At 35.5% G+C, this 57,671-nt stretch carries 49 protein-coding genes and 2 tRNA genes (1 of these 51 running past the window's edge); 35 read left to right on the top strand and 16 right to left on the bottom strand.

The window, feature by feature from the left end:
- Nucleotides 1–1,147, bottom strand: partial view of an IMP dehydrogenase gene (gene guaB, locus AAC601_RS05770; RefSeq protein ID WP_303270975.1) — the 5' portion only. 326 nt of this gene lie to the left of the window's left edge; only the first 1,147 of its 1,473 coding nucleotides appear in the window; it begins with the start codon at nucleotides 1,145–1,147; its stop codon lies off the left edge, out of view.
- A gap of 113 nt (nucleotides 1,148–1,260) precedes the next feature.
- On the opposite strand from guaB, the gene AAC601_RS05765 reads away from it, so the two are divergent.
- Nucleotides 1,261–2,889, top strand: coding sequence for a carbon starvation protein A (locus tag AAC601_RS05765; protein ID WP_340152738.1), 1,629 nt, complete (start codon nucleotides 1,261–1,263; stop codon nucleotides 2,887–2,889).
- 3 nt (nucleotides 2,890–2,892) lie between these two features.
- Here AAC601_RS05765 and AAC601_RS05760 read toward each other — a convergent pair whose 3' ends face one another.
- A complete protein-coding gene (locus AAC601_RS05760; RefSeq protein WP_340152737.1) occupies nucleotides 2,893–3,264 on the bottom strand; it encodes a nuclear transport factor 2 family protein in 372 nt (123 codons plus the stop codon).
- Nucleotides 3,265–3,392: 128 nt separating this feature from the next.
- On the bottom strand, nucleotides 3,393–4,820 hold the full coding sequence (locus AAC601_RS05755; protein WP_303270972.1) for a hypothetical protein: 1,428 nt from the start codon (nucleotides 4,818–4,820) through the stop codon (nucleotides 3,393–3,395).
- A gap of 166 nt (nucleotides 4,821–4,986) precedes the next feature.
- On the opposite strand from AAC601_RS05755, the gene AAC601_RS05750 reads away from it, so the two are divergent.
- The 7 genes from AAC601_RS05750 (at nucleotide 4,987) to pyrF (ending at nucleotide 12,200) form a co-directional block, all read left to right on the top strand.
- Nucleotides 4,987–6,135, top strand: coding sequence for an aminotransferase class V-fold PLP-dependent enzyme (locus tag AAC601_RS05750; protein WP_340152736.1), 1,149 nt, complete (start codon nucleotides 4,987–4,989; stop codon nucleotides 6,133–6,135).
- 83 nt (nucleotides 6,136–6,218) lie between these two features.
- Nucleotides 6,219–6,692, top strand: a complete 474-nt coding sequence (locus AAC601_RS05745) for a regulatory protein RecX (RefSeq protein ID WP_340152735.1) — start codon at nucleotides 6,219–6,221, stop codon at nucleotides 6,690–6,692.
- Between the two features lie 117 nt (nucleotides 6,693–6,809).
- A tRNA-His gene (locus AAC601_RS05740) sits at nucleotides 6,810–6,885 on the top strand.
- Nucleotides 6,886–7,324: 439 nt separating this feature from the next.
- Nucleotides 7,325–7,693, top strand: a complete 369-nt coding sequence (locus AAC601_RS05735) for an endonuclease domain-containing protein (protein ID WP_340152734.1) — start codon at nucleotides 7,325–7,327, stop codon at nucleotides 7,691–7,693.
- 444 nt (nucleotides 7,694–8,137) lie between these two features.
- Complete coding sequence (locus AAC601_RS05730) at nucleotides 8,138–10,603, top strand: DNA translocase FtsK 4TM domain-containing protein (RefSeq protein WP_340152733.1); 2,466 nt, start codon at nucleotides 8,138–8,140, stop codon at nucleotides 10,601–10,603.
- A gap of 19 nt (nucleotides 10,604–10,622) precedes the next feature.
- Entirely contained in the window at nucleotides 10,623–11,258 is a 636-nt protein-coding gene (locus AAC601_RS05725; protein WP_303270967.1) for an outer membrane lipoprotein carrier protein LolA, read from the top strand.
- A 126-nt stretch (nucleotides 11,259–11,384) separates the two neighbouring features.
- Nucleotides 11,385–12,200: an orotidine-5'-phosphate decarboxylase gene (gene pyrF, locus AAC601_RS05720; RefSeq protein WP_340152732.1), complete on the top strand. Its 816-nt coding sequence runs from the start codon at nucleotides 11,385–11,387 to the stop codon at nucleotides 12,198–12,200.
- Between the two features lie 520 nt (nucleotides 12,201–12,720).
- On the opposite strand, the gene AAC601_RS05715 is transcribed toward pyrF, so the two are convergent.
- Genes AAC601_RS05715 through AAC601_RS05700 form a run of 4 tightly spaced genes read right to left on the bottom strand, consistent with a single transcriptional unit; the run spans nucleotide 12,721 to nucleotide 16,605 of the window.
- Nucleotides 12,721–13,461, bottom strand: a complete 741-nt coding sequence (locus AAC601_RS05715) for a shikimate dehydrogenase (RefSeq protein ID WP_303270965.1) — start codon at nucleotides 13,459–13,461, stop codon at nucleotides 12,721–12,723.
- A complete protein-coding gene (locus tag AAC601_RS05710) occupies nucleotides 13,458–14,405 on the bottom strand; it encodes a DUF368 domain-containing protein (RefSeq protein ID WP_340152731.1) in 948 nt (315 codons plus the stop codon). The genes AAC601_RS05715 and AAC601_RS05710 overlap by 4 nt, the downstream gene beginning before the upstream one ends.
- A 13-nt stretch (nucleotides 14,406–14,418) precedes the next feature.
- Nucleotides 14,419–15,192, bottom strand: a complete 774-nt coding sequence (locus tag AAC601_RS05705; protein WP_303270963.1) for a phosphosulfolactate synthase — start codon at nucleotides 15,190–15,192, stop codon at nucleotides 14,419–14,421.
- Between the two features lie 3 nt (nucleotides 15,193–15,195).
- Nucleotides 15,196–16,605: a tetratricopeptide repeat protein gene (locus AAC601_RS05700; protein ID WP_340152730.1), complete on the bottom strand. Its 1,410-nt coding sequence runs from the start codon at nucleotides 16,603–16,605 to the stop codon at nucleotides 15,196–15,198.
- Between the two features lie 309 nt (nucleotides 16,606–16,914).
- Here AAC601_RS05700 and AAC601_RS05695 point away from each other — a divergent pair, with 309 nt between their 5' ends.
- Nucleotides 16,915–17,424, top strand: coding sequence for a hypothetical protein (locus AAC601_RS05695; RefSeq protein WP_340152729.1), 510 nt, complete (start codon nucleotides 16,915–16,917; stop codon nucleotides 17,422–17,424).
- 203 nt (nucleotides 17,425–17,627) lie between these two features.
- Nucleotides 17,628–19,346 carry a zinc-dependent metalloprotease family protein gene (locus AAC601_RS05690; protein ID WP_340152728.1) on the top strand — a complete coding sequence of 573 codons (1,719 nt, stop codon included), beginning with the start codon at nucleotides 17,628–17,630 and terminating at the stop codon, nucleotides 19,344–19,346.
- 42 nt (nucleotides 19,347–19,388) lie between these two features.
- Here AAC601_RS05690 and AAC601_RS05685 read toward each other — a convergent pair whose 3' ends face one another.
- The 4 genes from AAC601_RS05685 to AAC601_RS05670 all read right to left on the bottom strand — a co-directional run bounded on the left by AAC601_RS05685 (nucleotide 19,389) and on the right by AAC601_RS05670 (nucleotide 24,762).
- The gene (locus tag AAC601_RS05685) at nucleotides 19,389–20,372 is read right to left on the bottom strand and encodes an NAD-dependent epimerase/dehydratase family protein (RefSeq protein ID WP_340152727.1); all 984 of its coding nucleotides are present in this window, start codon (nucleotides 20,370–20,372) and stop codon (nucleotides 19,389–19,391) included.
- The gene (locus tag AAC601_RS05680) at nucleotides 20,372–22,744 is read right to left on the bottom strand and encodes a polysaccharide biosynthesis tyrosine autokinase (protein WP_340152726.1); all 2,373 of its coding nucleotides are present in this window, start codon (nucleotides 22,742–22,744) and stop codon (nucleotides 20,372–20,374) included. Before AAC601_RS05680 ends, AAC601_RS05685 begins: the two co-directional genes overlap by 1 nt.
- Before the next feature lie 9 nt (nucleotides 22,745–22,753).
- Nucleotides 22,754–23,491, bottom strand: coding sequence for a polysaccharide biosynthesis/export family protein (locus AAC601_RS05675; RefSeq protein ID WP_303270959.1), 738 nt, complete (start codon nucleotides 23,489–23,491; stop codon nucleotides 22,754–22,756).
- 119 nt (nucleotides 23,492–23,610) lie between these two features.
- Nucleotides 23,611–24,762, bottom strand: coding sequence for a glycosyltransferase family 4 protein (locus AAC601_RS05670; protein WP_303270958.1), 1,152 nt, complete (start codon nucleotides 24,760–24,762; stop codon nucleotides 23,611–23,613).
- Between the two features lie 189 nt (nucleotides 24,763–24,951).
- On the opposite strand from AAC601_RS05670, the gene AAC601_RS05665 reads away from it, so the two are divergent.
- The 3 genes from AAC601_RS05665 (at nucleotide 24,952) to AAC601_RS05655 (ending at nucleotide 27,026) form a co-directional block, all read left to right on the top strand.
- Entirely contained in the window at nucleotides 24,952–25,620 is a 669-nt protein-coding gene (locus AAC601_RS05665) for a cytochrome c (protein ID WP_340152725.1), read from the top strand.
- A gap of 90 nt (nucleotides 25,621–25,710) precedes the next feature.
- Nucleotides 25,711–26,889 (top strand): GTPase HflX, encoded by a 1,179-nt coding sequence (gene hflX, locus AAC601_RS05660; protein WP_303270956.1) that lies wholly within the window; start codon nucleotides 25,711–25,713, stop codon nucleotides 26,887–26,889.
- A 65-nt stretch (nucleotides 26,890–26,954) separates the two neighbouring features.
- Nucleotides 26,955–27,026: transfer RNA gene (locus AAC601_RS05655), tRNA-Arg, on the top strand.
- 183 nt (nucleotides 27,027–27,209) lie between these two features.
- On the opposite strand, the gene AAC601_RS05650 is transcribed toward AAC601_RS05655, so the two are convergent.
- Genes AAC601_RS05650 through AAC601_RS05630 form a run of 5 tightly spaced genes read right to left on the bottom strand, consistent with a single transcriptional unit; the run spans nucleotide 27,210 to nucleotide 33,791 of the window.
- Nucleotides 27,210–30,317 (bottom strand): efflux RND transporter permease subunit, encoded by a 3,108-nt coding sequence (locus tag AAC601_RS05650; RefSeq protein WP_340152724.1) that lies wholly within the window; start codon nucleotides 30,315–30,317, stop codon nucleotides 27,210–27,212.
- A gap of 12 nt (nucleotides 30,318–30,329) precedes the next feature.
- Nucleotides 30,330–31,385, bottom strand: a complete 1,056-nt coding sequence (locus AAC601_RS05645) for an efflux RND transporter periplasmic adaptor subunit (protein ID WP_340152723.1) — start codon at nucleotides 31,383–31,385, stop codon at nucleotides 30,330–30,332.
- 4 nt (nucleotides 31,386–31,389) lie between these two features.
- Nucleotides 31,390–32,727, bottom strand: a complete 1,338-nt coding sequence (locus AAC601_RS05640; protein WP_340152722.1) for a TolC family protein — start codon at nucleotides 32,725–32,727, stop codon at nucleotides 31,390–31,392.
- Nucleotides 32,728–32,757: 30 nt separating this feature from the next.
- Entirely contained in the window at nucleotides 32,758–33,207 is a 450-nt protein-coding gene (locus AAC601_RS05635) for a hypothetical protein (protein ID WP_303270952.1), read from the bottom strand.
- On the bottom strand, nucleotides 33,204–33,791 hold the full coding sequence (locus AAC601_RS05630; RefSeq protein WP_340152721.1) for a TetR/AcrR family transcriptional regulator: 588 nt from the start codon (nucleotides 33,789–33,791) through the stop codon (nucleotides 33,204–33,206). Before AAC601_RS05630 ends, AAC601_RS05635 begins: the two co-directional genes overlap by 4 nt.
- A 198-nt stretch (nucleotides 33,792–33,989) precedes the next feature.
- Here AAC601_RS05630 and AAC601_RS05625 point away from each other — a divergent pair, with 198 nt between their 5' ends.
- The 22 genes from AAC601_RS05625 to nadB all read left to right on the top strand — a co-directional run bounded on the left by AAC601_RS05625 (nucleotide 33,990) and on the right by nadB (nucleotide 57,603).
- Nucleotides 33,990–34,703 (top strand): Crp/Fnr family transcriptional regulator, encoded by a 714-nt coding sequence (locus tag AAC601_RS05625; RefSeq protein WP_340152720.1) that lies wholly within the window; start codon nucleotides 33,990–33,992, stop codon nucleotides 34,701–34,703.
- A 143-nt stretch (nucleotides 34,704–34,846) separates the two neighbouring features.
- Nucleotides 34,847–36,334, top strand: coding sequence for a copper-containing nitrite reductase (gene nirK, locus AAC601_RS05620; RefSeq protein ID WP_303270949.1), 1,488 nt, complete (start codon nucleotides 34,847–34,849; stop codon nucleotides 36,332–36,334).
- Nucleotides 36,335–36,340: 6 nt separating this feature from the next.
- The gene (locus AAC601_RS05615) at nucleotides 36,341–37,126 is read left to right on the top strand and encodes a formylglycine-generating enzyme family protein (RefSeq protein ID WP_303270948.1); all 786 of its coding nucleotides are present in this window, start codon (nucleotides 36,341–36,343) and stop codon (nucleotides 37,124–37,126) included.
- Nucleotides 37,127–37,137: 11 nt separating this feature from the next.
- The gene (locus tag AAC601_RS05610) at nucleotides 37,138–37,740 is read left to right on the top strand and encodes an SCO family protein (RefSeq protein WP_340152719.1); all 603 of its coding nucleotides are present in this window, start codon (nucleotides 37,138–37,140) and stop codon (nucleotides 37,738–37,740) included.
- A 43-nt stretch (nucleotides 37,741–37,783) separates the two neighbouring features.
- Complete coding sequence (locus AAC601_RS05605) at nucleotides 37,784–38,158, top strand: hypothetical protein (RefSeq protein ID WP_340152718.1); 375 nt, start codon at nucleotides 37,784–37,786, stop codon at nucleotides 38,156–38,158.
- Nucleotides 38,159–38,231: 73 nt separating this feature from the next.
- On the top strand, nucleotides 38,232–40,496 hold the full coding sequence (locus tag AAC601_RS05600; RefSeq protein ID WP_340152717.1) for a TonB-dependent receptor: 2,265 nt from the start codon (nucleotides 38,232–38,234) through the stop codon (nucleotides 40,494–40,496).
- Between the two features lie 230 nt (nucleotides 40,497–40,726).
- A complete protein-coding gene (gene ric, locus AAC601_RS05595) occupies nucleotides 40,727–41,461 on the top strand; it encodes an iron-sulfur cluster repair di-iron protein (protein WP_013454826.1) in 735 nt (244 codons plus the stop codon).
- Nucleotides 41,462–41,484: 23 nt separating this feature from the next.
- Nucleotides 41,485–42,699 (top strand): hypothetical protein, encoded by a 1,215-nt coding sequence (locus AAC601_RS05590; RefSeq protein ID WP_340152716.1) that lies wholly within the window; start codon nucleotides 41,485–41,487, stop codon nucleotides 42,697–42,699.
- 56 nt (nucleotides 42,700–42,755) lie between these two features.
- The gene (locus AAC601_RS05585) at nucleotides 42,756–43,271 is read left to right on the top strand and encodes a cytochrome c (RefSeq protein ID WP_013454828.1); all 516 of its coding nucleotides are present in this window, start codon (nucleotides 42,756–42,758) and stop codon (nucleotides 43,269–43,271) included.
- A gap of 38 nt (nucleotides 43,272–43,309) precedes the next feature.
- Entirely contained in the window at nucleotides 43,310–45,337 is a 2,028-nt protein-coding gene (nosZ, locus tag AAC601_RS05580) for a Sec-dependent nitrous-oxide reductase (protein WP_340152715.1), read from the top strand.
- A gap of 60 nt (nucleotides 45,338–45,397) precedes the next feature.
- On the top strand, nucleotides 45,398–45,985 hold the full coding sequence (locus tag AAC601_RS05575; RefSeq protein ID WP_303270940.1) for a hypothetical protein: 588 nt from the start codon (nucleotides 45,398–45,400) through the stop codon (nucleotides 45,983–45,985).
- Complete coding sequence (locus tag AAC601_RS05570) at nucleotides 45,982–46,392, top strand: nitrous oxide reductase accessory protein NosL (protein ID WP_340152714.1); 411 nt, start codon at nucleotides 45,982–45,984, stop codon at nucleotides 46,390–46,392. Before AAC601_RS05575 ends, AAC601_RS05570 begins: the two co-directional genes overlap by 4 nt.
- Before the next feature lie 23 nt (nucleotides 46,393–46,415).
- Nucleotides 46,416–47,660, top strand: a complete 1,245-nt coding sequence (gene nosD / locus AAC601_RS05565; RefSeq protein WP_340152713.1) for a nitrous oxide reductase family maturation protein NosD — start codon at nucleotides 46,416–46,418, stop codon at nucleotides 47,658–47,660.
- Entirely contained in the window at nucleotides 47,647–48,366 is a 720-nt protein-coding gene (locus AAC601_RS05560; protein WP_340152712.1) for an ABC transporter ATP-binding protein, read from the top strand. The genes nosD and AAC601_RS05560 overlap by 14 nt, the downstream gene beginning before the upstream one ends.
- Nucleotides 48,359–49,126, top strand: coding sequence for an ABC transporter permease subunit (locus AAC601_RS05555; protein ID WP_013454834.1), 768 nt, complete (start codon nucleotides 48,359–48,361; stop codon nucleotides 49,124–49,126). The genes AAC601_RS05560 and AAC601_RS05555 overlap by 8 nt, the downstream gene beginning before the upstream one ends.
- Nucleotides 49,127–50,191 (top strand): hypothetical protein, encoded by a 1,065-nt coding sequence (locus tag AAC601_RS05550; RefSeq protein ID WP_013454835.1) that lies wholly within the window; start codon nucleotides 49,127–49,129, stop codon nucleotides 50,189–50,191.
- Nucleotides 50,192–50,250: 59 nt separating this feature from the next.
- A complete protein-coding gene (locus AAC601_RS05545) occupies nucleotides 50,251–51,363 on the top strand; it encodes a HAMP domain-containing sensor histidine kinase (protein ID WP_340152711.1) in 1,113 nt (370 codons plus the stop codon).
- Nucleotides 51,360–52,682: a sigma-54 dependent transcriptional regulator gene (locus tag AAC601_RS05540; protein ID WP_340152710.1), complete on the top strand. Its 1,323-nt coding sequence runs from the start codon at nucleotides 51,360–51,362 to the stop codon at nucleotides 52,680–52,682. Before AAC601_RS05545 ends, AAC601_RS05540 begins: the two co-directional genes overlap by 4 nt.
- Nucleotides 52,683–53,567: 885 nt before the next feature.
- A complete protein-coding gene (locus AAC601_RS05535) occupies nucleotides 53,568–53,954 on the top strand; it encodes a GreA/GreB family elongation factor (RefSeq protein WP_303270934.1) in 387 nt (128 codons plus the stop codon).
- Between the two features lie 52 nt (nucleotides 53,955–54,006).
- Entirely contained in the window at nucleotides 54,007–55,017 is a 1,011-nt protein-coding gene (locus tag AAC601_RS05530) for a rod shape-determining protein (protein WP_340152709.1), read from the top strand.
- A gap of 157 nt (nucleotides 55,018–55,174) precedes the next feature.
- A complete protein-coding gene (nadA, locus tag AAC601_RS05525) occupies nucleotides 55,175–56,110 on the top strand; it encodes a quinolinate synthase NadA (protein ID WP_013454841.1) in 936 nt (311 codons plus the stop codon).
- Nucleotides 56,107–57,603, top strand: a complete 1,497-nt coding sequence (nadB, locus tag AAC601_RS05520; protein WP_303270933.1) for an L-aspartate oxidase — start codon at nucleotides 56,107–56,109, stop codon at nucleotides 57,601–57,603. Before nadA ends, nadB begins: the two co-directional genes overlap by 4 nt.
- Nucleotides 57,604–57,671 lie beyond the last annotated feature (68 nt).

Raw genomic sequence — 57,671 nt, 5'->3', positions numbered from 1 at the left:
GTCCTTCAAATAAAATCATTTCGCCAGGAGCTTCTTCTGTTCCCGCTAAAAGAGAACCTATCATTACACTATCAGCACCGCCAGCTAAAGCCTTTACCACATCACCTGAAAAACGAATACCGCCATCCGCAATAATCGGAACGCCTGTATCTTTTATAGCTTTATAAGTCTCATAAACTGCGGATAACTGTGGAGCTCCCACTCCGGCCACTACTCTTGTCGTACAAATACTGCCCGGACCAACCCCTACTTTTACGGCATCTGCGCCTGCATCTACCAATGCTTTAGCCGCTTCTGGGGTAGCAATATTTCCAACAATTAGTTCTAAATCAGGGTAAGCCTTCTTTATACGAGCTGCGGTATCAATTACTCCCTTGCTATGACCGTGCGCTGTGTCGATAGTCACAACATCTACACCTGCTTTAACTAAAGCATCGATTCTCTCATCGATATCGCCAGTTACTCCAACAGCAGCGCCAACCCTTAATCGTCCAAATTCATCCTTGCAAGCGTTAGGCTTATCTTTTTTCTTCAAAATATCTTTGTAGGTAATCAAACCCATCAAAGTTCCTGATTTATTAATAATCGGTAGTTTTTCAATTTTATATTCTTGTAAGACTTCTTCAGCTCCCTCCAAATTAATACCTTCTTCAGCGGTAATTAATTTCTCACTTGTCATCACTTTCTCAACCGAAACTTTATTGTCTTTCTGAAATCTTAAATCTCGATTAGTTACAATTCCTAACAATTTTTTGTTGGAATCTACAACTGGAATACCACCGATCTTATTTTCCCTCATGATTTTCAAAGCATCGCCCACTGTGCTATTGATATGCAAAGTGATTGGATCTAAGATCATTCCACTTTGTGAACGCTTTACTTTCCTGACCTCCATCGCATGCTGCTCGATAGACATATTTTTATGGATAAATCCCATGCCGCCTTCAAGCGCCATAGCAATGGCCAAATGATGCTCTGTTACGGTGTCCATAGCAGAGGAAATCAAAGGAATATTTAAAGTTATATTTCTTGTTAATTTTGAGGAAGTGTCAGTTTCTCTTGGTAATACTTCTGAATATCCTGGAAGCAGTAATACGTCATCGTAGGTTAAAGCTTCGTAAACGAATTTGGATGTGTCTAAGCTCATAATGCAAATAATTAGCTGTGATTATTTGCAGGGCAAAAGTACGAAGATACTTTCATTATCGGAAATTAGTTATTAATATTATTTTATTAAGAGTCCATAAATAATATCTATATATGAGTCTACCATTACTGTTGATTTTATCTGCCATTGTTTTAATCAGCGCTTATTTCACTTATGGCCGATTTATCAGTAAAAAATTTGATATTAAAAATGATCATGAAACGCCAGCCCATACCCAAAAGGATGGAGTGGATTATGTCCCTTCTAATAAATTGGTAGTCTTGGGGCACCATTTTGCCTCTATTGCAGGTGCTGGCCCCATTGTTGGCCCCATAATAGCAGTTACTTTTGGCTGGATTCCGGCAGTGATATGGATTTTAGTAGGGGGTATTTTCATAGGTGCAGTTCATGATGTGGGAAGCATGGTGGCTTCATTAAGACATAAAGGAAAGTCCATAGGGGTTATTATTCATCAATATATTGGACGGAGCGGAAAACGGCTTTTTTTAATTTTTAGTTTCTCGACCTTAATTCTCATTATTGCTGTTTTTGCAGATATTATTGCCAAGACTTTTGTTAAAAATCCGGGGGTGGCCTCGACTTCTACATTTTTTATTATACTAGCACTGGCTTTCGGATTTTTCAATCGAAAATTAGCTCAGAAAAAATATGCTTTTGCATGGCTTTCAATTGTTGGGGTGATTTTGATGTATTATTTCGTGGTCCTTGGAAATAGCATTCCATTTGAGCTCAATTATATTTTTTGGGTTGTTCTTTTATTAGCATATGCTTTTGTGACCTCAGTTACGCCCATGTCTGTTTTGCTTCAACCTAGAGATTATTTAAGCAGTTTTTTGCTTTATGGTTTAATTCTCCTGGCCTTGGTGGGCGTTTTTGTTGCCAATCCAGAAGTGAAAATGGATAGTAATATTATTTTCGAGAGTGAGGATATTGGTTATTTATTTCCCGTTCTCTTTATTACTGTAGCTTGTGGTGCTATAAGTGGATTCCATTCCTTGGTAGCATCAGGGACCACTTCAAAACAGCTCAACAGAGAAACTGATGCCAAAGTGGTTGGATATGGAGGGATGTTGATTGAATCATTTTTGGCCATTATTTCAGTTTGTGCTGTGATGGTGATCAGCCGAACTGATTATGCTAGCAGTTTAGCAATAGATGGGCCGGTAAATATGTTCGCAGATGGAATGGGCTATGTGATATCTTCATTGGGAATAGAAGAAGGTTTAGCAGTAAATTTTGTAGCGCTTACTATTTCTGCTTTTGCACTAACTACTTTAGATACTTGCACCCGTTTAGCAAGATTCACCTTTCAGGAATTCTTTGAGGAAACTGAAAGCAAAAATGTTCATCGAATTACTCAAAATAGATTTTTATCCACTTTTGTAGTCGTAATACTTTCCTCCATTTTTTTACTTTCAGGAGAATTTACTACGCTTTGGCCAATTTTCGGTTCAGCTAATCAACTGTTGGCGGCACTTGCATTATTAGCCGTTTCCGTATGGTTGATAAAATCAGGAAAGAAAGCGGGGTTTTTATTGATCCCAATGTTTTTTATGTTCGTAGTAACGCTAAGTTCTCTATTTGTGCTGGCTTTTCAGAATTTTGAAAATGGGATTTACAGCATATCTATTATTTCAGGCTTGTTATTTGTTTTGGCAATTGTCTTGTTGGTTTTAGCAAAACGATGTTTAAAGACAGAAGATGAGGCTTTAAAAGCTTAGCATTTAAAGCATCCCGTTTTCATTTGTGATTTCATCTGGTATTTCTTGACCAACATCCCAAAGTTCAATGATTTTTTGATCTTTAAATTTGAAAAAATGTACCAATACAAATCCTAAATCCGCAAGGTTTTGCTTTACGTGTGAGTGAATTGCTATAAATTCTTCATCAGCTAAAGAACGCAAAATCTTTAGTTCTTTCTCAGGATTGTTTTGCGCATCTTCTAACATGGCATCTTTCAATGATTTTGCATCTCCTTTAAAGTAGGGATTGTGATGCTTGAAATCTTCTGCCACATAAACTTTAAAAGCCTCTTCAATTTGTGCAGAGGCAACCATTTCTAAGAAGGAAATTGCTATTTTTTTTTCAGCGGTCATCTAAAATAACTGTTAAGTTTCTCAATAATTGTAGCCTGAACTATTCTTACAACTACAATATAAATATTTCCGCTTAAAGCCAAGCTGGGGAAAGCAAAAAACCTGCCCATTTACGGGCAGGCTAAAAATTATTCATATTCAAAAACAGTACTGATTGACCAGTTAAAGTCATTTTCTAAGACAGATAGTTTCTGCCAAGTATCGGCAGATGGGGGCCCAACTGTAGGCTCGGGATCATCTGGAAAGTTTTCTAGGCTGATTCCCCCATTCATTCTACCGCTGGCAATTACCGAATTGTAAATAGGATTAATTATTTCTTCTAAGCTTGAAGTCGATATTTGATTGCCGTAACTTAATAGTAAGAATTCGACAGCATTATTATCTTTCAAAATAATTTTCTGCAATGACGCACTTGCGGAAATATTTATAAAGGTAAGATTTGGGTTGTGTGAGAAATCCAAAATCTCTGGACTCATACCTTCTCCATTGAATCCGTTCCGAAAGCTTTCTAAATTAGGTAAATTAAATAAGTTGATTTCTTTGATCGGTCCTTGACCATAGTAGGAATAAAAGTCTGTAATTTTATCAACATCGCCTGAGACACTGACAAAATATTCCCAATTACTTCCAAAGTTGTGACTAAAATTTTCCGAATAGTCAGTGGAAATTCTTGTTTCAGTATGACCATCTCCCCAATCAATAGTAATTTCTCCTACATAGCTTAAGCTAAATTCAAAATTAGCACTATACAACAACTGTGGTAATGCAATGAATGTGAGAGCAGGGTCTAAATGTATATTGATTAGTCCATTTTCATATTTATCAAATAGACTTTCTATAGTAAATGTTTCGCTATACATTGCGAAACCTTTTTTTATTAGCACCAAGCTAAACTCCTCGTCACCTATATTTGAAATACCTACGGAATTAATTTCTGGTTTTACGGTAAAGCGCTTGATGGTGTCCTCATTTTGAATAATCAATCCTTTTGCATGGGTTAATTCGCTTCCTTTTTCACTTAGCTTAAAAACACTGAGGAAAAAGAAGTCAGTGACTGTGAAAGGGAAAGAAATGTAACCGATATCTCGAGGATTTAACATCGAAACGTTTATCACTTCTATTTTTAATTGAGTGGAATTTGCACCATCTACTTCAAAATTAAGGGGTAGTGGATTTTTGACCAAATCCGCCTTAGTAGAGCCAGATATTGGAGTCGCATATAGTACTTCATTATCTGGACTGATTAATAAAAATTTTGTCAAGTTGTATTCTCCAGTGTTTAATTGCAGTGGTTTACTAACAAAATTTCCGTTAAAGGATAAGATTTCAAGGGTTTCATCTTCAAGAATATTTTCACCATTCACTGTCTCAATACTAATTTGTACATATGACCCTGCAGGTATAGCTAATACTTCTCGAGCCTGACCGTTTTCATTGCTTAGTGACAGATTAAAGTGAACCTTGCCAACTTCTTCTCCTTTTAAATTTTCTTTTTCAGGACTGCAACTGCATAGAAAGATTGCGCCCAAAAATACTACGGTTGATAGCGTTTTCATATCATTTTTTATTTAGTTCCTTATAAATATAATTAAAAAAAATCTAGTTATTATATTATATCGTATTTTTTTAGATGTAGCATTTGTTGAAAATATTCTAAATTTTCTATTCACAATTAGATGATGCTGTATTGGAGAATTTCTGGTTATTTCCCTAAATTTCAATATGCAAAACCAAAAACACCTTTTTGATCTTCCAGGTGATATCCACTACCTGAATGGAGCCTATATGTCTCCTAATTTGAAAGCAGTTGAAAAAGCAGGTATTGAAGGAGTAAAGCGAAAGACTAACCCTACCTCGATAAAGGAGGAAGATTTTTTTGATCCAGCGGAAGAGGTAAAGTCCTTATTTGGCAAATTGATTAACGCTCCTGCCAAGCAAATCACAATCATTCCTTCTGCTTCTTATGGCTTGATGAATGCTGTTCGGAATGTGCCTATTAAAAAAGGTCAACATGCCATAACAGTAAAGGAAGAATTTCCAAGTGACCACTTGACGTTGAGAAAATTTTGCACTGAGAATGATGCGGATTTGAGAGTCATTTCACCCCCTGAATTTATAAGCGGAAGAACTCAAGCTTGGACCGAAAAAATAGTCAATAGCATTAATGAAGATACTGCAGTTGTGGTGATGTCCTCCATTCATTGGATGGAAGGTTTGAAATTTGATCTAGAAGCTATAGGTGAAAAATGTAGTGCTACAAATACTTATTTTATTGTAGATGGAACTCAATCTGTCGGGGCTTTGCCAATTGACGTAAAGAAGTTTAAGATTGATGCCTTAGTATGTGCTGCCTATAAATGGCTTCTGGGACCATATTCCACTGGACTGGCTTTCTACAGTGATAAATTTGATGAAGGTGAACCTATTGAATATTCATGGATGACTAGAAAAGATGGGCATGATTTCAGTAAGCTTACCTCCTATCCTGAAAAATTTGCTGAAGGTGCCATGCGTTACAATGTTGGTGAATTTAGTAATTTCATTGCTTTGCCGATGATAAAATCCGCTTTGGAACAGATTCTGATTTGGGGTACTGAAAACATTCAAAATTATTGCTTTGAATTGATGAAACCCTTTAGGAGCTATTTGGAAACTAAGAGGATTGAAAAAGACGATGATCATATGGTCAGTGCTCATTTGTACGGATTATTTCTCCCAGACAAAGTAAATTCTACTTTACTGTTGGATGATTTTAAAGCAAATAAAATTCACCTGTCTGCCAGGGGTAGGTCTATAAGGATATCACCTCACCTTTACAATCATTCAAAAGATTTAGTCGCCACATTGGAAGTTCTTGATAGGCATTTCTAATTTTACTTTTTGCAATCTTTTGATCATTAAGTGATTTGCACAGTGTACGAAAATGCATTTAAATTGTAAGAGAAAGTAATTTTATGGCAAAACAACTCATTTATACTATTAAAGAAGGAAAGGCTAGGGGTGCAAGATACTGTGCCACTCAAGATCGTACCCAACAACAGGTTCGAGACAAGCTTTACGACTGGGGTTTGTATGGAGATGAAGTGGAAGAGGTAATCGCTTGGTTGATTTCTGAAGATTTTATCAATGAGGAGCGTTTTGCACAAAGCTACGTTCGAGGCCATTTTAGGTTAAAAAAGTGGGGTAGAATTAAGATAAAGCAGGGGTTGGAACAAAAAAAAATATCAGAATACTGTATAAAAGTGGGAATGAAGGAGATTGATGTAGAGGAATACCAAGATACAATTTTTAAGCTGTTAGAGAAAAAATGGAAGACTATCAAGGATTCCAATCAATACATAAAAAAGCAAAAGGTAGTTCGTTATTTATTACAGAAAGGCTTTGAATCAGATTTAGTTTGGAGTGAAATCGATAATTTGAAAGCTTAGACAAGTTTCAAATGCCAAAACTTATGAGTTGAAGAATTATTATCAGCAAGATTGTAATAATTTTTATCATATATTTTTATGAATTCATAATTCCTTCTTACCTTTGTGAGCTCAAATGGTGGATGTAGCTCAGCTGGTTAGAGTATCGGTTTGTGGTACCGAGGGTCGTGGGTTCGAGCCCCATCTTCCACCCATTAAAAAAAGCTCAAATCTTAATTGATTTGGGCTTTTTTTTGAAAAAATTAAAGAAAACTTCAGTTTATTTATTGCTTACATCCGTCAATTGGCGGAAGCTCTCTTAAAACGAGGGAGATACCCCTCAGTTCTGCGTACAGCCCCCCTATAACAGAGGAGCAATGGGCTTGTGTTAAACATTAACATTCCGCTATAAAAATAACATTATTTTAAAATGTCTGTCAGGGGTTGTTAGGTCAAATTATATTTACAAAATTAGCTAGAAGCACTCACCCGTTCCCCTCCTTAAAAAAGGAGGGGTGTCCGAAGGACGGGGTGGTTGTATGAAGAAGTGGGTTGGCCACAAGTCTGGTTGGTTTCAAAAAAAAACTTGCAAAATTAATCTTCAAACTTTTACTTAGATTATAGTAGCTACAACTTTCAACCGTTAATTGCTCGTGAAAAACTACCAAATCAACAATAGACCTGAATTAAAAGAAAATAGAAAAAGGCTAAGGAATAACGGAACCTCTGCAGAAGCTTTTTTATGGAATTACTTAAAAGGTAAACAATTAAAAAGTAGAAAATTTAGAAGACAGTTTAGTGTTGGGAATTATATTTTAGATTTTTATTGCCCTGCAGAAAAACTATGTTTTGAATTGGATGGTGCCGACCATTTTACTTCTGCAGGTTTTGATTATGATAAGAAAAGGACGGAATACTTAAATACCATCGGAATTACGGTAGTTAGATTTGAAAATAAAATAGTTTTTGAATCAATTGAAAATGGGTTGGAGGATATTATGAGTAATTTTAAGGAAGAATAAGCATCAAAATAATTCTATGGTCCCTAACGATAGCTAGCGGAAGTCTCCTAAAACAGGAGAAAGACACCTCTGTCCTGCGGACATCTCCCCTAAAACAGGGGAGAATTTAGCCTGTGCTAGATTTAACTTTCTACTATAAGAAACAACAGTATTTTCAATTATGTAGAGTAGGGATTAAAAATTTAATTAAAACTACAAAGTTTTTTAGAGGTACAGTCCCCGCACCCCTCCTTAAGCAAGGAGGGGTGCCGTAGGGTGGGGTGGTTGTATTAAGAACTGGGGTGTTCTTAGAGCAGGACGGTTGTATTAGAAATATTAGGCCAAAATAATAATCACCCATTATTTCAGTTATTCCTTTCCGAAAACAAATTTCTAATTGAAGATTTGTATTTTGCGCTTAAATTGAATTTATGCATTTTTACATATGCTTAGGAAGCATTATTTATGGCAAAGAACACTTATAAATCTAATACTTTTAAAAAGGGAACTGAAGAAAAGAAATCAAGAAAGCTAAATTTCGAATTTGGATTCTTGAAGGACAGGAGGCTACATCTCGCTTTTGGCTTCTTTCTTTTGACAGCCTCTATTTTTTTATTTACCGCCTTCGTGTCCTATTTGTTTACAGGTAAGGCTGATATGAGTGTATTACAGTCCGTTTCGGATACAGGAGTAAAAGCTTCAGGTGCTGAAATGGACAACTGGTTAGGTCTTTTGGGCGCCCAGTCTGCCTATTACTTCATTTTCAAGTGGTTTGGACTAGCCGCTTTTCTAATTCCACCTTTTTTATTTCTGACTGGTTACCGTATTACTTTCAATAAAGTAATTTTTTCTATTAAAAGTGCTTTTACCTTCATGCTGTTTTTCCTATTCTGGTTCAGCTTGCTATTGGGTTTTATGGTATTTGAATCTGGCAAAATCTCCGCATTCTCCTTCTTGTGTGGAGGTATTGGATATGAACTTGCCGTGCTTTTCAATAGTCTTTTTGGCTGGGGTACTTACCTAGTTTTAATACTTTCATTATTAATATTCATAGTCTTTTATTTTGATGTGACTTCTCTACTTTCATTCCAGTCCAAAATTGATAAAATAGGTCAAGTGAAGGATGAGGAAGTGAGCTTTTCTGAAGAAACATCAACTGAAAAAAAGGAAGAAGTAGTTACAAGGGAGGAAGAAACTGAGGAAGAAGTAACTGAAGAATCCTTTGATGATGCTAGCAGCTGGACCGTAACTGAGCAAAAACCTAAAAAAGCAACTCCTCAGGAGGAGCTCACTATGGAGGTGGAAAATACCCTTGAAAATAAAGTAATGCAAGAAGAACCCCCTCAGGAAGAGGCAAAGCAGGAAATGGAAGTGGAGGAATCATCCTTTGATGAAAAATTGGGTAAAAGGGTTGAGAATTATGACCCTACTTTAGATTTGTCGTCTTATAAATATCCTACTTTAGACTTATTGGCAGATCATGACTCAGGGAAAGTAAAAGTCACTCAGGAAGAACTGGAAGCGAATAAGGACAAAATTTTGGAAACCTTGACTAATTTCAAAATTAAGATCCAAAGTATTAAGGCAACTATTGGACCCACTGTCACGCTTTACGAGATTATCCCGGAGGCTGGGGTAAAAATTTCTAAAATTAAGAATCTAGAAGACGATATCGCGCTTAGCTTAGCGGCTTTGGGAATAAGGATAATTGCCCCAATTCCTGGCAAAGGAACCATTGGTATAGAGGTACCTAATAAGAACCGAGAAATGGTCAGCATGAAATCGGTATTGGCAACTGATAAATTTCTTAAAAGTGATAAAGAATTACCTATTATTATGGGTAAGACCATCAGCAATGATGTTTTTATTGCTGATCTAGCCAAAATGCCACATTTGTTGATGGCGGGAGCAACAGGTCAAGGTAAATCAGTCGGACTAAATGTTATGTTGGCGTCTCTGATTTATAAGAAACATCCTTCGCAATTGAAATTTGTTTTGGTGGATCCAAAAAAGGTGGAATTGACACTTTTTAATAAATTGGAAAGGCACTTTCTTGCGACCTTACCGGGAACAGAGGAACCCATTATAACCGATACTAAAAAAGTTGTAAATACCTTGAATTCTCTTTGTGTAGAGATGGATAGGAGATATGATTTACTGAAAGATGCAGGTTGCAGAAATTTAAAGGAGTATAATACTAAATTTGTGAGCAGAAAATTGAATCCCGAAAAAGGGCATAGATTTTTACCTTACATAGTTCTAGTTATAGATGAGTTGGCTGATTTGATGATGACAGCTGGAAAAGAGGTGGAAACCCCTATTGCAAGATTGGCGCAGCTGGCTCGAGCAATTGGAATCCATTTGATAATAGCTACTCAGAGGCCGTCAGTAAATGTAATTACAGGAATCATTAAAGCTAATTTCCCAGCTCGACTATCTTTTAGGGTAACTTCCAAAATTGATTCAAGAACCATTTTGGATACAGGGGGATCAGAACAATTAGTTGGAATGGGGGATATGTTGCTTTCCCAAGGATCGGATTTGATTCGTTTACAATGTCCATTTATTGATACTCCTGAAATTGATGAGGTAGTAGAGTATATTGGTAATCAAAGAGGTTATGAGCAAGCATATCAATTACCCGAATTTGCCGGAGATGATGACGAAAGTAAAGTAGGAGAGGTTGATTTATCTGAAAGGGATGCCTTATTCGATGAGGCAGCAAAACTAATTGTTTTGCATCAGCAGGGAAGTACCTCATTGATACAGAGAAAACTAAAGCTAGGATATAACAGAGCAGGAAGATTGATAGATCAATTGGAGGCTGCTGGTATTGTAGGGGCCTTCGAAGGTAGCAAGGCAAGAGAAGTGTTGATTCCAGATGAATATAGTTTGGAACAATTATTGAACAATATCGATAACAATCATTAAGAAACAGAAAAGATAAAAGATGAGAAAAATCACATTAATTATGATGCTATTTATTTTTAGCATCTCAGCATTTGCACAAAACGATCCCAAAGCCAAAGAGATTTTGGATAAGATGAGCGCTAAATACAGTAATATTGCTGGTTTTACAGCTACTTTCACTCAGACGCTGGAAAATAAAATGGAAGACATCACCGATACATTCAAGGGAGAAATTGTAGTGAGTGGTGATAAATTTAAAGCTGACGTGGCAGGTCAATTAATCGTAAATAACAATGAAACTGTTTGGACATACCTACGAGATGCCAATGAGGTCACCATTAATAATTACGATCAGGAGGCTGGAGAAATGAATCCAAGTAAAATTTATACAGCCTATAGAGAGGGATATAAGTATTTATACATGGCAGGAGAAGGTAATGCACAATATCATGTGATTGATTTAGTGCCAGAAGATAAAGACGAGTCTTTTTATAAAATCAGGTTGAAAATTGATAAGAAAACCAATTTGCTAGATAAATGGACTATTTTTGATCGGGCAGGTAATATCTTCAACTATGAAGTGACAAACTTCAAAGTGGACGATTCATTAACTGACAATGATTTCATTTTTAATCCGTCTGACTATCCTGATATAGAAGTTTTGGATTTTAGATAATCCGTTAATTAAATGATTGAAACCTGTCAGGTTAAAAGTGCTGAATAATTTATGCCTTAATCCAAGCATTACAGATTTAATTAATACGAAACCTGACAGGTTTCTTTAGCCTTCTTTTAAATAAGCATGAACTACCAAGAACTTTCAGAGCAAATAAAATCCAAATCAAGCTACTTATGTGTGGGCTTAGATACAGATCTTAAAAAAATCCCAAAGCATTTATTAAAAGAAAAAGACCCAATTTTCGAATTTAATAAGCAGATTATTGATGCTACTATTGATTATGCTGTGGCTTACAAACCCAATATTGCCTTTTACGAAGCACTGGGAATTAAGGGATGGGAAAGTTTACAGAAAACCATTGAATATCTGCCAAAGGATGTGTTCACCATTGCGGATGCCAAAAGAGGAGATATAGGCAATACATCAAAGATGTACGCGAAGGCATTTTTTGAGCAAATGAATTTTGATTCCATTACCGTTGCGCCCTATATGGGAAGCGATTCGGTTGAACCATTTCTTGAATTTGAGGATAAATGGGTGATTTTACTTGCTTTAACTTCTAATGAAGGTGGAAAAGATTTCCAGTTTGAAGAATTAAAATCAGGGGACAAAGTCTATCAAAAGGTGCTGGAGGTTTCTCAAAGGTGGGGTACCAAAGAAAACCTAATGTATGTGGTAGGTGCCACTCGTTCCAAAGAATTTCAGGAAATCCGGAAATCAGTACCTAGCCATTTCTTATTAGTGCCAGGCGTAGGAGCGCAAGGCGGGAATTTAGAAGAACTTTCAAAATATGGCTTGAATGAAAATGGAGGATTATTGGTAAATTCTTCAAGAGGGATTATTTACGCATCTTCTGGTGAAGATTTTGCGAAGGTAGCGGGTGAAAAGGCTAAAGGTATTCAAGAGGATATGAAGGGGTATTTGGATCAGTTTAGTTAAAATAGAGCGAAGAAGGCTATTGCACTGAATCATAGTGCAAAATACTCTAGCGAATTCTAAAAAAAATTACGCAGAGAAAAATCACTTCACAGACTTTATCAAATCCTTCACATGATTAAAAATGAAAGAAGCACTGATCAAGTTGATTCCCATCGAAACTATGTAAATTGTATTTATATCTATAATAGTTTCAGAATTACCAAATTTGAAGTAGAAATAGACTAGATTAATGATAATAATTGCAACACTTAACTTTTTGATATAGCCGAATTTCTTGTGTAAATATTCTTTTCCATTCATATTATCTAGGCTTTAGTTTATGCGTCCCATCGCTCATGCGCATCCTCGTTTTTTAACGAGGATGCATAGATTATAGCATTTGCAATGCTGGAATATTCCATTTAAAGCTTGCCAGTATATGTTTCAAGTTATACACTTGATGACTTATTAATCCTCCTTACAACCAAAGGCAAGGTAAGATTTTAACAACTTGTCTTTTTACTTTTATTTTCTTAAATCTCTATTTTGCCAAAGCATTCCAAATCTCCCATGACTTTTCAGCTTGCCCAATCAGCATTTCCAATCCATTAATAGTCTTTGCTCCTTGATTTTTACCTGCCTTCAGAAAGGCTGTTTCCGCTGGATTATAAACCAAATCATATAAATAATGATTATCGCTTAATGCTTTATATGGAAAATAAGGCTTTTCGTCAATATTAGGATAGGTCCCTAGTGGAGTGGTATTGATAATTAGATGATATTCTTGAATAACATCTGTCTTGCTATTTAAATCATCATAAGTATAATCAAACCCTGCTTTTCTTGAAACTACTTTAAACGGAATAGATAAATCAATTAGGACTTGCTTAATGGCTTTAGAAGCTCCGCCAGTACCTAATATCAATGCTTTTGAGCAAGATTTCTTGGGAATAAAATTTAGAAGTGAGTTTTTAAAGCCATAATAGTCCGAATTAAAGCCTTTGGTTTTCCCATCTTTAAATTGAATCACGTTGACCGCACCAATGGATTTAGCGTGCTCATCCAATTCATCTAAGAAAGGAATGATTTGTTCTTTATAAGGAATGGTAACATTTAGTCCTGCAATATCTTGTTGCTTTAATTCATCGAATTCTCCAACGCTTTCTAGTGGAAATAGTCGGTATTCACAAACTTGAATATTTTCCTTCTTAAATTTTTCGCTAAAGTATTTGCCAGAAAAGGAATGTTTAAGTGGAAAACCGATTAATCCATAGGTTTTCATTTTCCATCATTTTTAACATTCAGCATGGTGGCAATTTTTTCAATGGCTACCACTATGAAAATCCCTAAGCTCATCATCAGCAAAGCTTGCATTAATTGTGGGTCTTGTCCGGTTTCATTTAAAAATTGCTGAGGCAGAACGTTATGATCAAATAAAGGAACCTGTTCCCCTTTGCTATTGATACGGAATGTATCTACTACTTTCCATGGCCAAACCTTATTTAATGAACCGACCATAAAACCTGCCAGTACTGCTACTGTTGCGGACTGATAGTTTCTCAAAAACCATGATATTAATCTGGCAAAACTTAGCAATCCTATAATGCAACCCAAGGCAAAAATAGCCAATGTTCCAATATCTACTGTTTCAACTGCTTCGATTATATACTTATATTTTCCTAAAATTAAGAGGATAAAAGCTCCTGAAATGCCGGGCAGAATCATAGCACAAATAGCTATAGCACCTGATAAAATGACAAACCACCAGGCTTCCGGAGTTTGTGCAGGAGATGCTGAGGTGATAAAGTAAGCAATTGCAATACCAGCTAAACCCGCAAAGATAGCTTTCCAGTCTTTTTTTTCAATATCCCTAGCCACTAAAACAGCTGAAATAATGATCAATCCAAAGAAAAATGACCAAACCAAAACAGGATAGGTGCTCAACAGAAAGCTGATCAACTTCGCTAAACTGATGATGCTTATGGCAATTCCTAATACTAGTGTAATAAGAAAAGAGCCATTGATATGGCTCCAGAATTCTTTGAGTTTGAATTGGAAAAGTAATCTGAAAGCTGTTCCATCAACAGATTTAATGCTGTTCAGCAATTCATCATAAATTCCGGTTATAAAAGCAATGGTGCCTCCCGAGACTCCAGGAACTACATCTGCACTGCCCATTGCAATACCTTTTAAGAGTAATGTAAAATATTCTTTAATCGACCGCACGAAAAATCTGTTTTTAAAGTAAGTCTTTATTATTCAAAAAATGGTGAAAAGTGTCACCTCTCAATCCTAAACGAATGGTTTCTAAAGGAATTACTTCATTTGGAGCAATATTTCCAAGGTTGACATTAGCACCTACTAATTTAATAAAATAAACTTGTTGTGCTTTCTGGGGAGCTTCCCAGATGATTTTTTCGAAAGGAATTTTTGTTAAGATTTCTTGAACCAGTCCTGAACGAACTTCACCACTGGCTCGAAACAAACCTACATTTCCTGCTTCTCTCGATTCTCCAATCACTTTCCAGGCACCAGCATCCAATTCAGTTTGCATGAGCTCAATCCATTGGTAAGGAGGAATAATTTTTTCAGCATCTTTCGATCCGACTTCTGAAAGGACCGTCACTTGATCTGACAGTTTACTGATATACTCACATTTCAAATCGTGAGGTAATTCAATAGATCCATCTGAGACCTCAGCAAAGGGCATATCATATTTGTCCAATAACTTTCGGTAGTCTTCGAATTGATCACGGATTACAAATGCTTCGAAAAGGGTTCCTCCGAAGTAAGTAGGGATTCCAGCTTCTTTGTAAAGTGCTAATTTGTCTTTTAAATTAGTTGTGACATAAGATGTGGCCCATCCTAGTTTTACTATATCAGTGTATTCACCGTTGCTATCGATAAAGTCTTCCACCTCTCTAAGGCTTAACCCTTTATCCATCACCATAGTGAATCCTACATCTCTTGGTTTGGCTGGTCTTTCAGGGATGTCTTTTAATTCGTAGTTCATGTTTTACTGGTTATCTTTTCTGAATTGGTCTATAATTTTGAACAATGCCTTCTGCGTTTCCACCCGTGGGAAGAATTCATAAAGCACTGTATGCATTTCAAAGTCCAAAACTAATGCATTTTCCAGAAAGATAAAGGCTTCTTTGTATTTACCGTACTCAATTAGGTAAGCCGTCATCCTATAATAAAGCTCAGGAGCATCTGGATTATCCTCCATGCCTTCCTTAATTATATTGATAGCTACCTCTAGTTCCCCTGATTCAAAATAGATAAATGACCAGTCCAGAAACAGGCTAACTTCTTCTGGATCAAGGGCTACAGCTTCTTCATAGGCATCAACGGCAGAGTTTTGATTGCCTAGTTGATATTCGGCATTGGCTAATGCCTGCCAATATTTTGATTCATGTTTATTTATTTTTATTGCTTTTTTTACATAATGCACTGCTTCTATCCATTTTTCTTGTTGAATGAGGCAAAGTGACATCCCAAAGTAAGCTTCATCATAAAGGGAGTCAAATTTAACAGCTTTAAGAAAATACTTAATGGCTAAATCTGCTTGATCTAATTTGTCATATATTTCTGCCATTCTGCAGAAAACTTCAGCACTAGGTCCTTCAATTCGTAAAGTTTGGGAAAAAGCATCTAACGATTTATTATTTTTTTCTAAGGCAGAATAGGTATTTCCCATATTGAAATAAGCGGATGCAAAATTTTCATCTATTGCGACCGCAAATTCATAAGCTTCAATGGCTTTTTCATATTTTCCCAATTTATGTAGGACAACTCCCAAATTATACCAAGCATGGTAAGAATAGGGATCGGCATCAATAAACTTTTCGTAGTAGGCAATACTACCTTCCAATTGATCCGTTACGTCCAAGCAGTAAGCCAATTCATAAATTGCGCTTTCATGGTCAATATTTTCTTCTAATACCGATTTATAATTTTTAATAGCCTCATCATATTTACCCAATTGCTGGTAGGCCATGCCCATTTGAAATAAAACTTCATCTTTTTCTTCAGCAAAGGTTAATGCTTTTTCTAAACATTCAATGGCCTCTTTATTTCGATTGGAAATTGTTAGCACATTAGCTTTAGTCAATAGTAAATCAACATCATGGGGCTGGATATTTTCGGCTCTTTCTAACGCCTGAAGTGCACTGTCATATTTAGTGTTGCTCGCTAAAACATGTGCATTGAGAATCAATAGCTCGATTGAAAAAGGAAATTGTTCTACTGCAAATTCACTGGCCTTAAGGGCCTTCATGAACTTGTCATTATCCAAATACAATTCAACCACTTTTTCTAGTTCTTCCACATCAAAAAAGTGGAAATCTTTGCCCTGAATATGATTTTCGAATTTTTTAATCAACTCTTTTTCTTCGTCTTTTCTGTTTCTGAAAAATTCGCTCATAAATAATATATAAGTGGTTAAATCTACTTTATAATTATACTCTTTAATCAACTTCAACTTGATTAAAATAAGCCAGAAGTTAGAATGTAACTTTATAATAAAGTAGCGTTAAATAAATTTACTTATTAAAAGGTGAAAATCAAGCAACGTTGAATTAAATTTTAAAGTTTATGTATTTTGATTAATTAATCAATTATACAAATACTTTTGACATAAAACTGAAAATCAAGAACGACCTGTAAATTACCAAAAAATCTATTTGTATTTAATTAAAGATTTAGTAAGTTATTTTAACTAAAACTTTACACAATGTTAAAAAAATGCCTTGTTATATTTTTTTCCTCCCTTGTCCTGAATGCTTGCAGTTTAACAGAAATTTCTGATGAAGAGGATTTTAAGTTTGCTCCCAATTTTGAATTTGTAATTCTAAATGAAAATGGAGAACATATCATAGGGCACAATTCTAATCAATTTCACCCAGACTCTATGACATTGAAATCATTGAATTGGGATCAAATTATTACAGAGAAATTCAGAAATTGTGGGGATTCAGGAGAATACGTATCACCCAGTTTACAAGTCCTTGGGATTTCGAGACCATGGGACTCTATCGATACTCTAACATTCCTTATTAGTCTTTCTAATATGGATATAGATACTTTAAAAGTATATCATTATCCTGCTATAGATGACGATTATTACTATAAAATACTTAGCTATAATGGTATTAATTTTGATGAACAGACTAATGAATATGAAACTGGAAGTTGTGGCTCACAACCTATTTATGTAGTAAAAAATAATATTAAAATGGATTAAATTTTCAAAAACCAAATTGCCTTATGAAATATATTATCCTTGTATTCTCCCTACTATTCCCTTTAATTATTAATGCACAAAAAGCTGAATGTGGGTTTATAGGAGTCGATTCGATTTAAGCCAAAAGTCTTAATTATTATGGGAATAACGAGTACCTTGAAAAGGTAAATTTACTTCATCAAAATAAACAACAAGAAAAGTTATTGAAATTTAATCAAACTTTAACCGATGAATATAAAAATGATAATCTTGAAAAGATTAATACTGTATGTTCACAATCTGTCAGTTATCATCTACCCCTTCGGATCGTTGTGCATAGAGATATAGATAATAATACATTTATTACTAATCGAACCATTGAAGAATTATTGGAGGAAACCAATTTAAGGCTTTTACAGTCTGGAACGGATGTGAGGTTTTATTTGATAAGAAGCCCCGTTTATATCAACAATTCTGAATTTGCTAATGGAGATCTAATCAATGCTCAAGAACTAGAAATGTTCGTTGCCCAGCACAATTCCAATCAATTTACCATGCATCTTGTTGATGATGGGGGAGGTTCAGCAGAACCACCTAATTTACCATTCAATAGTAACTCTTGGGTTGGTTCGCAAGATGTAGATATTGGAGCAGTTACACAAGCCCGTTTGGAGAGAGTTGCAGGTACTATGGCACATGAATTGGGTCATAATCTAGGCTTAGAGCATACGCACAAGGCAGGCAGGTTAGGGTCAGAAGTGTTCAATGGGGACAATGCCAATGTTTGGCGTAAATGTCTTCAAGAATCAGTGACTCGCAGGACAACTAACTTCTGGTATAAAGGATGCACAAGCACTGATCAGATGCAAAAATGCGAAGTGAATGGAGATTTTCTATGCGATACACAAGCTGATCCAAACATGGGGAATGCAGGTGATGTTACATATAATGATAATCCAAATAGTAGCGATGGTGATATTGCACCATGCGATTATAGATTACCAGAAGAAGGGGTTTACAGGATGGATAGACGGGATGACCTTTGGACTCCTCATGCAAGAAATGTAATGGCTTACGGTAACAGAAGATGTAGGAATTTTTTCTCGACTGGGCAAAAAGGAATTATGTATGATAACGCTAGTAGTACTTTTTCTGATAATGTGACAAATATTGTAGGAAGTAATAGTATTAGCTGTACATCAAACCGTGGATATAGTATTCGTGGTATTTGGGGGGCTACTTATACATGGACTGTCAGCAGTGGTTTGAGGATAATGTCAGGGCAGGGTACTTCATCCTTAAGCCTGAGAGGTAAAGCTGGTTATTCTAACAATCAGATTGTGAGTCTCAACGTTTCAAAACCTTATGGGAATTATTGCTTTAATAAAAATATCAATTTAACTAGCCCTTCAAATTCAGGCTATATTTCAGGACAATTAAGTATGGTTTCTGGTGGTCAGGGGAATTTTTATGCAGTTGGTTTTGGAAGCGGAGTTAGTTATAATTGGGGTGTTTCAGGCAGTGGTTGGTCAATAATTTCAGAAAGTGGAAACTATGCTAGAATAAAAGCTGGAAGTAACTCAGGAATTGTAAGCGTTACTGCTTCAAATGCATGTGGAAATAATTATAAATATAAAAATGTTATTGTTGGAGGTGGAAGTGATTGTGATAATATTCCATATGCTATATCCCCAAATCCAACTTCTGATTATATGACATTAGCACCTATAGAACCACCATGTCCAATAAGACTTATTTCTAGTGAAAAACCTACTGCTGCTTATCAGTATTCGATATTTAATAAATATGGAAAGCGTATTATGAGTAGTGATTTTGAAGAAAAAGTAGATATCGATTTAAGATCATTAAAAAAGGATTACTATAAGTTAGTTCTTATTAAGAATGGAAAAGTTATTTTGCAAGAATCATTTATAAAAGAATAGTCCTTTTTACCCTTATAACATTAAAAAATGCTGATAGGTGATTTATAACTCATTACATAACAGCATTTCCTTCACTGTCCATTCAATGGATTCATCTAAAGTCTTATAACGCAAATTAAATATTTTATTCGCCTTATCTGCATTATATATTTTCTTGTTACCCGCCATTTTAGCAGTTTCCATGGTGAGTGTTGCAGGTTTACCGCTAATTTTACTCCATATGTTTTCCATCACTGCACCCAAAATCACCATAAACTTAGGAATACCTATATTCGGAGCTTTTACATGGAGCTGTTTTGCGGTAGCTCTAAAAAAATCACGGTAGCTAATACTTCCTGCATTTAAAACGAACTGCTCATTTCTGATATTATTTGCCAAACTTTCTACAGCGATTTCTGCAACATCTCTCGCATCAATGTAATTAATCAATCCTCTAGTGTAAAAGGGCTTTTGGTCACCAACATATCCAAATAATTGTGCACTGCTTTGGTATCGATTTGCTGGCCCTAGGATAACGGATGGGTTCAAAATGATGATAGGTAATCCTGCCTTTGATAATTCCCAAAGTATTGCTTCAGCTTTTCTTTTGCTTTTCCCATAGTTGCTTAGAAATTCATCATCTGATTTAGGGGTATTTTCATCAATGAAATGATCAATAGAATTTTTACCTAATGCCGAAATGCTACTTATGAAAACAAATTTTTTAACTCCAACTTCCAGAGCATCCATAGCCAATTTAGAAGTCCATTTAGTATTAATTTGAAAGATTTTGGCTGCGTCTGACTTTTTATAGGAAACAAAAGCCCCAGCATGTATTACAAAATCAATTTTCACAGGAATCCGCAGGAATAAATTATCGTCAATTGAGTTTATCTCAATCCAATTAATTTTTTCTGAATCTACCTGAGTAACTGAATGAGTTCTTTTTGTCGCATAAATTTGATAATCCAGGCTAATTAATTTCAATATAATTTGCTGACCTAAAAGACCTGTGGCACCTGTAATTAATAGGTTTTTTTGCTTCATTAAATATTGAAAAGCCTTTTAAGCGTTGAAATAGATTTGCTATTATTATCATTGTAGTAATCTTGATAATAACCGTAGCCTTTATTTTCTTTTCTCACGGCATTAAAAATGATAGATATATTCTGAATATTGTTCAAGTTAAGACTTCTGTGCAGATCATTAACAAACGACCTTTTAGAATAATCAGCCCGTACAACGAAAAGTGAATGGTCAGATTTTTTGAGTGCAATAATACCATCAGAGACCAGGCCAATAGGAGGGGTATCCAACAGGATAATATCATATTCAGCCTTTAGTTCATTCAATAATTGGTCAAAATATTCGCTCTCCAATAGTTCAGCTGGATTAGGCGGAATAATACCTGAGGGAATAAAATGTAAGTTTTCTGTTTTAGTATTATTGACACAATCTTTCCAGTGAACTCCACCACTTAAAATAGAGCTCACACCTATTTCGTTTTGGTCCAGATTGAAAGCGTATTGAGCCCTTGGCTTTCGCATATCCAAATCCAATATAATCACCTTTTTACTGGACATGGCGAGTATGGCGGCCAAATTCACCGAGATAAATGTTTTTCCCTCACCACTCGTAGTTGAGCTAATTGAGAGTACTTTTTTACCATCTTTAATACCAATGAAATCCAAGCTAGTCCTTAAAGTTCTGAAGGCCTCGCTTATTTGTGATCTTGGTTTCTCTGAAACAATTACCCCACTCTTCTTCGCTACATAACGATTAAGCCTACTTATTTTGGCAATAATTGGGATACTAGTTAACCTTTCAAGTTCATGAATGCTGTTGATTTCATCGTAAACCAGATACCTAAAGCCAATAAAAATAAAACTTAAAATAAACCCAACTGCAAAAGAACCTATATAGATTAAGTTGGTAGACGGACCGATTGGGCTTCTAGGTAAATTAGCTGGTGTCAAAATATCAACTTCTGAAAGTGTACCTGCCTGAGCAATTTCAAATTCAGTTTTCTTTTGCATTAAAGAAAGGTAAAGCTCTTCATATAAAGAGTAGAATCGCATTTTCTGGTTGAGTTCATTCGTTTTGGCTGGCAATTGGCTGAATTTGCTTTCAATCTCTCTTTTCCTGTATAAAATATTCTCTTTTCTTTCTTTCAGGATCTCCAATTTATTACTTAGGTAATTGTTAATCCTGTCTTTTAAAGAATTGATTTCTATTTTCCTTTGTTGCAACACCTGACTTTCCGTTCTATAGCGAGTCTTGGCAACTTGATATTGCTGTTTGAGCTCAGAAAATTCTTCGAATAGTGGTTGCATATTTGCTGGCAGCACCAAATAATTGATTTTGTCAAAGCTTAAGGTGTCCTTTTCAAGTTGTTCTTTAATGTTTTCTATTTCACCTAATTGGTAATTAATACCATATAAAATAGAGTCCATTTTGACCATTTCCGAAATCAGTCTATTGACATCTTCAGACGGATTAACTGTTTTGTTTTTTATTGTAAAATCTTCGATATAAGTCTCATAGTTCGATAGTTCATCCTCCGTTTGACCTAACTGTTTATTTAAGAACTCAATCTTAAGCTGATTGGCCCTGTTTTTCTGTTCTTTACTGTATTCAGTATAGAGTTCACTAATTTTTTCAACAATGGCCTGAACCTTATAAGGGTTATAATCTGCAAAGGTGATCTTGATGGTGTTGGCATTTAAATTCTCAGGTGCAACCGAAAGATTAGATTCTACATAACTTATTAAGCTTTCTGGTGTAGAGATACTAAAAAATAGCTTCTCAGTGCTAAAAAAGTGAGAGGTTTTCTCAAGTTTGTAACTGCATCCATTTAGCGTAAAATACTTTTCAAAGGTATGGGTAGTCCAATCTCCACCATCTGGATTGGTCGATATTTTAAAAGTTTCTTTATTGATTATATCTACATAAAATTTTTGGCCATAAGAAGCGCAAGATGCTTCATAACTAACGGTGAAAGGAGTGAACTTATATCTTTCTTCATTTTTGAACCTTCCTATAACATGATAGGATACATCAAGAGGCAACTTTCCAATTACCTGTTTTAAAAAGAGTTTAGAACGAATTAATTCTACTTCTCCAGATAAGGTATTTAAATTGGAGCTTTCTTCTTTTAACGGGTTAAAACCAAAAACGCTGGCTTCACTTCGCTTATTTAGTTTTAATTCTGCATAAGATTGGAACCTAACGTTAGTATATCGTACATAGAGGAAAGCTACAAATACAGTTATTGAGATAAGCAAAATTGCCCAAGGTAAGTTCTTTTTGAGGATGGTTTTTAGCTTGAAAAAATCTACCACCTCAGTTTCGTTGTTCAAGGGTTTATGAGACGATTTTGCATCTACATTTCTTTGGTATCGTGTTTGTTGATTGCTCATTGCTCTTGCCTACCTTAAGTTTTCAATCACAATAAACAATGTCACTACATTGGTAACAATGCCAATTACGGGAGCAATATCCCGTACTGATTCTGTGAAAATCCTTCTGATAGGTTCCACATAAATAATGTCGTTAGGTAATACCTGCAAATTTGCTTTTTGCATTCCCTCAATAGTAGCCAAATTAATTACTTGAACTGAAGGGTCGTCTAAAGGGCCTCTAATTAACCTGATATTTCTTCCCTTAGAATCTCTATTTAATCCTCCTGAAAGAGCTAAAATTTCTAAAACAGTCATCTTCTCATTTTCAATTGGAATAACCTGTCCTCCCATGGCTCCTAAAACTACTACTCTTCGGTTTAAAGCACGTACTCTGACAAAAGGCTGGATATAATACTCTGAATATTGCTCCTTTAACATTTCTTGAAGACCACCAATAGAGTATCCTTCAATTTTGGTCTCTCCTAAAAGTGGTAAAATCGCAGTGCCATTAGGAAGAACTTCGAATTCTTTGTCTGGCATTAATCGGCCACCGCCTGCTCCTCCTCCAGTAATGGCATTGAGTTCTAGGTTTGGATCAATGACCCGTTCTCCTTTATTGGTATACACTTCAATATTGACTTTGTCGCCAGACTGGATTTTATAGGCTCCTTCAATCTTCGAAACCTCTTCTTTAAAATTCTCAGAATTGATATCAGATTCAGATTGTAGAATAATATTCTGTCTGTACACTTTACAACCGCTCATCAACAGCATGAGTGCAAGAATACTAATAGGGTATATGTAAAATTTTTTGATAGCTTTGTTCACTACTTGTAAAAATATAACCAATTAAGCAAAAGACAATAATATAATAGAAATGCTTCTTAATTATTTACATAAACAGGCTTAAGTTGAGGTTTAAGATTGCCGTTTTTATCAATTGCCTTCAAATACCTTTCAATCACTATATTATGGTCAAACCTTCTTTCCACTAATTCTCTGCCCTTAATCCCCATTTCATAACGTGTTTCTGGAGACAAATAGAACATCTCCTTCATTTTCAGGGCCAAGTCTTCTTCGTCTTTCACTTTGCAAAGTATCCCATTTAATCTATGATCTACCACATTGTTGCAGCCAGGAACATTAGAAGCCACAATGGGTTTAGCGCTAGCGGCCGCTTCAAGTAAAGTTCTTGGTGTGCCTTCCCTATAACTAGGCAAGACCACACAATCAGCTTTATTGATAAATGGGCGAACATCATCTGTGCTTCCCAAATAATTAATATATCCTTCCTTTATCCATTCATTAAGCTCATCCGAAGAAATTCCCCTTGAATGTAGTTCGTCTAATTTTCCCAATAAATTGAACTTTGCATTCATTCCTCTTTCTTGTAAAATAGCAGCTGCAGCAACATATTCCCTGATCCCTTTGTCAATAATCAGTCTGGAAATCATCAAAAATTCAAAAGGTTCCCCTTCTGGTTTTTCTTTAGGAGGATGAGGAGTAAATTCGCTCAAGTCAATTCCAGAGCCAGGTATAACCTCGCAAATATTTCGCTGAATCAATCGTTTATCCATAAAAAGTTGATAATCTTCATGGTTCTGAAAAAACACTTTCTTAGGAAACTTGAAAGAAAACCTATACAGACTTAAGGCGATTTTAGAAATCCAATCATCATTTAAGAATATGGTTCCTAGTCCACTGACATTGTTGATCACAGGGATTCCCAATAATGCGGCTGCCAAAGTGCCGTAGATATTTGGTTTAATTGTATAATGCAAAATAATATCAGGCTTTACTCTTTTGTAAATGTTAAGTAACTCAAAAGTTAAACCTGTATCTCGGATTGGATTCGCTCCACGACTATCCATGGTAACATCTTGGAAAGTGCAACCTGCCTCTATTAACTTCACAGTATATTCATCATGAGGCGCAATAGCCACCACTTCATGCCCATCTTTTATCAGAGCTTGAATTAGGGACATTCTAAAATTGTAGATGTTCCAAGAGGTATTTAAAGTGATAGCAACTTTCATATCGTATTACAAATTTACTAATAATAACACTTACGGTTCTTTTTAAGTGGGGAGATTTCGACAGGTAAAGACTTAGAGCAGATTAGTTTGAATTATTCAGCTTTAAAATACCTATAAAAATCAAATATAACTGACAAATTGAAATTATTCCCATAGCCTTTCTTATTTTTGTACAAAAAACAAGTAGTTATGGAAATTGGAATGCTTCACTCCCACGTACTAGTGGTAACATTATTTTTACTTTTCTTATTATTTAAGACCATTCTGTTATTGGCCAACAAAAAGGAACTGTTGACAAAGATCAGAACAAAGCTTAAAATGGTAGATCCTATTTTAGGTGTATTGATGCTTGCCACAGGCGGTTATTTGTTATCTTTATATGGGGCTGCGGCTCCCACTTATTTATGGGTAAAATTGATAATAGTATTAATCATTATCCCAATTGGTATTGTTTCGTTCAAGAAAGAAAATAAAGCTATGGCTATTATAACATTAATATTGACTTTTTGTATTTATGGAGTTTCTGAGGTAGGAAGCCTGAACTTTTCAAAAGGAGAAACCGTAGCGGTAAATACTGAAAGTCCCGCTAATGATGCGCAAGAAGTTATAATCGATGGCGCAATAGCAGATTTATTGAAAACAGGAAAAGAAGTTTACTTAGCAGAATGTAAAAAATGCCATGGCAAAGGCGGAAAGAAAGGACTTTTTAAATCTCCTGATTTAACTGAAAGCAAGCTCAATTTATCTGAAAGAGTAGCGTGGATTAAGAAAGGTCAGGGCGTTATGCCTGCCTATGAAAATGAGCTTTCAGAATCTGAAATTGAAGCAGTAGCACTTTATTTGGATGAGCTAAAATAGGGTTGTTGAAGAAAAATTATGATACCTTAAATAGGAGAATCAAATCTTCATTTTATGCGTAATCATAAATAAGAATACTGATAAAAATATATGCAATATAGTTCTGCAGAAGAAAACAAAGAGAAAAAAGCTGTTTTGGTTGCTATTATTACGCAAAACCAAAATGAGGAGAAAGTCAATGAGTACTTAGATGAATTGGCTTTTTTAACTTCTACTTTAGGCGCTCAAACCATTAAAAGATTTACACAAAGACTGGAAAAGCCAGATGTGAGGAGTTTTGTAGGGAAGGGTAAATTAGAAGAGATCAGTGCTTTTGTAAAAGCAGAGAATGCAGATTGGATAGTTTTTGATGATGATTTAACCCCATCTCAGCTAAGAAACCTTGAAAAGGAACTCAATGTCAAGGTATATGATCGAAGTTTATTGATATTAGATATCTTCTTGAGCAGAGCTCAAACTGCACAAGCTAAAACCCAGGTAGAATTAGCCAGAAATCAATATCTATTACCTAGACTAACTCGTATGTGGACTCACTTGGAAAGACAGCGAGGTGGAACCGCTACCCGTGGAGGTGCTGGGGAGAAAGAGATTGAGACTGATAAAAGGATAATTCGAAATACCATTACCAAATTAAAAGAAAAGCTTGCCAAAATTGAAAAGCAAAGTAGGACACAAAGAAAATCTCGTGGTAAAATTGTAAGGGTGGCCATTGTAGGTTACACCAATGTGGGGAAGTCCACTTTAATGACTTTGCTTTCCAAATCAGATATTTTGGCTGAGAATAAGCTATTTGCCACTGTTGATTCTACTGTCAGAAAAGTCAATTTTGAAGACATCCCATATCTTTTGTCCGATACAGTAGGCTTTATTAGAAAATTGCCTACTCATTTGATCGAATCGTTTAAATCAACTTTGGATGAAATTAGGGAGGCCGATGTGTTGGTGCATGTAGTAGATGTCAGTCATCCCACATTGGATGACCATATCAGTGTTGTTAATCAAACCTTAACAGATATAGGCGCAAGTGATAAGCCGACTCTTTTGGTTTTTAATAAGGTAGACTTATTGAAAGATGAAGAAGAATTGAGTGCAGATGAGAAAATCATGAATTTGAAAAATACTTATTGGAATAAGGAACAAAATGATGTGGTTTTCATCTCAGCTACCAACAAAGACAATATCGAGGAGCTTAAAAGCAAATTGAGAAAATTGGTCGAAGCCAAGCATTTTACAATTTTCCCTAATTATTTGAAAAATACCTATTACTAATTTAGCTTTGCTGCTTTTATTTTTCACATGAGCTTACTGCAGTGCATGTAAAAGTTGAAATAAATGACCCCGTAGTTCAACGGATAGAATTGGAGTTTCCTAAACTTTAGATGCAGGTTCGATTCCTGCCGGGGTCACTATCAGGACTATACTTTAGATAAGTGCCTGTACCGCTTTAGAAGTTTTCGGATAAGACTTACAAGTTGGACTAAATTTCAACTGAATACTTGCATTAATCACAGATTAGGATTCAATCAAATGGTATTGTGGAAAAAATTTAGGCAATTTTAGCTTTTCAAATTGCCTGTACTATTTCCATTTCACTTTTTTGCAAATCTTAATTTAGCAGCGTCCACTAAATAATAAACCATTGGCACTAAAAATATAGTCAAAATTAAGGAAGAGAGAAGTCCACCTATAATCACCCAAGCCAATCCATTTTTCCATTCTGATGCTGTTCCACTGGCCATTGCTATAGGTAACATCCCAAAAACCATTGAAAGTGTTGTCATCAAAATGGGTCTAAGCCTTCCTTTTCCAGCAATCAGTAATGCTTCTTTAAAATGCTTGCCTTCTAGTTTCAATTGATTCGTAAAGTCAACTATCAAAATGGCGTTTTTTGTTACCAAGCCCATCAACATAATTAAACCTAATAAGGCAAATAAACTTAAATTACTTAAGGATAAGTTTAAGGCTAAAAATGCCCCGATTGTAGCAACAGGAATTGAAAATAGAACTACAAAAGGATAAATATAATTATCATATAATGCGACCATGATAAGGTATATTAACAAAAAGGAAATAAGCAAAACAGAGCCTAATGCCCCAAAACTATCATTTTGACGCTTTATATCACTTCCCCAGGTCATTTCTATTCCTTCTGCTAAGGGATTATTTCCTAAATAGGCTACCACATCATCTGCCACAGTTCCTGAAGGACGACCTAAAGCATCAGCCGTTAGCGTTACTGCAGGTTGTCGATCTTTTTTCTCCAAAAGTGAGGGTGAGTTATCCAATTCGACCTTAGCAAATTGTTCTATTTCTATAGCTTGTCCCTTTGGATTAATAATGGATAATTGCTGTATGTCCTCATAGTTTTGTCTGCTAAATTCATCTAGCCAAATTCTAAGTGGATATTCAATTCCATCCTCCGTGAGGGAAGCATCATCGTTCCCAGTAAAAGCTGTTCTAATATTTAATCCTACATAAGCAGTGCTCAGTCCCAGACGCTGCATCTTATCTTTATCAGGAATGATTTTGTATTCAGGACTTCCTTCTTCAACTGAAAGCCTTACATTATCAGCACCAGGGATTTTCTCGATTATAGCTTTTAATTCATTTGCACTTTGCATAACACTATCTAAATGACTGCTGCTTAAGGTAATTTCTATGGGTGCCGTGCGTGGAATTAATCCTAAGGCAGACATAGAATAATTTATTCCAGGAAATTGCTTTTGTAAATCAGCTCTTAATTTCCTCATGAAAACTTCCGTATCTTTTGCTTCTAGACCTGAGGCTTTCAATTCTTTTTTAGAGGTTTTTAATTGAATGGTGAATTCGGTTTTATTAGCTGAACCTACTCCCAAACTTCCAATTCCGGTGCTTGGTCCTCCGATATTGCTGAATACAGTCGATACTTCCGGTTGATTTAAAATGAATTCCTCAATTTCAGTCGATACAGCATTATTTTTTTCTATAGGAGTAGATTTATCAAATTCCAGTGCCATTTTGAACTTTCCTTGATCACCAGTGGAAATCAACTCTTTGCCGATAATGCCTTGTCGCATGATGCCTAAAGTCATAGCAAATAATAGGATTACTATAGCACTAAAAGCAATTTTATGCTCTAGCACCCAGTTAAGCAGCTTTCCGTACCAATCGGTAAGGGCATCAAGTTGTCTCTCAAACCATAATAGAAACTTGTTAAAGAAATTAGTGGGTTGTAAATCTTCCTTTTTACCAATTCGTGAAGCAAGCCAAGGGGTAAGGGTAAATCCAACTAATAAACTGGTAAGGGTTGAAGTAATAACTACTACAGAGAATTGTTTTAGCATATCTGCCACAAAAACCTGAAGGAATAGGATGGGTAAAAATACCACCACATCAACGAGCGTAATGGATAGAGCCGAAAAACCGATTTCCATTCTTCCGTCCATGGCAGCTTCTCTTTTTTTCTTGCCCATATCCAGATGGCGCTGAATGTTTTCCAATACCACGGTTGCATCATCTACCAAAATCCCAATAATTAGGGACATGGCTAATAAAGTCATCAGGTTTAAAGTGTAACCTAAAAGCCACATTACGGCAAATGCGGTTACTAAGGAAGTCGGAATAGCCACCAAAACGATAGTAGCGTTTCTAAAACTTCTTAAAAACAATAACATCACCAGAGAAACCAAAACAACTGCTAAAATAAGATCCACAACTACTGAATTTACTGCAGCAATAGTATTGTCTGTACTATCATCTGCAATAATGAATTGAACATTAGAGGCTTTATTTTGCTCTTCGATTGTCTGAAATCTTTCTCTAACTGCCCTAGAAACTTCAACTGCATTCGCATCTCCTTGTTTTTTGAGTAAAAGCCCTATTCCTTCTTTGCCGTTATATCGACTTAATGAGCTTATTTCTTTAGTGCCATCAGTTACAATTGCTACATCTTTCACGTAAACAGGGCTGCCAGGAAACGGCATGGAAAGCTGCACATTTTCTATATCTTCTAATGTTTTGAATTTACCAGTCAATCTTACGGAATTCAGTGCTTGATCTGTTTTTAAATTACCTGCAGGAACATCCACTCCAGATCGATTGATAGCTTCCACCACTTGCAATAAAGAGAGCTTATGCAGTTTTAATTTATTTTGATTTACCTTTATCTGAATCTCTCTTTCCTCACCTCCTAGCATGGTGATTTCCGCCACCCCTGTTATTTGTTGTATTTGAGGCAGATATTCATCTTTCATTTTCTGATAAAATTCTGTAGAGGATAGATCAGAAGTGGCACTAATGGACATAATTGGTAAGTCGTTAGGGGACACCTTACTCATCACTGGGCTTTGCACATCTGCGGGCAAATCTTTTTTAATATTGTCAATATAGCGCTGTGCATCCTGCATGGTTTTATCCAAATCAGTTCCATAATTCAAATTAGCTATGATAATGGATGCATTCGGTAAAGATTTTGTCACCAAAAAATCCACTCCTTCTAAGTTTGAAAGTGCATCTTCTATTTTTTCCGACACGGAAGTTTCAACTTCCTTTGGCTCTGCTCCAGGATAAATGGTTTTAATTACAACTACGGGCTGATTGAAATCGGGCATTAATTCATAGCTCAATTTGTTAAAACCAATAATACCCAAGAGGGTGAAAATGCTGAATAATACTATAATCAGCGAGGGTCTTTTGATAGAAATTTCAGTAATATTCATTGTTTCGCTGATTTAATTTAATTCCACATTTGCACCGTCAAAAAGATTGATAAAACCTTCGGTTACTATCACATCCCCTTCCTTTAATCCTTTGGAGATAATGGCTTTATCTTGAATTTTATCGGCTACCGTTATTTTCTGTAAAACAGCATTGTTATTTTTGATCAGATACACCTGTGCATCCGAAGAACTGCCCACCAAAGCAGAAGCAGGAATGCTAATCAGTTTGTTCGGGCTAGTTTTCAATATGCTAACTTCTCCATACATGCCGGATTTTATTTTTAAGTCTGAGGTGTTTTCAATTTCAAATTCTATCGGGAAATGGTTGCTCATATTGGCTTTGCTTCCTATCAAAGTAATTTTTCCGGTGAATAATAAATTAGGGTATGCATCGGCTATAACGGTATGGCTTTGCCCTAATTCAAATAGGTGAAGCACTGTTTCCGCTACATTAATGCTGAATTTGAGTGTTGAAATATCTGTTAATTGAATAAGCGGCATTCCAGGAGCCGCAAAACTTCCAATTTCACTCATTTTAGCAGTGATAATTCCATTAAATGGTGCTTTGATTTCTGTTTTGCTAATTTTATCTAAGGCTATTGCTTGCTTAACTTTAGCACTTTTTAATCCAGTTTTAGCCTTTTCAAGCTGAATTCCTTTTATAGCATCACTCTCAGCTAATGATTTATATCTTTTAACATCAGATTCTAAATCCTCAATTTGAATATTGACATTTTCTAATTCAAGTCTTAATAATGAGTTATCTAATTTGATTAAAGGCTGACCTCTCTTTACAATATCTCCTTCTTCAACTAAATATTGATTTATTTTTCCTTGTATTTCAGCGCTAATCTTGCTTTCTTTTTGAGCTTTAAAACTACCTGTATAGCTTGTTTTAAGTTGAAAATAATTGAAAGAAATGGTGTCTGCCTTAACAGCAATAGCTTTTTCTTTATCATATTGATAAATCTTATTTTCGGAAATGGCTTTATTGCTTTTCAATTTCATAGCCATCACTACTATTACCGCTATGCCTATGATTATACCGATTATTTTTTTCCAGTTCATTTCTTTAGTAATTAATATTTTTAATATTTCCTCTTAATTTCTTGAGCTCTAAATCAGCCTTTAGATAATCTATTATGGCAGTAAGGTTTGCTTGTTGAGCTTCCCTCAAAGCATTTTCAGCTAATAAGACTTCCGTTAAGTTTACTAAGCCTTCATTTTTTTGAAGGAGGCTTTCATTGTAAATTTTCTGTGCTAGTGCTATCTGTTCTTCCGTGGTTAGCAGTGATTTCTTTGTCATGTCTTTTTGCATCTCAGCATTTTCAATTTTCATAGCATTTGCCTCACTAATAAGCTCTTGCTGAAGCGCATTATTCTCCAGTTCAAAATGCTTCTGCTTCAATTTTCTTTTTGTGACCCCTTTATTGAAAATTGGATAAGAAAGTTGCAAGCCCACAAAGCTCATTGGAAAGAATTTTAAAAATTCATTAGGGGATTGATCGTAGCCGAAACCTGTGGTACCATAACTACCCACTAGGTTCACATTTGGGATGAATCGAGACTGATTTAACGTACTTATTTCACTTTGAATTAATTGCTCTTGTGTTTTGGCAATTTGATAATCCAAGATAATTCCGGACTCTTCCTGCAAACTTTCCTCAAATCTGATGTCAGTTTCTATTTCCATATTAAGATCCAAGGAAACTCCCATAGTAAATTTCAAAGCGTTATTTATTTGGCCATATTTATAGCTTAAATTTTGCTCTTGGTTTTTCAGCTGTGAAATTTGCAGCTCAATTTTACTAACATCGGTTCCTGTGGCTAGCTTTTCATCCTTTAAAGACTGAAGGTTGCCAAGCAGTTTTTCAGCGTTTTTTAAATTAGCTTTTACAAAATTGAGCTGATGGCTAATTATTTTGGCATTGTAGTAGAGGTTAGAAATCTCATAATACACCTCTTCCTCTGATTTTTGATATCTCAATTCACTTAGTTCCGATGCTAGCTTAGTGTTTTTGATAGCACCATTTATATATGCGCTATATAAAGGAAGTGCAATTTGAAGGTTAGCATTGATATTATGGGGAACCCCGAATTGTATTTCGTTGAATTGTCCTTCCGAAGCCGCAGGATTGAAGGTAGAAAGAGGCATTAACTGATAGGGCAAATCAGTGAAATATTTATAATCTGCATTAGCAGTAACTTTCGGTAATAGATGCGCTTTTGCCTCTTTTTCTCTTTCTTTACCTATAGCAATAGAATTTCTTCCGCTTTCTAGGTTATTATTGTGGACTAATGCAGTATCAATACACTGCTTTAAAGTCCAAACTTGAGCACTTGCTATTTCCATTTTCAAGAATAGAAAAAGCATCAGCAATATTAGTTTGTGAGTATTTACTAACTTCATTGGATAAATTTTTTTAGTTATTCAATTCTTTTATTGAAAATATTGGTGATAAGTATCGAAAGAGGTTTTCAATTTTTGAATTATTTTGTCTGCTTCTTTTTCATTTTCAGCTTCAAGGAGTGCAGTAGTTAACTTCATATGAGGATGCAGCCATTTATGTAGCTCATCATGACTTGTGCCTTTCATAGTACACGACTTTACCAATTCGTCATTATTGGCTTTTAATTGCTCGGCAAGAATTTCATAATCCTTCCCTTCATATTTATTCAAAGATATTTCACTACGCTCCAAAGGTGGTTTCATTTCTTGATTTACCTCCCATCTTTGTCCATCATTCAGTTCAATGCCAAGTTCATTCTTGTCCTGCTGAATTTGACCCTTTTTTAATTCACTCTTTTCATTAGTAGTGGTACTGCAAGCACTCATTGTAAAAAATAGCACTATTGATAAATAGGTAATAAAGCTTAAATTCTTCATCATTTCTTCTTTAAAAGTTTTAAAAGTGTTTGTGTCATTTTATGTCCTGGTTCCTCTATGTCATATTTAAAATCAGCAATTCGCCACTTAAACATAAATAGCCTGAAAGCACCCATGACAACATTTAGTAATTCCTCTACAGATATTTCATTTGAAAAAATGTCATCTTTTTGCCCTTGCATGATGATGGGTTTTAAATGTTTCATTTTTACAGTCATGATTTTATGTATAGTATCATTTACTTTCTGGCTTTCTGCCATTAATCCATCGGAGAAGACCGCTACCACGAAATATGGACTACTTTTGAAAAATGTAAATTGGCTGGTAAAGAGGCTAATGAATTTTTCTTCAACAGATTGATCCTCGGAAATTGCTACTCCATATCTTTCATCCATATTTTTTGCCAAATACTCAAGCATGGCAATAATAATATCTTGCTTGCTAGAGAAATGACGGTAAATAGCGCTTTCAGAAAATTGCATTTCCTTAGCTAGGTTTTTTATGGTTAATCCTCCTACGCCAGAAGCAGTAAGTATTTTGCCTGCGGCTTCTATGATTTCTAACTGTCTTTTGGTTATCTTTTTCATATGTGAGTAAGTATTCACTAACAAATATATTATACTCTTTTTAAAAATAAAAGTTTTATGGATTCAAAAATTTCGATTTAGGCTAATATTGTAAATTTGAAAAGATTTACCTTAATGTGAGTTTGTTATTGATTATTCAATTCAAAGAGATTACTTTTAAAATGTTACTGAGAATCTATTATTGACTATCATATTCTTATGCCCCAAAAAACCAATAAAATAAGCTGCGAAGAATGTACTACCACTTCATGTTTTGTAAAAAAGACAAATCCGGAGTGGTTGGCTAAAATCAGTGAATTCAAAAATCAAGTGGTTTACCCAAAAGGGCAATATATTTTCTCTGAGGGCTCTCCAGTATTTGGCGCCTATTTTATTCAGTCAGGGGATGTTAAAATTGTGAGTAGTAGTTTTTCAGGCAGACAAAATATTGTTCGATTAGCAAAGAATGGGCATATGATGGGACATAAAGGAGTGGCAAAGGAAAATTATCCAATAGGTGCGGTGGCACTCAACGATGCCCGTGTTTGTTTTCTTAATAATGAGTTGCTATATGATGCTTTTTTGAATAATACGCATTTCACTATTGAGATCATGATGTTCTACTCAAAAGAACTTCGTAAAAGTGAAATGCGAAACAAGTTCTTTGCCCAAATGACCACAGATGAAAAGGTAGCTTACGCTATTGTTTATGCAGGAGAAATAGTGGGACAGAAGAATAATAAAGGGCAAATTATGATTACGCTCAGTAGACAAGAACTTGCACAGATTGCCGGAACCAATGCCGAACAAGTTAGCCGAACCATTAGCCATATGAAAAATGATGGCTTATTATCCTTGGATGGTCGTTGCATTTGCATTGATAACCTCCCAGGGGTGTATAATTTACTCTCCGAGTACGAACAGTTTATTTAATTTCCTGCGTTTTCGCAGACTTATCTCTGTGAATAAACTTCTCAATGCCTGATCTGGAACATTTCTATTCTAAAGTTCTCTAGTGATATTTGTATCAAACAAAAAAGGATAAAAATATCCGAATATAATTAAAAGCATAGATTATGAAAACGCATAGAAAGACTCAGAATCGAATCACTTATTTGTTTTTTGCCCTGCTATTTCCTTTTCTTTTTTCGGCTTGTCAGCAACAAGAGGAAATTGTGAAATCGAACAGAAATAAAAATGAAGACATTAAAGTTCTTGGTGCAATGAAAGCCGAATTGACTTCTCCTCCAAACGTGCCAAAACCCATTGGTAAAAGAATGGCTAAAAGACTTTTTGTTGATATGGAAATTTTGGAGGAGGTAGCCGAAATGGACAATGGTGTTGAATACGTTTATTGGACTTTTGGTGGAAGCGTTCCCGGTTCATTTATTAGAACAAGAGTGGGCGATATAGTAGAATTCACGCTTAAAAATCACCCTGACAATAAATTACCACATAATATTGACTTGCATGCTGTAACCGGTCAAGGAGGTGGAGCTGAAGCTTCATTCGTAGCGCCAGGACAACAAAAGACTTTCTCTTTTAAAACCCTAAATCCTGGGTTATATGTTTACCACTGTGCAACAGCTCCTGTGGGGATGCACATTGCTAACGGAATGTACGGATTAATCTTGGTAGAGCCACTAGGAGGTTTACCGCCAGTAGATAAGGAATATTATGTGATGCAAGGAGATTTCTATACTAAAGGCAAACACGGTGAAAAAGGTTTACAGGACTTTGATTTACAAAAAGCGGTAGATGAAAACCCAGATTATGTTGTCTTTAATGGGAAAGTAGGCGCTTTAACAGGAGAAAATGCGCTTACTGCTCAAGTAGGAGAAACTGTAAGAATTTTCTTTGGAAATGGCGGTCCAAATCTTGCTTCTTCTTTTCACGTAATTGGTGAAATTTTTGATAAAGTTTATTTAGAAGGCGGTAAGAGCATTAACGAAAATGTACAAACTACTTTAGTTCCAGCTGGTGGATCAGCAATTTTGGAATTTACTGTGGAATCTCCTGATAATTTGGTTTTGGTTGATCACTCAATTTTCAGAGCTTTTAATAAAGGCGCTTTAGGCATACTAAGTGTATCTGGAGATGAAAACCATGTGGTATATGACGAAGGTTCTGAGGCTGTACCTTATAACCCACAGTCGGAAATTGCAGAGAGTACTCCTCCTCAGGAAAAAGAAGTTGAAGCTGTAGTTGAAGAGCCAGCTCCAGCACCAGCTGACTTTGATCTCCAGACAAGTATCACTGCAGGGAAAAAGATTTATTCGCAAAACTGTTTAGCATGTCACCAGGCTGAAGGCCAGGGAATTCCTAAAACTTTCCCTCCACTTGCAAATTCTGACTATCTGAATGGGCATCCTGTTAAAGCAATTGACGCAGTGGTAAATGGTTTAACAGGTGAGATTACAGTAAACGGTGAAACCTATAACAGTGCAATGCCTGCTCAAAGATTGAGCGATGAAGATGTAGCGGCTGTGCTCAATTATGTTTACAGTAATTGGGGTAATAATGGGACAACTATTACACCGGAACAAGTTAAAAATAATAAATAAAATATCATGCTTAGATATTTCACCATAGCAATCTTGTTCTTATTCCATTTAAATGTAAATGGGCAAGATCTTGAGATGCGCAAAATTGAAGGGGGAGTCTACATCCCCCTTTATGGAAGCCAAGAAGAAGTGCAGGTTGAAATTGAGTCATTCTATATGGATACTAAACCTGTTACCCATCAAGAGTTTGCTAAATTTATCATGCAATATCCTCAATGGTCTAAGGAAAATGTGAAAGCCTTATTTGCAGATGCCAGCTATCTGATCAAATGGACTGCCGCTGGTGAAGTACCTGAGCATTTAAAAAACAGCCCTGTCAACAATGTCTCGTGGTATGCAGCCAAAGCTTATTGTGAATGTCAGGATAAACGACTTCCTACAACCGATGAATGGGAATTTGCCGCAAAGGCTAGTGAGAATTCAGTTGATGCTAGAGAAGACAGTTTATTCAATCAAAAGATAGTGTCAGGTTATGAAAAACCTAAAACCTACTTGAAAGAAGTAGGAAAAAGCAGTCCGAATTATTATGGTGTTTATGATTTACATGGCTTGGTTTGGGAATGGGTTTATGATTTCAACAGCATCATCATTACAGGAGAATCAAGATCCAATAATAATACAGATACCAATTTGTTTTGTGCAGGTGGAGCAGTAAGTGCCAATGATTTAATGAATTATGCCGCTTTTATGCGCTATGCAATCAGGTCAAGTTTAAAAGCCAGAAATACAATGACGAATATGGGCTTTCGCTGTGTACAAGATGCGAATGAATCCAAAAATACCAATTTATAAAAACAAAAATCATGAAGACATTAATTCTAATTTTCGCGGCCACTTTGTTATTTGCATGTAATAATGCGGAAGAAACCAGCATCAAGGAAGAAAGCAATGGAATTACATCCAAAGCAGAATTTAATGATTTATCAATTTTCAATATCACTTCCGAATGGACGACCCAGCACAATGAACAAATAGAGTTCAAAGATTTGCAAGGCAGCGTTTTAGCTGTGGTTATGGTGTATACATCATGCCAAACAGCATGTCCGAGATTAGCGGCTGATATGCGCAATATTGAAGAGCAAGTGGCTGAAAAAGGGAAGGAAAATGTGAAATATGTTTTAGTTAGTATTGACCCTGAAAATGATACTCCCGAACGATTAACTCAATTTGGGAAAGACTATCAGTTGGAAGGCGATCAGTGGCTATTCCTAAGGGGAACGGAGGAAACGGTTAGGGAATTTGCCAATGTGGTGGCCGTAAAATACAAACAAATATCCCCTATTGATTTTTCGCACTCTAATATTATTTCTGTTTTTGATGCAGAAGGAGTTATGCAGCACCAGCAAGAAGGCTTGGGTGTAAACAATAAAGAGACTATTCAAAAAATAATAGAATTAAGTAACTAATAGCACAGAATGTACTTTTTGATTTAATTACTTTTGCATCAAAATGAAAAAACGAATAGCCATATCATTCACCATACTTATTTTATCATTGCCCTTGGTAAAGGTGGCTATTCTTATTCAATTCGGGTTTAATCGTGATTATATTATTGAAAATCTGTGTGTAGAAAGAGATAAAACAATCAATACCTGTCAAGGACAATGTCTTTTATCTCAAAAGTTGAATGAGGCTCCAAATAAAGAAAAAGAACAAGCATCTTTTTTAGTTGAAATTATTGAGCAGCTTTACCTAATAAAAAACAAATATGTTGGCATCAAAGAAAATCATATCGTTGGCTATATTTCAAAAACACCTGTTAACCACTTATTTGTAAGCAGGATTTTTGAGAGCCAGATCTTTCACCCTCCCATTTTTGAATAGACCATATTGAGACTAAAGCAGCGATCTTTTTTGCTGTCTAATCAAATTTTCATCTATTCAAAATTATAATTTTATGAATATTACTATTTCTATGTCAAAGGCAATTACATTGCTTTTGGCTATGTTAATAGGCATGTCTGCCTATGCGCAAAAAAAAGAAAAATTGACGTTTTTGGATGCCGAATCCAAAGAACCTATCGTTGGCTTATATTTCCAATATGCTAAGCAATCCGGAGCTTCAAATGAAAATGGACAAATTGAACTGTATTTTACTGAAGGGGAAGGATTGATATTGAGTCATATCAATTATGGTAAGTGGCAACTTAAATCCAAGGAATTAGCAGAAGCTTTAATTTCAGAAGAGCCATTATTGAAAAACAAGCATATTGAGATCCTTCAACCCGTAAGTGTTATTAGTTTGAGACCCAATCTGGCTGAAAAAGATCAGCAGTTAAGGTTGAATGATACCGAAAAAATCCATCATGATGCTGGGGCAGTATTAACACTGAATCCTGGGATCAACGCTATTCGTAAAAGCCCTGCGTTTGGCTTTGACCCTGTCATGAGAGGGTTTAAATACGATCAGCTCAATGTTGTGATTGATGGCCTTCAGTCAGCAAATGCTGCTTGCCCCAATAGAATGGATCCTGGAAGCAGTCAAATTATGTTGAATCAAATCAAGAAAGTGGAGATCTTGAAAGGCCCGCATGCATTGCGTTATGGAAATGCATTCGGTACCATCAATTTTGTATCTGAGTCACCACTCTTTACACCTGAATTAGCTTTAAGCGGAAGAGCATCTGCTTTATATGAAACGAACGGAAACGTAATCAGAAATGAAGCGAAAGTGGGTTTAACTTCTGCTCAGCTAAATACTGGCTTACTTTTTTCTTATTCGACAGGGAACGACTATAAAGATGGGAATGGTAATTCTGTAGCCAGTGATTTCCAAAGAGGGAGTTTAGGCGCTTATCTCCATTATAAACCTACAGGGTCAGATCTTTTTTCATTAACAGTGAATAGAAATTTTGCTCGCGATGTAGATTTCCCAACACTCGGAATGGATTTGAGAACAGACGATACTTGGATGTTAAATGCAGCGTATGAACGCGAACTGGAAGGACAATTTTTTACCAAATGGGTCAATAAGGGCTACTATACTAAAGTAGATCACTTGATGGATAACCTTATGAAGCCTTTGGATCCACGGATGATGAATGCTTCCACTCCTGCAGAAACCGAGAACTACGGTTACCGATCTGAACTACAGAAATTAAGTAATAACGCTCAGTTTTTCCTAGGATTAGATTATAAATCTGAATCTGCTGAAGGAGAAAGGGAGCGCGAACTCTTAATGGGACCAAATGCTGGAATGAAGCTGTATGATAATCCATGGCAAAAAGGGAAAATTGATAAATCTTCTCTTTTTTCTTCTTACTCCTTGCAAGTGGATAATCATTCTTTCCATGCGTCTGGAAGAATTGAATATAACCGAGCACAAAGTTTGGATTCAGAAGAAACCTTTGAAAATATGTATGAATCCACAACTGCGAATGAAATTAACCCAGCCATAAGCTTAGGGTTCAAGACAGAGATAAATGATAATTTATCCACCGCCTTTTGGTTAGCAAGGGCACAGAGAAGTGCGGGCTTGACAGAGCGCTATATCAATTATTTTGCCGTTGGAATGGATCCTTATGAATTATTAGGAAATCCGGGACTGAAAGCTGAAAAAAACAATCAAATGGATTGGATTATCAGTTATGATGAAATTAATTGGCAAGCAGAAGTCAACTTATTTGCATCCTACTTAACTGATTATATAGGAGGTGAAAAAACTAACCTACAGCCAAAATTAATGAACAGCCCAGGAGTAAGACAATTTGTAAATATTGGAGAAGTATTTAAGACTGGTTTTGAATTCAATTTCAATCATTTGATTTCAGAAAATTTCAGTCAGTCGGCACAATTGGCATACACTTATGCGGAGAACCTCAGCTGGGAAGAACCACTAGCCGAGATTGCACCGCTTGATTTACGATATTCTATTTCTGCTAATTTTCTAGACAATAGAGGATTGATTAGTTTGAATTTCCGCTATGTAGATCAACAAAATAGAGTTTCCACTGAGTTTGGCGAAATGGACTCTCCTTCATTTTATCTGCTTGGATTTGAATCTTCTTTTAAGTTTACTACTGATTGGCAGTTAAAGCTTGGTGCTAGCAATTTATTGAATCAGGCCTATTATGAACATCTAAATCGCCCAATTTTAGCGACAGGAGAAAAAATTTACGCTCCAGGAAGAAATTTTTACACAATGCTAATTTATAGGTTCTAAACCTTATAAGCTCATTTCTAATTTAAAATTGATAGATGTGATTCATTTTGTTTGAATCGCGCCTATCAATTTTTTTTTGAATAAAATAAGCTAACAAACATCATCTTTTTTAAAATTATTTCGTAATAAAAGATAAAAAGACCAAAATATCCTTTTATATTTGTATCAATAAATAAGTACTCAGAATTGGGAATAAGTAAAACAAAATTCTATATTTAAATACAATTGTTATGAACGTTTACAAAGAAAAAACCATAGGAGAATGGGTGGCAGAAGATTACCGATCAGCCTCAGTTTTTAAATCATTTGGCATTGATTTTTGCTGTAAAGGTGGAAGGTCAATACAGGAAGCTTGCGAAGCTAAAAACATACCTGAAAGAGAAGTAGAGATTGCTTTAGCTGAAGCCGTAATGGATAAACCTGAGCAGGGAGATATTGATTTTAAATCATGGCCTATGGATCTTTTGGCTGATTATATAGAAAAAACACATCACAGATATGTTGAAAGAGCGATTGAAGAACTTAAACCATATCTTACGAAAATTTGCAAAGTGCATGGAGATTCAAATCCAGAATTGCATGAGGTTAAACAACTATTTTTTGAGTCAGCCGGGGAATTGACTGCCCATATGAAAAAAGAAGAATTTATTCTTTTCCCTCATGTGAGGAAATTAGAAAAGCATTTAAATGATGGTAGTTCTGTAGAAGCGCCTCATTTTGGAACGGTCAAAAATCCAATTAAAATGATGATGGATGAACATGAAGCGGAAGGAGATCGCTTTGAAGAAATTGCAAGATTAACAAATAACTATACTCCACCAGCACATGCTTGCAATACTTATAGAGTAACATTTGCATTGTTGGAGGAATTTCAAAACGATTTACATAGACATATTCATTTAGAAAATAATATACTTTTTCCTAAAGCTGTAAGGGTAGAGGAAAGTTTTAACTCTTTGAACTGATAAAATAGCCTTTGGCTAAATTCATGAAGAAAACTTGGTTAATAGTTAGTTTGGTTAATTTTCTTATAGCTTCTCTGATGGGCTTGCTCCTCAGAGGAGCTTTTGTTTGGGAAATTGAGTGGTTAGACTATAGAAACATGTTGCACGGACATTCACATGTAGCACTACTCGGCTGGCTTTACCTAGGGATTTTTATTATGCTTCATGCTAAGTTGCTACCTAAAGAAAAAGCCGCTAAGCCAATTTATACTTGGCTGTTTTGGTTAACTCAGCTAACAGTCATAGGAATGGCAATAGCATTTCCAATTCAGGGTTATGCAGCCTTTTCTATTTTCTTTTCCACTTTGCATATAGTTTTAAGCTATGTTTTTGCTGTACGAGTTTGGAAAGATCACAGTAGAAAAGATTATAGAAGCTCTCTTTTATTAAAAACCGCCATCTTATTTCTATTTATTTCTACTGTAGGCGTTTTTGTGGTAGCCTACATTATGGCATCTAAAAATGGCGCTAATGTCATTTATCAAATCGCTATTCAGTTTTATTTACACTTTCAGTTTAATGGTTGGTTGCTCTTTGCTTTGTTGGCTCTATTATTCAACCGTTTTGGGACTATCCTTAAAATTAGCAATAAAGCTTTCAATCAGTTTTACTGGCTTTTCTTGCTGGGAAATATTCTGAGCTATGCATTAGTCCTTTATTGGGGATATCGATGGGAATTCAGTTATTATGTTAATGCTATTGCGGTGGTGTTACAATTATTAGCTGTCCTTGCCTTACTAAAATCATTTGGTGGCAGTTGGATAAAACTCAAGAATTCATTGAGCGCAGTGCAAAAACTCTTATTGAAGCTATTAATTGCAGTTTTTTTAACGCGCACACTTTTTCAGTTTACCTTAGTGGTTCCTGAAATGGCAGAAATGGCTGTTTTACTCAGGCTTTTCATTATTGGATTTATCCATTTGAATATGTTGGGCTTTTTTACTGCCTATTTATGGTTAGAGTATCTTTCAAATGAAAATAATAAAACATATACTTTACATAAACCAGCAGTAAACCTTCTTTTGATTGGCTTCCTTTCAACGGAGTTCATCATGTTTTTGCAAGGGTTTTACTATTGGCAAGAATTAGGAAAGCTACCTTTTTTTCATGAAGGCTTATTTTATGCAAGCATTTTACTCCCCATTGCAATCCTTCTGTTTTTATTACCCTTTAGATATATGAATAAAATCAAAACTTAATTTGAATATTTTGCATTAAAAACAATAGTAACTATATTAAAGAAAACAAAAATGCTATGAAAAAAATAAAAATTTTAACGACAGCACTAGTAGGAATGCTTTTTATTTATTCTTGCGGTGGAAACGAACAAAAAAGTAAAGACACTGCTCAAAACAAAGCTGAAAAAGTAGAAGAAAAGAAAGTTCCTGAAACCATAAAAATGGGTAAAGGGGTAGGAGAATTCACAGAAGTTGAAGTTTCTGATCCATTAAATGAAGAATGGGTGGAAAGAGGACAAGCCATCTATGATATGAAATGTTCTGCTTGCCACAAATTAACTGATCAGCGTGTGGTAGGCCCTGGTTTTCAGGGTGTAACTAATCGTAGAAAGCCAGAATGGATCATGAACATGATTACTAATGTGGATGTGATGCTAGAGGAAGACCCAACAGCTCAAAAGCTTTTGGAAGAATGTATGACTAGAATGCCAAATCAAAATATCAAGCCGGATGATGCTCGCAAAATATTAGAATTCTTTAGAAAGAATGATATGGAAAAAGCCGGTAAAAAAGACGGTGCAATTAAATCTTAAACTACTCAATTAATTTTTTAACTAAACTAAAACGTAACATGAAAACACATTATTTAAATTATGTTGCAGGATTAAGTCTGATTTTTTTAATGGCTTCCTGTGGCAATCAAGGTTCAGAAACCTCCCAAGTTTTGGGAGGTAGCGCAGCGGAGCAGGCTTATGTTGCTCCCGGTGAGTATGATGAGTTTTATGCTTTTATGTCTGGTGGTTATAGTGGACAAATCACTGCCTACGGATTACCTTCAGGAAGATTATTAAAGGAAATTCCTGTTTTTTCAAAATATCCTGAAAATGGATATGGCTACAGTGAAGAAACCAAGGCCATGTTCAATACTTCTTATGGAGAAGTGCCTTGGGATGATTCTCACCATATTGAACTTTCCCAAACAGATGGCGAGTTTGATGGCCGATGGTTATTCGTAAATGGTAACAACACTCCTAGAATTGCCAGAGTGGATTTAAAAACATTCGAAACAGTTGAAATCTTGGAAATTCCTGATGTGGCGGGTTTGCACTGTGCGCCTTTTATAACCGAAAATTCTGAATACCTAGTTTCAGGTACTCGTTTTTCTGTCCCTATCCCTCAAAAAGATGTGCCTATCGATACTTACAAAAAGAATTTCAAAGGCTTAATCAATTATGTTTCGGTTGATCCTGAACATGGTCACATGGAATTAGCCTTCCAAATTGAAATGCCAGGCTTTAATTATGATTTAGCTAGAAATGGGAAAGGAAAATCTCACGGATGGAGCTTTTTAACTACCTACAATTCTGAGCAAGAGCACAGTCTTTTGGAGGTAAACGCATCCCAAAAAGATAAAGATTTGATGGCGGTGATCAACTGGAAAAAAGCTGAGCAATACATGAAAGAAGGGAAATTTACAGAAAGAGAAACTTCCTATTTCCATAATTTAATGAATGAAGAAACTAGCATTGCGGAATCAGAAGAAAAAACCTTAACTAAAATATTGGATCCTAAAGAATGTCCAGATATGGTTTATTTCATTCCGGTTCCAAAATCACCTCATGGTTGCGATGTTGATCCAACTGGTGAATACATTGTAGGGAACGGAAAGCTTTCTGCTGATATGTCTGTTTACTCATTTGACAAAATCATGAAAGCAATTGAAGAGAAAAACTTTGATGGTGAATTTGATGGAATTCCAATTATTAGCTATGAAGCTGCTCTAGATGGCATTGTTAAAAAACCGGGCTTAGGACCATTGCACACAGAATTTGATGGAAGAGGAAATGCTTATACTACTTTCTTTATATCATCTGAAGTAGTGAAATGGGATGTAGCATCTAAAGAAATTTTAGATCGTCAATCAACCTTCTATTCTCCTGGTCACTTAGTAATTCCTGGTGGAGAAACTAAAAAACCAGATGGCAAGTATTTAGTGGCAATGAATAAAATCACTAAAGATCGTTATTTACCAACAGGTCCTGAATTGGCACACTCTGCTCAATTATTTGACATCAGCGGTGATAAAATGAAATTGATTTTAGATTTCCCAACCAAAGGAGAACCGCATTATGCGCAAGCTATTGCTGCAGATAAAATTCAGCCTAATTCTGTCAAATTCTATGATATTGAGAAAAATAAGCACCCTTATGCTACCTTAGGTGAAAGTAAAACTAGAGTAGAGCGTGATGGCGATGAAGTGCATGTTTATATGACTGCAATTAGAAGCCACTTGGCTCCTGATAATATTGAAGGATTTAAAGTAGGAGATAAAGTATATTTCCACCTTACTAATTTAGAACAGGATTGGGATGTGCCACACGGATTTGCAATTCAAGGGGCTACTAATGCTGAATTGTTAGTGATGCCTGGGCAAACCAGAACTTTACTTTGGGAACCTAAAAAGCCAGGAGTATTTGCATTCTACTGTACTGATTTCTGTTCCGCGCTTCACCAAGAAATGTCTGGTTATGCTAGAGTTTCTCCTAAAGGCTCAAATGTTCCTTTAAAATGGGGATTAAATGAGAAATTGAGAGAGAATGAACAGGCTGCTCATGATTTCTATGAGAAAGCTAAACAAAATGCCAATATTGGTAAATAATTTTGATAAAACTGCTGGCAACTAGTCAGCAGTTTTCTTCACCTATTTAAATAAATTAAGATGTCACTCAAGCAAAAAAGCAGATTTCCGCAATTGCTGATGCTATTAGCTGTCCTGTCACTAGGGGGGGTGTTTCTATTTCCTTTATGGCAAATAACCTTAGATGCCGCACAATTTCCCGGTGGACTTAAAATGCATATCTGGATAAATAAAATTTCAGGCAGTGAGAAGAATATCATTCAAAATATCAATATTCTGAATCACTACATAGGAATGCAGTACATTGAGCCTGATTCCATAGCTGAATTAAAGTATTTTCCAATGGTGGCTTATGCGATGATGGCACTGGGACTGATATCATTAGCGATCAATAAAGCTTGGGCTTACTTATCTTGGTTTATTATTATAGCAATTTTAGGAGCGCTTGGGATCTATGATTTTTATTTATGGTTATACGATTATGGGCACAATCTTGATCCCAAAGCTCCTATTAAAGTTCCAGGTATGACTTATATGCCGCCACTTTTAGGTGAAAAGGATCTGCTGAATTTTTATGTGACCTCCTATCCTCATTTGGGAAGTGGGTTCTTAGGACTATCTACTTTATTTGCCTTTGCTGCATTTTGGATCAAAAGAAAAAGTAAATGAGATTTCCGAGGCTCTTATTTTCGATCTGTTTTATTTCAGTTTTTTTAGCATGCTCTGTTGAACCTGAACCTATAAATTTTGGAAATGATCATTGCGTTTATTGCAAGATGACAATTTCTGACCCTAAGTACGGAGCTGAATTGGTAACCGAAAAAGGTAGAGTGTATAAATTCGATGCTGTTGAATGTATGCTTCCTTACCTGAAAGAAAATCCTGAAACACAGTTTAGTTATATCATGGCAGTAGCTTATGATGAACCGAAAAAACTTAAAAATGTGGAGGAACTTCATTTCGTGCAAAATGAAAACTTTAAAAGTCCAATGGGTAAAAATTTAGCGTCATTTGCTAATCAACCCAAAGAATTTGAAAGTTTGAAATGGACTCAATTAAAAGATAATTTCTACTGAAACCATTTAAATATTAGCATTTAATGATTCGCTACTTCCTCCTCTCCTACTTTTTCCTGATATCAGTCAGCGTATCTGCTAAAACTATTTTAGTTACCTCAGGAAAATCCGATAATTCGATTAAAAATGCAATACTTAAGGCGTCTGAAAATGATACCATAATCATAAAATCAGGGGTTTATTATGAAAATCTAATCTCTATCGAAAAACCACTAACCATCATTGGCGATAAGGGAGCCATAGTGGATAGTCAAGAAGGAGATGAAATATTCATTGTTCAAAGTGATGGTGTGGTCATTCAAAATCTAATATTGAAGAACATTGGAGTAAGTTATATTAAAGACCGAGCTGCTATAAGGTTGAATAGAGTTCGGGATGTTAAAATTTTAAATAACACACTCATCAATACCTTTTTTGGGATTTATCTGCAAAAATCGAACAATTGCATTGTTGATGGAAATAAAGTAATCGGAGGTGCCAGAGACGAATCCACTGCGGGAAACGCGATCCATATTTGGCAAGGAAAGCGCATTCAAGTGACTAATAATGAAGTATCCTTTCATAGAGATGGGATCTATTTTGAATTTGTGGATGAGAGCTACATCGCTAATAATATCAGCAGAAATAATATGCGCTATGGACTGCATTTTATGTTTTCCAATAATGACCTTTATGAAAATAACCGATTCCAGAATAACGGATCTGGCGTGGCGGTAATGTTCAGCAAAAATATCGAAATGATCGAAAATGAATTTTTGGATAATTGGGGAGGAGCTAGCTACGGATTATTGCTCAAGGAAATTTCAGATGGAAGCATAGAGAGTAATAACTTCTCTCGTAATACAGTGGGAATTTATGCAGAAGGAGCCAACAGACTTTCTATTAAAAATAACCTCTTTCATAATAATGGTAAAGCCATGGACATTAAAGGTAATAGTCTGGATAATCAGATTATAAAAAACGATTTTGTGGGCAATACTTTTGAAGTGCTGACCAACTCTAAATCAAATCTCAATCACTTTGAAGGAAATTACTGGAGCCAATATTCCGGCTATGATTTAAATAAGGACGGGATTGGGGATGTACCGCATCGTCCAGTAAATCTTTTTGCAATAGTCACGGACAAAATTCCAGCGGCCAGTATGTTATTACACAGTTTTTTGGTGAATAGTTTGGATGCAGCAGAACGCCTTTTTCCTCAATTTATTCCCGAACAACTTATTGATCAAAAACCGAAGATTAAACCCAATCACTATGATCAAGATTAAAGATTTAAATAAGCATTTTGCAAAACATAAGGTATTAAATGAGATTAATCTCCAATTTAATGCTGGAGAGTGTGTGGCTTTAATTGGGCCAAATGGGTCAGGCAAGACCACGCTGATAAAAAGCATTTTAGCATTGGTCACGATTGAAAAAGGAGAGATTCATGTGCAAAATGAAAATATCCGAAATCAAAGTGATTATCGATCAAAAATCGGATACATGCCCCAAATCAATAGATTCCCTGAGCATATGTCAGTGCAGCAGCTTTTCAAAATGATGAAAAGCATTCGACAAGATGTGACAGATTATGATCTTTCTTTATATGAAGCATTCAATATCGATAATATGCGCAAAAAGAAACTGGGGATATTATCTGGCGGAATGAGACAAAAGGTAAGTGCTGCCTTGGCGTTTCTTTTCAAACCCGAGATTTTAATTTTGGATGAGCCTACTGCCGGTTTAGATCCTGTATCAAATGAAATATTAAAGAAAAAGTTGAAAGAGGCTATTGAAAAGGAAAATAAATTGGTATTGATAACCTCTCATATTTTGAATGATCTGGATGATATAGCAGACCGGGTGGTCTACCTGATGGATGGAAGTTTATATTTTGATAAGCAAATGACTGATCTAAAAGAAGAAACATCTGAAAGCCGATTAAATAAAATTATTGCCAGCATTTTAAATACCGAAAATCACTATGTTTAAAATAGCCAAATTTATAACAGCTGACTTACTGAAAAATAAAGTCATGTTGCTCTACTTAATATTTTTGTGGACAGTGTGTTTTGGTCTTTTTAGTTTGCAAGGGCAGGGAGATAAAGCTTTAACTGGCATACTGAATGTTAGCCTATTAGTGACGCCCATGATATGCCTGATTTTCGCTACCATATATTTTTACAATATGTATGAGTTTATGATGCTGATGCATGCACAGCCAATCAAGAGAAAAACGCTGTTTATGGCATTGTATTTAAGTCTTGCTGTAGTTTTTACTTGCGTTTACCTACTCGGGGCAGGTATTCCTCTACTCATTATGAATGCTGGGGCCGCTTCCATATTTATGATCATAGGGACTGCATTTCTTAATTTCATATTTGTTGCGCTTGCTTTAGGAGTAGCTGTTTGGACCAAAGACAAATCAAAAGGAATGGGATTCTCACTTCTGATCTGGGTATATTTTGTACTCCTTTTTGATGGAATTATTCTGCTTTTAATGTATAATTTCAGCGACTACCCAATTGAAAAGTTAGTCTTATATATCAGCTTTTTAAACCCTGTTGATTTGATGCGAATCCTGGTTCTGATGCAAACAGAGGCAGCGGCTTTAATGGGCTATAGTGGTGCTATTTTTCAAAAAGTATTTACCGAGAATTGGGGCATCAGCATTATTTTGCTAGTCATGCTGGTATGGACTGTTCTTCCACTTGGATTATCACTAAAAGCCTACAACAAAAAGGATTTATAAATGCCAAAGCACATCTGGATATTGCCCTTTGTGATGCTTTCATTGATAATGGGCATCATTGGCGGTTGGTTGCGCTTGGGTTGGGCACAATTTAACATTACAGAAGCTGCTTTTCATCATGGAATCATTATGACAGGAAGTTTCTTGGGTGCTTTAATTAGCATCGAAAGAGCTGTTGTGATGAAAAACAAAGGCTGGTTTTTCGTCCCCATTCTGGCAATTTTGGCTTTGCCTTTAAACTTGTTTGGCTTCACACACATAGCAATTATCAGTTTGGTGTTATCATCTGCAGGCTTGACTTTTCTGATGTACATCCAAAGTATGAGGGTGAAAGAAGCCTCGCATTATGTGATCGCATTAGGAGCTTTTTGCTGGGCTGTGGGGAATGCATTATTACTAAAATCAGATTTTATTCCTATGGTGGTGCCTTGGTGGATTGCATTTTTGCTTTTTACCATAGTGGGCGAAAGATTGGAGTTGAGCAGGTTTCTGCCTGTCAAAAAGATCTTTATTATTCTTTTATATGTCCTGATTGCAGGTGTGTTCACAAGTTTTTTCATCCCTTTTCATTTCGGTGGAAGTCGAATAACCGGAATTTTGATTGCCTTAATTGCACTTTGGCTTTTAAGATTTGATATGGCAAGAAAATCCGTTAAGAAAAAAGGAGAATATCGATACATTGGATTAGGCTTAATAGTAGGATTTGTTTGGTTATTATTCCATGCGCTTATTATGATTTTCATGGAAAACCATGCACTCTATTATGATTTATGGGTGCACAGTTTCTTTTTGGGCTTTGCCTTTTCGATGATCTGGGCGCATGCTCCTATCATTTTTCCAGCAGTAGTGAAAGTTAAGAGATTAATTTATCATCCTATGTTGTATGTCCCCTGGCTATTATTCCAATTATCTTTAATTGGAAGAGTTTGGACTTCATTTGCTGGAAATATAGAACTCCGCCAATTCTTTGGAGTAGCCAACGGCTGGATAATCCTATTAATGTTTTTGAGTATGGCTTTAAGTTATTTTTGGAATAAGAGTCGGGATTTTAAAGCTTTTAACTAATTTCTCTGTTCAATACCAATTCTATTAAAATGAGTTAGTGAAACCGAAAATTAGTAAGTTTGAAGAAACTACTACTAATGGAAGCTGAAAACGTAATAGAAACCTTAAACGAACGGATAAAGGAATTAACCTGCTTGTATGAAATATCCAATATAATTACTCTTCATCATAATTCTTTTGATAAAACCATGAATGCAATTGTTCAGGCGATTCCCAAAGCCTGGAGGCATTCTGAAAGTGCGATTGCAGAGATTTCATTGCGCAAGGGTCACTTTATTTCTGGAACTCTTCAAGGAAGTACAATATTTCAGTGTGTAAACATCGAAGTTAATGGAGAAGAAAAAGGAAATTTAATTATTCATTACCCCGATCAAAAATTTAGTAAGACAGATTTTCTTCAAGAAGAACATCAGCTTCTGGTCAAGCTTGCAAAAGAAATAGGGACTTTTATTGAAAACTTTGAACATAGACAAAATGAGGAGTTGATGGAACGAAAATTTAGGCATAATGATCGTTTGGCAATATTGGGACAGATTTCTGCTGGAATTGCACATGAGTTAAATACGCCATTAACGAGCATTTTGGGATTTGCCCAACTAATTCAAAAAAGTGATAAGAACATACAAGATGATATTGAAAAAATCATCAATTCAACACTTCATGCCAGAGAGATAGTTAAAAATCTGATGTTTTTTGCATGTGAAATGCCACAACAGATTAGAGCAATCTCTATCAATTCATTAATGGAGGATTCCTTAAAATTGCTTAAACCAAGTTTTCAAAATGCTGAAGTATCGCTAAACCTACAGCTTAGTTCCGAAGATATTGTTGTGAAACTTGACCCTATTCAAATCACACAAGTAATATTTAATTTGGTTATCAACGCTATTCAAGCAACGCCACCAGGTGGTTATATTATCGTTAAATTGAGAAAAGAAGATAATCAATTAAAAATGTACTTTATTGACAATGGAAAAGGAATGTCTTCACAAATAAAAGACAGAATTTTTGAACCGTTTTTTACTACCAAGCCAGAAGGTGAAGGTTCTGGCTTGGGATTGAGTGTAGTCCATGGTATTATTAAAAAACATAATGGCACTATCAATTTTTCTTCTGAGGAAGAGGGCGGTACAACTTTTATTGTTTCACTCCCATTACAACAAAAGCAATGAGAAATAAAACCGTACTAATTGTTGACGATTCTTACGAAGTCTTGGAAGTGCTTTACAGACAACTTTCCAAACTAGGCTATCAGACATTTAAGGCTGTTGATGTAACTGATGCAATAGAAATTCTGAAAAATTCTGAAATAGATTTATTATTGACCGATTTAAGGATGCCTGGAATAGATGGCATGGAGCTGATAAAATACACTTCTGAACACTTTCCTGATATACCTGTATTGGTTATTACTGGATTTCCCTCTGTTTCAGGTGCTGTGGAAGCGGTGAAATCAGGCGCTATGGAATATCTCATTAAACCATTTACTATTGAAGAATTAAAATCAGCAGTAGAAAAAGCATTTAATGAAAAAGAAGAGGCTTGTATTTCGCAATCTGCAGTTAGCCCATTGAAAAACATCGAGAAATCAGGGCTTATTGGTAATTCTCCAGCTCTAGAAAAAGTTCTTTCTCTGGTACACAGAATTAAAAATAATAGAGCCACCGTACTAATAACAGGAGAAAGCGGCACAGGAAAAGAATTAGTGGCTAGAGCTATACATTATAATAGTAAATATTCGCAATCCCCTTTTGTAACAGTTAATTGCGGGGCAATACCTGAAAACCTTTTGGAAAGTGAGCTTTTTGGATTTGTAAAAGGATCGTTTACTGGAGCGAATGAAACCAGAGCTGGATTTTTTCAGGCTGCAGACGGAGGAACTATATTTCTTGATGAAATAGGGAATGCTTCCTATGCAGTACAAGCCTTGTTACTTCGTGTAATTCAAGAGAAAGAAATTACGATGATTGGAGCCACTAGAACCCAAAAAATCGATGTGAGAATAATTGCTGCCACTAACAGTGATCTTCATGCTATGACTAAAACGAATACATTTCGTGAAGACTTATACTACCGATTAAATGTAATATCTGTCCACACACCATCTCTTAGAGAAAGAAAGGAAGATATTCCTCAACTAACTCATCACTTTATCGAAAAATATTCGAAGGAATACCAAAAAGATAATATTAACATTACTCCTAAAGCCATTGAATTATTAATACGACACAGTTGGCCCGGCAATATAAGAGAATTGGAAAATATTATACAACGCTCTTTAATAATGGCTGATGAAATTATAGATGTTGCCCAGCTACCTGAGTATATTAAAATTCCTGTCCCTAATGTAAAGGAAGAAGAATACAAGACCCTGAAAGAGATGGAAAAAAATTATATTCTAAAGGTTTTGCAATCAGTTGATAATAATAAGTCAAAAGCAGCGGAAATTTTAGGTATCGACAGAAAAACTTTACGAATGAAAATAAGCTAAGACCTTTTAACTAAGAACCTGAGTTCGATTCTTGCTTTAAATTCAGAACTCCTTAAATCATAAATTCCAGCTGTATATCTAGTCTTAAAAGTAAATCAGCTGTAATTTTTGTTGTTATTAAAGACGATAATTATTGAATACTACTTGTGCAATTCAAGGTCAGGTATGTGAGATCAAAGACACCATTGTTTGTGTTGACTTTTTGTGATATAAGATTGCCCCTAAACCCTATTTTGTTCTGATTAAAATTGAGTAATTATACCCCAGCGGGTAATTTTGACCCACCCCATTTTCTTTTATAGATGCGATAAAAATGTGTAGTTCCTTCATTATAAAGGGGTTAAGCATAGTGTCACTTTAATGGCATACAAATTGGTATTAAGTCGAAAAGCCGTAGCTGATGAATATTTGTTTTAATTGTGTTAATCGAACTAATTGTAGCCTAAGAAAGGAAAATAGTGGCTTAATATGGGATTGTTCGGAGTTTTCAACAAGCAGCAAATCTACAGCCTTATCTTCTACATTGATTGAAAATGATACACATACAGATAGAGATGCCGATAAAGTCAGCGGGCTTTGCCAAAACTGTGAGTTAATTGATAATTGCACTTGGTATCGAAAAGATGCAGTGATTTTTCATTGTGAACATTATCAGTAAAATCTTAGCCTTATGATAAATAAAATGAACAATAGAGTCTTCCTGCATATGCCTAAAAGTCAATAACTCAGCAGTACTTTTAATTCTTATCAAAAAATATAAGTAAAAAGTTTAATTCTAGCTTATCGAGTAGCAATATCTTAAGCATTATTCTTCTGTAGCAAATGGAAGCTAGTGCTTCATTTGTTCAAATAAATAAAAAGTCTAAATCAAACAATTATACCATTATGAAATACAATCAAATAATTCTGGAGGAGAAGGAATTTCAATTTATTCAAAATCTAGTGAAGAAATTTTTAGCTTCAGATGAAACACAAAATGAAGCATGGATAATTAAATTAACTAATGAGCTCTCTAATGCTATCGTAAAAAGAGAAAATGAGATGCCCGTTGATGTAATAAAAATCGGGAGTAAAGTGGATGTGGAAACTCCGTATGGCAGAAGAAACAACATTATTTTGGTGAAGCCAACAGAAAAAAATATAAATGAAAATAAAATTTCTCTTTTATCGCCCATGGGGTCGGCTTTGATTGGTTATGCTAAAGGAGATGAAGTTGATTGGGATTTGCCCAAAGGAAAAAGTACAATTAAAATTTTAAATGTCGTGAACTAATAAGTCCGTGAAGGGAAGCAGCAACTTCCCTTCTAATTACAAATTCATCCTAATGGCTAATAAAAGAGATATTACAATCGATCTTGGTAACAATAATACAGTTCTGACGGGCATGATCAATACTTTGTTTTCAGAATCAACAGTTGTAGCACTTAATAGTAAAAAGAATAGCTATTTACTTGCAGGTAAAGCTGCACTTGAGATGGAAGGGAAAATTAATGGGGACACCAAAGTAGTAAGACCTCTAAAAAATGGGGTTATTGCTGATTTAAATGCTACTACGAAAATGCTGAATGCTTTTGTGAAAACACTCTATCCTAGTAGGTCCATTTTAGGGTTTCATAATATAATTGCGAGTGTGCCCTATGGTACTACGGAAGTAGAAAGAAGAGCTTTACGCCTTGCTTTAGATCAGTTCAATTCAAGGAGTACTAAACTAATTTTTGAGCCAGTAGCTGCAGCCTTAGGGATGGGATTGAATATAATGGAGCCTGATGGGAAGATGATAATAGATATTGGCGGAGGACTAACGGAAATCAGTTTAATTTCAATGTCAGGTGTAGTTACATATATGGCTTTAAAAGTAGGTGGTGACACTTTTAATACTGACATAAGGAATTATATGGAAAAGAAATATATTATATCAATTAGTGAAAAATCAGCGGAAAAAATCAAATTACAGATTGGTGCTGCCACTGAAAATAGTCTCCCTTTAAATGAAGAATGTTCTGTTGTGGGAAAAGATAATCTTACTGGAATACCCAAGCAAATTAGTTTGAATTTTAAGGAGATCGCAATGATATTAAACAATACTTTAACAAAAATTGAAGACTCTGTTATTAAGACCTTAGAACAATGTCCTCCAGAGTTAGCCGGTGATATTTATACGAATGGCGTGTATCTTACAGGCGGTGGGGCTTTATTAAAGGGACTAAAAGAACGTTTGGAATCCTCAATTCAATTAAAGGTTCATCTATCAGATCAATCATTATTATCAGTTTCTAAAGGAATGGAAATAGTCCTATCCCAAATGGATAAACATAAAGCACTAATTTTCAAATAGTAATTCCCCTCATAGACCTTAGAAAGATAGTAAGGCAAATTCCCAAAAACAATGACATGAATCAATCTGACTGCTGATGAGTGTCATATTATTTAGGGATTCAAAATTTTAACTTTGTTTATGCATTGCATTAACATAAAGAAAGAAGAGGGAAGAGATGAATATAGCAAATAAAATATTAGAACTCAAGAAAGAGAAAAATGCGGTTTTATTGGCGCATTACTATCAATATCCTGAAATTCAAGAAATAGCTGATTTTGTGGGTGATAGTTTGGCTTTATCGAAAAAGGCATCTGAAACAGAAGCTGATATTATTGTTTTTGCTGGAGTGCATTTTATGGGGGAAACTGCCAAGTTGCTGAGCCCTCATAAAAAAGTGATTATTCCTGATTTGGCTGCTGGCTGTAGCTTAGCAGATTCTTGCTCAGCTGCTGATTTAGAAACATTACGCAATGAATATCCAGATCATACAGTAGTTACTTATATCAATTGTAGCGCTGAGGTTAAAGCCTTAAGCGACTATGTATGCACCTCTTCAAATGCTGTTGAAGTCATTAATAATATCCCAAAGAATATACCTATAATTTTTGCTCCGGATAAAAACCTCGGTAAATATCTCATTAAAGAAACCGGTAGGGATATGGTGCTTTGGGATGGAGCATGTGTGGTACACGAAGCTTTTTCTTTTGATAAATTATTAGATTTAGTAAATACCTATCCGGATGCTGAAATCATTGCACATCCAGAGTCAGAACCTCATTTTTTAAAGGTTGCCCATTTTGTTGGTTCTACCGCTTCACTTTTGAATTATGTTGATACATCTGATAAAATGGAATTTATAATAGCCACGGAGGTGGGGATTCTTCATGAAATGCAGAAAGCAGTACCTGAGAAAACTTTGATTCCTGCACCGATTGATGAGGACAACACTTGCGCATGCAGTGAATGTGCCTTTATGAAAATCAATACCATTCAAAAAATATATGACTGTTTGCTAAATGAAACCCCCGAAATTCTAATTGAAAGTACTGTATTGGAAAAAGCTAGAAAGCCTATAGAAGCCATGTTAGAATTTTCTTATTCAATAAAATGAAAACGGATATTCTCATTATTGGCAGTGGACTTGCCGGTATGGCAACGGCACTTTATTTAGCTGAACTACGTCCAGAATTACAAATTCTGATTGTAAGCAAAGCAAAAAAGGACGAATCCAATACTAAATATGCACAGGGTGGAATAGCAGGAGTTGTTGAAACTAAAATTGATAGTTTCGAGCAACATATTGAAGATACCATGAAAGCGGGACATTATCTATCCAATAGAGAAATTGTAGAATTAGTGGTTAAAACTGCCCCTGATGCCATCAAAGATTTAGAAAGATGGGGTGTGAATTTCGATTATGAAAAAGAAGGTACTTATGAATTAGGCCTTGAGGGCGGACATTCCAAGCATCGGATTTTGCATCATAAGGACAGCACCGGTAAAGAGATTTATGATAAACTGAATAAGCAAATTCAACAAAATTCTTCAATTCAGCTCATTAATAATTGTACGGCTTTAGACCTCCTTAAAAATGAGGGCAATGAAATTGAGGGAGCTTTATTCCTGAATTTAGAAAACAATAAATTTTTCAATATTACAGCACAAAGAACCATTCTGGCAAGTGGAGGTATCGGTAGGATTTTTGGGCATACCAGCAATCCAGAAGTGGCCACTGCTGATGGCTTGGCAATGTCTATACGAGCAGGAGCGGAGTTAAGTAATATGCAATTTGTTCAATTTCACCCTACCCTATTTTTCAAAGCCAATATCGAAAAGTCGTTTTTAATAAGTGAAGCATTACGAGGGTTTGGCGCTTATTTGGTGAATCAGGATGGTTGTCGTTTTATGTATAAATACAGCGTAAAGGCAGAATTGAGTCCGCGGGATACAGTAACCGCTGCTATATTTTCAGAAATGAAAAAGCAGAATACAAGCTGTGTGTTTTTAGATTGCCGGCATTTAGATGAAAGAAAACTAAAAGATAAATTTCCTTTTATATATGCATCTTGTCTGCAAAATGGAGTGGATCCTGCTAATGATTTAATTCCAGTGATTCCGGCAGCCCACTATCACTGTGGAGGTATAAAAGTGGATACAACCGGAAAAAGCAATTTGAAAAACCTCTATGCAGTTGGGGAAGTTGCAGAAACAGGGTTACATGGAGCAAATCGCTTAGCATCTAACTCTCTGCTCGAAGCCGTAGTATTCGCTCAAAGAGTAGCTGATGAAATATCAAGGAATACTGATAACATCAAATCTAATACAAGCCTTTTAAGTCACGGTTCACAAATCTCAACGCTTAGTAATACAGGGCTCGAAGACAAATTCATATGCCTTAATGAATTAATCAGACAGCTTTATACTGAAAGTAAACCAGACAGTAGACTTACAATTAAAGAAAAAATAGAAAATATTGTAAAAGACATTACGCAGAATTACGAATATCCAAGTAAGAATATACAAATCAATGAGATCATCAATATGTCTGTAGTTGCTGGAAATATCGCATCTGCAATTGTTGACCATTCCATCCGAAATAACTGAAGTTTAAAAAGCATCTACGCTCATCAATAGGTAGATATTATGACATAAGTCACAAAATTAGCGGATTT

It is taken from the genome of uncultured Marivirga sp., assembly GCF_963974845.1.
In the GTDB taxonomy this organism is placed as follows: Bacteria; Bacteroidota; Bacteroidia; order Cytophagales; family Cyclobacteriaceae; genus Marivirga; species Marivirga harenae.
This window is presented reverse-complemented; position numbering and strand designations above follow the sequence as displayed.

What these genes read in the sequence shown, in the direction of transcription:
- AAC601_RS05765 (WP_340152738.1), top strand. Translation starts at nt 1,261, where the DNA reads ATGAGTCTACCATTACTGTTGATTTTATCTGCCATTGTTTTAATCAGC.
- AAC601_RS05760 (WP_340152737.1), bottom strand. Translation starts at nt 3,264, where the DNA reads ATGACCGCTGAAAAAAAAATAGCAATTTCCTTCTTAGAAATGGTTGCC.
- AAC601_RS05755 (WP_303270972.1), bottom strand. Translation starts at nt 4,820, where the DNA reads ATGAAAACGCTATCAACCGTAGTATTTTTGGGCGCAATCTTTCTATGC.
- AAC601_RS05750 (WP_340152736.1), top strand. Translation starts at nt 4,987, where the DNA reads ATGCAAAACCAAAAACACCTTTTTGATCTTCCAGGTGATATCCACTAC.
- AAC601_RS05745 (WP_340152735.1), top strand. Translation starts at nt 6,219, where the DNA reads ATGGCAAAACAACTCATTTATACTATTAAAGAAGGAAAGGCTAGGGGT.
- AAC601_RS05730 (WP_340152733.1), top strand. Translation starts at nt 8,138, where the DNA reads ATGGCAAAGAACACTTATAAATCTAATACTTTTAAAAAGGGAACTGAA.
- AAC601_RS05725 (WP_303270967.1), top strand. Translation starts at nt 10,623, where the DNA reads ATGAGAAAAATCACATTAATTATGATGCTATTTATTTTTAGCATCTCA.
- pyrF (WP_340152732.1), top strand. Translation starts at nt 11,385, where the DNA reads ATGAACTACCAAGAACTTTCAGAGCAAATAAAATCCAAATCAAGCTAC.
- AAC601_RS05715 (WP_303270965.1), bottom strand. Translation starts at nt 13,461, where the DNA reads ATGAAAACCTATGGATTAATCGGTTTTCCACTTAAACATTCCTTTTCT.
- AAC601_RS05705 (WP_303270963.1), bottom strand. Translation starts at nt 15,192, where the DNA reads ATGAACTACGAATTAAAAGACATCCCTGAAAGACCAGCCAAACCAAGA.
- AAC601_RS05700 (WP_340152730.1), bottom strand. Translation starts at nt 16,605, where the DNA reads ATGAGCGAATTTTTCAGAAACAGAAAAGACGAAGAAAAAGAGTTGATT.
- AAC601_RS05695 (WP_340152729.1), top strand. Translation starts at nt 16,915, where the DNA reads ATGTTAAAAAAATGCCTTGTTATATTTTTTTCCTCCCTTGTCCTGAAT.
- AAC601_RS05685 (WP_340152727.1), bottom strand. Translation starts at nt 20,372, where the DNA reads ATGAAGCAAAAAAACCTATTAATTACAGGTGCCACAGGTCTTTTAGGT.
- AAC601_RS05680 (WP_340152726.1), bottom strand. Translation starts at nt 22,744, where the DNA reads ATGAGCAATCAACAAACACGATACCAAAGAAATGTAGATGCAAAATCG.
- AAC601_RS05675 (WP_303270959.1), bottom strand. Translation starts at nt 23,491, where the DNA reads ATGAGCGGTTGTAAAGTGTACAGACAGAATATTATTCTACAATCTGAA.
- AAC601_RS05670 (WP_303270958.1), bottom strand. Translation starts at nt 24,762, where the DNA reads ATGAAAGTTGCTATCACTTTAAATACCTCTTGGAACATCTACAATTTT.
- AAC601_RS05665 (WP_340152725.1), top strand. Translation starts at nt 24,952, where the DNA reads ATGGAAATTGGAATGCTTCACTCCCACGTACTAGTGGTAACATTATTT.
- hflX (WP_303270956.1), top strand. Translation starts at nt 25,711, where the DNA reads ATGCAATATAGTTCTGCAGAAGAAAACAAAGAGAAAAAAGCTGTTTTG.
- AAC601_RS05650 (WP_340152724.1), bottom strand. Translation starts at nt 30,317, where the DNA reads ATGAATATTACTGAAATTTCTATCAAAAGACCCTCGCTGATTATAGTA.
- AAC601_RS05645 (WP_340152723.1), bottom strand. Translation starts at nt 31,385, where the DNA reads ATGAACTGGAAAAAAATAATCGGTATAATCATAGGCATAGCGGTAATA.
- AAC601_RS05640 (WP_340152722.1), bottom strand. Translation starts at nt 32,727, where the DNA reads ATGAAGTTAGTAAATACTCACAAACTAATATTGCTGATGCTTTTTCTA.
- AAC601_RS05635 (WP_303270952.1), bottom strand. Translation starts at nt 33,207, where the DNA reads ATGATGAAGAATTTAAGCTTTATTACCTATTTATCAATAGTGCTATTT.
- AAC601_RS05630 (WP_340152721.1), bottom strand. Translation starts at nt 33,791, where the DNA reads ATGAAAAAGATAACCAAAAGACAGTTAGAAATCATAGAAGCCGCAGGC.
- AAC601_RS05625 (WP_340152720.1), top strand. Translation starts at nt 33,990, where the DNA reads ATGCCCCAAAAAACCAATAAAATAAGCTGCGAAGAATGTACTACCACT.
- nirK (WP_303270949.1), top strand. Translation starts at nt 34,847, where the DNA reads ATGAAAACGCATAGAAAGACTCAGAATCGAATCACTTATTTGTTTTTT.
- AAC601_RS05615 (WP_303270948.1), top strand. Translation starts at nt 36,341, where the DNA reads ATGCTTAGATATTTCACCATAGCAATCTTGTTCTTATTCCATTTAAAT.
- AAC601_RS05610 (WP_340152719.1), top strand. Translation starts at nt 37,138, where the DNA reads ATGAAGACATTAATTCTAATTTTCGCGGCCACTTTGTTATTTGCATGT.
- AAC601_RS05605 (WP_340152718.1), top strand. Translation starts at nt 37,784, where the DNA reads ATGAAAAAACGAATAGCCATATCATTCACCATACTTATTTTATCATTG.
- AAC601_RS05600 (WP_340152717.1), top strand. Translation starts at nt 38,232, where the DNA reads ATGAATATTACTATTTCTATGTCAAAGGCAATTACATTGCTTTTGGCT.
- ric (WP_013454826.1), top strand. Translation starts at nt 40,727, where the DNA reads ATGAACGTTTACAAAGAAAAAACCATAGGAGAATGGGTGGCAGAAGAT.
- AAC601_RS05590 (WP_340152716.1), top strand. Translation starts at nt 41,485, where the DNA reads ATGAAGAAAACTTGGTTAATAGTTAGTTTGGTTAATTTTCTTATAGCT.
- AAC601_RS05585 (WP_013454828.1), top strand. Translation starts at nt 42,756, where the DNA reads ATGAAAAAAATAAAAATTTTAACGACAGCACTAGTAGGAATGCTTTTT.
- nosZ (WP_340152715.1), top strand. Translation starts at nt 43,310, where the DNA reads ATGAAAACACATTATTTAAATTATGTTGCAGGATTAAGTCTGATTTTT.
- AAC601_RS05575 (WP_303270940.1), top strand. Translation starts at nt 45,398, where the DNA reads ATGTCACTCAAGCAAAAAAGCAGATTTCCGCAATTGCTGATGCTATTA.
- AAC601_RS05570 (WP_340152714.1), top strand. Translation starts at nt 45,982, where the DNA reads ATGAGATTTCCGAGGCTCTTATTTTCGATCTGTTTTATTTCAGTTTTT.
- nosD (WP_340152713.1), top strand. Translation starts at nt 46,416, where the DNA reads ATGATTCGCTACTTCCTCCTCTCCTACTTTTTCCTGATATCAGTCAGC.
- AAC601_RS05560 (WP_340152712.1), top strand. Translation starts at nt 47,647, where the DNA reads ATGATCAAGATTAAAGATTTAAATAAGCATTTTGCAAAACATAAGGTA.
- AAC601_RS05555 (WP_013454834.1), top strand. Translation starts at nt 48,359, where the DNA reads ATGTTTAAAATAGCCAAATTTATAACAGCTGACTTACTGAAAAATAAA.
- AAC601_RS05550 (WP_013454835.1), top strand. Translation starts at nt 49,127, where the DNA reads ATGCCAAAGCACATCTGGATATTGCCCTTTGTGATGCTTTCATTGATA.
- AAC601_RS05540 (WP_340152710.1), top strand. Translation starts at nt 51,360, where the DNA reads ATGAGAAATAAAACCGTACTAATTGTTGACGATTCTTACGAAGTCTTG.
- AAC601_RS05535 (WP_303270934.1), top strand. Translation starts at nt 53,568, where the DNA reads ATGAAATACAATCAAATAATTCTGGAGGAGAAGGAATTTCAATTTATT.
- AAC601_RS05530 (WP_340152709.1), top strand. Translation starts at nt 54,007, where the DNA reads ATGGCTAATAAAAGAGATATTACAATCGATCTTGGTAACAATAATACA.
- nadA (WP_013454841.1), top strand. Translation starts at nt 55,175, where the DNA reads ATGAATATAGCAAATAAAATATTAGAACTCAAGAAAGAGAAAAATGCG.
- nadB (WP_303270933.1), top strand. Translation starts at nt 56,107, where the DNA reads ATGAAAACGGATATTCTCATTATTGGCAGTGGACTTGCCGGTATGGCA.